Source organism: Streptomyces showdoensis (assembly GCF_039535475.1).
GTDB lineage: Bacteria > Actinomycetota > Actinomycetes > Streptomycetales > Streptomycetaceae > Streptomyces > Streptomyces showdoensis.
The window spans coordinates 54,259-96,118 of sequence record NZ_BAAAXG010000009.1; the positions used below are offsets into that span (position 1 = coordinate 54,259).

Sequence of the window (41,860 nt, forward strand, 5' to 3'; positions counted from 1 at the left end):
GCGGGCTGGTCGCGACCGGGTGCGGGAATCCCGTCGGTCGGTGCGACCAGGGAGAACGCCGAGCCCTGGCCAGAGGGTGACTCGCGACCGACCTACGGCTCACCGACGGTCGGTCCACCGACCGTCGGTCACCCGGCGGCTCATATAAGGAAGAAGACTGTTCTCTCTGAAACTAAGAGCGAAGACGGGATGCCCCTGTCGGGGCGTAGCCCCGTGGACGGGCGTAGCCCTTCGTCTACCGGTAGTAGGGCTGCTGGGGACGAAGGCGGCTCCGCCGCGTCCGGCAAGACCCAGCGCTCCCCCTCGACGAAGAAGGCGGCGGCCGGCGGGAAGCGGCACAGCCGCGCCGAGCGGGCCACGGTCGAACAGGTCCTCGCGTTCCTGCCGCCTGAGCTGCCCGTCGACCAGGTCCGCCTTCCCGTCGTCGCCGACGCGATTCTGTCGGCGATGGCCGCGGACGGGCGGAGCGTCGAGGAAATGGGGCAGCGGATCCTGTACCGCTGGCTGCACCACGGCTTCGCCGAGAAGGTCGCTGCCGGCCAGCTGCGGAACCCGGTTGGCACCGTCGTGGCCCTCGTCCGGCCGCTGCGCCGGGGAGACAAGTACGCCTGTGCCGACGCCGGGTGCGAGAACGGCCGCGTGAAGGTCACGGGCGTAGAGGAGGACTGCCGCCTGTGCGCGGTCCGAATCGCCGACTGGAAGGCCGCGCAGCAGCGGAACCGGCCCCCTAGCGGGGAGAAGCCGCCAGTGCCGCCGCAGCGGGCCCCCGTGGCGCCGTCGAAGCCGCTCTTGGAGGACTGCACCGGCCCTTACTGCACCCGGTCCGTCCGGGCGGGGCGCGCCCTGTGTGACGACTGCCAGGAGAAACAGGAAGCTGCAGCGGCAGGTGCTGACCTGGTCGGGCAGTGGGACATGGAGGACGCCCGCCGGGCCGAGCAGCAAGCTGCTGCCGTGCAGGTAGATGCTGAGGACGCCCGGCTGCGCGCGGAGTTCGCCGCCCAGAACCCGGGGCTCGCCGCCTACAGCTCGGATGCGCCGTTCTGACCTGGTGAGGTGGGCGTACGGCGTGATGCCCGTACGCCCACCTTCCTAGCCGTCCTCGCTCTGGCGACTGGTGGCCTCAGACAGCCCTTGAACGGCCGCAGTTCGCCAATCGGCCGCCGCAGGCCCTCCTGGGACGGGAAGATGGGACTATTCGCCCAAGACCGGCTTGGAGGCCAGTTCATGGACGCTCGTCAGATCACCGCGCTCGACGACGAAGCCTTCGAGGAGTTACTCCTCGCCCACGTACACCCGCCCGTCCGCGACCCCGACGTCTGGGCCGGGCTGACCCATCCCGACAACATCCGCCGCACCCAGTCCGTCGCGGCAGCCAAGCACCAGCGCACCGCCCACGCCCTGCGCAAGCGGAAGGCGGAGCGGGAGGTCTTTCAGCAGGAATGTCTCGCCCGCGGCTATGAGGGCAAGCGGGATTGGTTCGAGACGCGCGCCGAATACGAGAGCTGGCGATCCCGCGCTGGCAACTTCCACCAGACGATGCAGAAGGCCCTCTCCGAGATCGCTCGGATCATGAGGGACCAGAACCGATCCGCAGGCGACCGAAGCTTCGGTGCCCAGCGCAACACTCTCCGCCTCCTCGCCCTCGCAGTGAGCAAGCATCAGGCCGCTCACGCCCGCGCTGGCGGCGTTGCCGAGCAGCAGGACTACGAACTCTGGCGAGTCCTGGACCAGCTCACGGTGCCCACCGGGCCGGATCAGGACCAGGTGTCGCTTCGCACGATGCTCGACGTGTATTGGACGGAGGTGAATCCGGTCAGCGACGTCGAAGAGCGGCGCGCCGATGCCGAGCGGATGATGCGTGGGGCGCCCGGCGGCCAGTCATCCCGCTACGCGGGAGTCCCTCGCGCCCGGCACGTCGACAACGGCAAGGGGCTCGCCTGAACGACTGAAGCGACTGGCGGCCGGGCATCCCGACGGCGCCGGGCGGCCGCTCGGGAGTCTGCCGCCCCTCTCCTGATGTGACCGGGCTCACGCCTCCTGACCTGCATCTGCGGCCCGTAGCGGTGCGGCACGTAGGGTGTGGCGGGTGCAGGTACAGAACAACGCCCTCCTCGCCCCGCTGACGACCTTCAGGCTCGGCGGGCCCGCCACCCGGCTCGTCACCGCCACCACGGACGACGAGGTGATCGCCGCCGTCCGCGAGGCCGACGCCTCCGGCACGCCGCTGCTCGTCATCGGCGGCGGATCCAACCTGGTCATCGGCGACAAGGGCTTCGACGGCACCGCCCTGCACATCGCCACGACCGGCTTCTCCCTCGACGGCACCCGTCTGGAGCTGGCCGCCGGAGAGGTCTGGACGGACGCCGTCGCGCGGACCGTCGAGGCCGGGCTCGCCGGGATCGAGTGCCTCGCCGGCATCCCCGGCTCCGCGGGCGCCACCCCCATCCAGAACGTCGGCGCCTACGGCCAGGACGTCTCCGCCACCGTCACCGAGGTCGTCGCGTACGACCGGCGGGCCGAGGAGACGGTCACCCTCACCAACGCCGAGTGCGCCTTCTCGTACCGCCACAGCCGCTTCAAGGACCAGCCCGACCGCTACGTCGTGCTCCGGGTCCGCTTCGAGCTGGAGGACGCCGACGGGATGTCCGCGCCGATCGCCTACCCGGAGACCGCCCGCGCCCTCGGCGTCGAGGCCGGCGACCGGGTGCCCCTCACGCGGGCCCGGGAGACCGTCCTGCGGCTGCGGGCGGGCAAGGGCATGGTCCTGGACCCGGAGGACCACGACACGTGGTCGGCCGGCTCCTTCTTCACCAACCCGATCCTCACGATCGAGGCCTTCGACGCGTTCGCCGCTAAGGCCCGCGCGCGCCTCGGCGACGAGGTGGCGCCGCCGGCGTTCCCGACCACGGACGGCCAGGTGAAGACCTCCGCCGCCTGGCTGATCGACAAGGCCGGCTTCGTGAAGGGCTACGGGACCGGGCCCGTCCGGATCTCCACCAAGCACACCCTCGCCCTCACCAACCGCGGCGAGGCGACCACCGAGGACCTGCTCGCGCTCGCCCGCGAGGTCGTCGCCGGGGTACGGGACGCCTTCGGGGTCACCCTCGTCAACGAGCCCGTGACGGTGGGCGTCGCGTTGTAGGAACACCGCAGGCCCGGCCGCACTTCGGAGGCGTTGTCAGTGGGCGCCCCTACGGTGGGGGCATGATGAATACCGTCCGGCCGCGGAACCCCGATGTCCTGCTCCGCGCCGTCCGGATGATCTTCGGCGTGTCCTGCCTGCGGTGCGGTATCAGCCGGCCAGACCCGGTGATGGCGCACATCCGGAACTGGCCCGGGACTCTCAAGGTCGTGACCACCAAGATGAAGGGTTCCGTGCCGGAGACGGAAAAGTTCACCAAGGTCATCGACGAGTACACCTACTCGCTCTTCCACAACATCGGTAACGTCCTGCCGCTCTGCCCGAATTGCCACGCTCTCTTCGACGGCGCCAAGTACACCGAGTCCGACGAGCGGGAGATACGACAGCTGCGCGACGAGGCCGTACGCCAGCCGGAGGTTCTTGAGCAGGCGATCGCCTACATCCGCGCCGAGCTCGCGGGGCGCACGAACCGCTGCTCGCACAAGGACGAGGCTGGCGATCGGCTCCACACCCGCAGGACCGACACCTCGGCCCTCGGTGCGCCTTTGACCTGGGTGATGAACGGGTTCCGGCGCGGCCTGGACCTGGGCGATCCGAACATCGTCGTCAACACGGCCACGCCGGGCCAGCACTACCACGTCGCCCTGGACCGGGGGTCCGTGGACCAGTGCTTCGGCACATCAGACTCGGGCTGCTCCGACTCTGAGCTGGTCGTCTAGGCGCGATCCCGCCCGCGGTGTCGGTGGTCGCTGGGATACTCGGCGGACCGCCGTACCCCGAGAGGACCCCCGTGAGCGACGAGCAGCAAGAGCCGACACCGGCCGAGCTCCGGATGTTGGCGGCCCAGACAGAAGCACTTGAGCAGCGCATCGCCGAAATCCAGGACCGGCTCCGCGCGAGCGAGGAGACCCGGGACACCGCCTTCCGCCTGGCCGACGCCGCAGAGAACATGCGCCGTGGCCGGGATGCCCTGGAGTTGACCGTCGCCGACCTGGCTCGGATCCGTACCAGGCGGGACCCACGGCTGTGCGGTGTGCCGTGGGGCGTGTGCCCGGAGCACGGCAACACCCTGCGGGGCAGCGGCGGCCGCGCCTGGTGCACGGACCCGGGCTGCACGAGGTCGTGGGGCTACGACAAGCTCGGCACCACGTGCGGGGAGCCGGTCACGCACACGATCACCGACGCGGCCGGCACCTCGTTCCCGGCCTGCCGGGGGCACGCGATGGACGCGGAGCAGCGGTTGGAGGGCGGCACCGTCGTGGAGCTGCCCTCAGCGACCGCCTGACCCGGCATGCGGGACCGCGCGACCGAAGACCGCGGGCAGGGCGTGACCTGACCGGACCGGCCGCCCGGGGCGACGCTGCTGCGCTAGCCTCAGCGGTGTACCCGACCGGCGGAGGCCTCTGATGGCGCACCTCATCTTCAGCGAGGACGAACAGCGTGAGCTGCGGGAGGCCGCGCGCGCGGAGTTCCCCGGGAATCCGGCGCTCGCGTACGTCCTGGAGAACCTGGCGGCGGAGGGTATCGACCTGGACCGGGGCAGGGACTGGGAGGACCTCCGTGTGGAGGCTGGCCTGCCCGAGCGGAACGCCGAGGCCCCCGAAGTTGCCTAGGCACACTCGCGGGCGGCGGCCCCGGATCGTGTTCATCGAGCCGGCCGAGACCCAGGTCCGTCTCCTCACCCCCGCGCAGGCCGCCATCCTGGACGGAACCCTCAACGCCATCGCGGCGGACCCGGACGCGGTGAAGCCGCACGCCACCGCGTCCGCACTGCGCGACTACCAGCACGACGGGGTTCGGGTCGTGTTCTACGCGACCGCGCTCGGCAGCATCCTCATCGTCACCTACGTCGAGGTCGACTGACCGCGCAGCCTGGCCTTTCCCGCCCCTGGAGACCCTGTTGACCGACCGCCAGCCGCTCACCGTCACCCGGAACGCTGACGGCAGCTACAGCCCCGCCTACGACGAGACCTGGCCCCCGCTGACCGAGGTGGAGTGGAGTGCTGGCGTCGCCTCGATCGAGAGCGGTCTCACCATCCGCGTCATCGAGTCCGGCCAGGGCTACCACTTCGACATCAGCGGCGGTCGCGGCTCGTCCGGGCTGGGCCCCATGTCGCTGAGCGACGCCTACGCCTTCCTCGAAGGCGTCCGCATCGGGGCGCAGGAGACCGCCCGGCGGCTCGGCGAGAACCGCTGACGGCCGAAGCCAATCCCAGGAGGCCTTGTGACCGACCGGCGTCCTCAGCCCGCTGACCTGTGGGCCGGGCTGAACCCCCGCCAGCAGACTTACCTCACGGTGATCTACAGCGCTGACCAGAACGCCGAGGCGAGCCACAAGGGCGACGCGTTCACCTGGAGCCGGACGCCGGCCAGCGAGTGGCGCTGGCTGCCCTTCTCCATCAAGGCCCCGGCCGCGCTGGTGGGCCGGACGCCGATCCAGTCCGCGCTGGCCGCGAAGGACGAGCACGACCAGGGCGCCGGCTCCTCGCTGGCCGCGCTGCGGCGCCGGGCCCTGATCGAGGTCCAGGACGACATCGTCCAGACCGTGCTGGGCCCGGTGCCGCGGGTACGGGTGAAGATGACGACGCTCGGCCGGGCGACCGCCCGCGCCGGCCTTGGGCACACCGCGCCGAAGTCCCCTCCGCGCGGCCTGCTCTCCGAGTGGCTGTGGGAGAACCTGGTGCGCCTGTTCCGCGCAGGCCCGGACGGGATGCCCGAGTACTCGCCCCGCGGCACCCCGCCCGAGGAGCGCACGCCCTCCCACAAGGCGCTGTTCTTCCTGCAGCAGATGGATCGCCAGGGCGGCCGCCTCGTCGAGACCAAGCAGATGACGACCGGCGCGGAGCCGTTCAAGAGCTACATGGGGCACATGGTCACCCCGACCGAGAGGCGGGTGCTCCTGACGGCCGCCGGGCGGGCGCACTACGAGCAGCACGTTCGCTGCTATGCCGAGCTGTGGCCGGGCGTCGACGCACCCGTCCCCGACGAGCTGCCCGAAGGCGCACACCGCAGCCTCGACGACCACAAGATCAGCAAGCCGCGCGGTCTCCTCGCCCGGCCGCCGTTCCTGCTCCTGGCCGCCCTCGCCGAGGCCGACATCGCCAACGAGCTGTACATCCGCCAGGAGTGGTCCAGGCGGTGGACAGACTACGGGCGCACGCCGCCGGCCGAGCTGACAGCGCTCCCCTCCGGGCTGACCAACACCGCGGTGCGCCACATCACCCGCAGCGCCGCAGCACCCGCCAAGCTCCTGGAGTTCCGCGACGGGCCCCTCGCCGCGCAGAAGGACGTTCCGCCGCACCTCTTCCCCCGCCACTCCTCCCCCGACCTGCAGCTGACGGTCCTGCACCTGACCGACGCTGGCCGCACCCACTACGCGACGCACCTCGACACCTACCGAGGCCTGTACGACGACGTGGAGACCCCGGACGCCCCGGCGGAATGGAAGGCGGGGGCAGTCTCCTAGGGCGCGGCCGTGGTGTCGTTGCACGGCGGCTCGACGAAGCGCTTGTCGAGCTCGGTCTTCCAGTGCGCGGCGACGTCCGCGGAGGTCTGGCCCGTCGGAACCGCGCGGGTGAAGCGGGCCAGCCAGGTGCCGCCTTCGGGGCCGAGGACTGACACCTCGTAGCGGCCGCCGGTCTGCATCTGGGTCTCCGCGCCCTGTGGCAGGCCGATCTCCGCCTCGGCCGGCAGCGCCCCCTTGAACACGGACAGGGTGCGGACCTTGAACGTCTGCAGACCGGCGCCGTCGCCCTTGGCCACGAACGGGCCGCGCTCGACGACGTCGACCAGGGCGAGGTTCTGCGCGCGGGCCGCCTCGGCCGCGTCGGAGGCGGTCGCCGCGCACAGCGACTCCACCTGGACCGTGTCGTCCTGCTGGTAGTAGGCGAGGCCGCCGGCGCCGGCCGCGGCGAGCGTCACGGCGAGGGCGGTCCCGAGCACGAGCTTGTTCATCTCAGCCCCAGAGCTTCTTGTAGCTGGTCTTGTCGACGTCGGGGATCCACGTGATCTCGTAGCCGGGCGACGGCGCTGTCTTCCACATCAGGGAGACGACGGTGTCGCTCTTGTGGCACAGGCCCAGGGCGTGGCCGAGTTCGTGGAGCGCGACGTAGCGCAGCCGGTCCTTCGAGGCGCCGGCGAGCTTCTGCTTGTTGAAGATGATGTAGTCGGTCGCCCCGAAGGATCCGTGCCGCTCGTACCGGCCGAGGGGGTCGGTGGCCCGGGTGCCGAGGTTGGCGTCCTTGAACTCGACGTCGTTGGAGGTGAGCGCGGAGTCGGCGACGATTTTGATCTTCGATCCGGAGTACTGCCACGTCGAGATCGCGTACTTGCGGGCGTCGTCGTAGGCGGTGTTGTCCGTCCAGCGGATCTCCCCGTCGTCGACGGCGGAGTTGCCCTTGGACTCGGTCTCGCCGCCCACGCACGCGGCCGCCGCGGCGGTGCGAGCTGCCGGGGCCGGAACAGCGCCGACGAGGGCTGTGCAGGCTGCCGCGGCAAGCAGCAGACGTAACCGTCTCCTCATCACGGCGCGCAGCCTAGCGAGCGGCGTGAAGCGCGACGCGGTGTTCCGTCGAGCTGTACCCGACTGGGCGAATGCGCTGGCCAGGCCGTGACAGGCACCCCTGTCACGGCCCGGGGCGGTCTGCTCCGCTGCCACTACGGCGCCGGGGTGTAGTGGACGACCGAGTCGTCACACGGGCCGTCGGCGTACACGCTGAGGGCGTCGATCTCGCTCTGGTCCGCGGACAGGCCCCAGCGGCTCTTGCCCGCGGTCCACTCCTCGATGTACCGGCAGATCGCCTCCGGGGCCGGCGGCATCCACTGCGCCGGGTCCTGGTCTGCCTTCGACCGGTTCGACCGGGCGGTCACCGCCACCAGCGAGCTGGCCGCGCCCTGGTCGTTGGCGTAGGCCTCGCGCCGCGCGGCGGTCCAGGCGCTCGCACCGGAGTCCCAGGCCTCGGCGAGCGGGATCACGTGGTCGATGTCGAGCTTGGCCGGGTCGGTGACCTCCTGGCCGTCGTAGTAGCTCAACCAGCGGCCGCCGGTCAGCTTGCAGCCGGCCCCGACCGTCGGCGACTCGATCGCCTCCGCGAGGAGGACCTCGTTGCGGGTGTTGCAGCCGTCGGCCGGATCCAGGCCGGCGTTCCAGTGCTTGAACTTGGTCCGCTCGTAGCCGTCTCGGGACTCGGCGGCGACGGGGATCTGCTTGATCGCTTCGGCAAGTGGCAGCACCACGGCGGCCCCGGGCGCCTGGGGCGCGGCGAGCGCGGTGTGCGGGACGGCGAGCGGGGCGAGGGCGAGGGAGAGCGCGGCGAGGCCGCGGGCCATGTTCTTGATCACGAACACGTGGATAGCGCCCTGGCCTGCCGTTTGTCCGCCGATCAGCCGAAGTCTGGTCCAGGCGGGCGAAGTGGTTCACCGGAGAAACGTCCCGCTGGCTCCCCCGCAGCGCCTAGGACGCCAGCACCCCGGCAGGGTCCCGCGAGACCCCGTCCTCGTGCGGCACATCCGCCATCAGCTTCCAGGGCTTGTGCCCCTCTGCCTCGCATCCGACCCACAGTCGGAAGTCCTTCGGCAGGAACTCCGCCCTCCACTGAGCGGTGTTCCCGTCGCCCCCGTAGAGCCGGTGCGGGAAGGTGGGGGTGACCGAGAACCGCATCTCATCGCCCGGTTCCACGGAGAACGGCGTGGCCGTCCGCCCAGTGTTGTCCTCCGGCGTGCGGCTGGTGAAGCGGTAGGGCCCCCAGATCGTCGCCTTGACCTCCTCGAGGGGCAGCCCACCACCGAGGGCCGGCGCGGTGCTGCGGTCCCTGTCGTCGCGGATGGTCAACGACACGACGCTCAGCTTCCCGAGGGTGGTCGGCCCCTCGTACGCCACCACCAGCTCCAGCATGCCGCGCTCCTGCGTCAGCCTGCAGACGATGCGCGGCGTCAGTTCCTTGTGCCAGCGGTCCCGTTCGATCTGGGCCACGGCCTCTGCGGTCTGCCGCGCCAGCTCCGCAGTCTGGTTCGCCACCTTGGAGTTGTCGTCGGCGGCATCGGCGGCCTTCATGGCGCTGTACGCGGCCCAGCCGCTGAACGCGGCGGCGACGGCGGCGATTCCGCCCTCAACTATGTCCATAGGCATATTCAACGCCGCCGGACCCTCGCGCGGGGCCGGTACGCCCCAGTAGATCGTGGCCTCCATATGCTGCGCGTGGGCCCTCCCGCTTACCCCGGGAGGGCCCACTCATTTGCTTCGTCCCTTCCTACGCGCAGCCATCTCCGTAGGCGCAGTCGATGCACTGGGTTCCGTCGCACTTCCGGCAGAGGTAGTCGATCGGGATCGACTTGCCGGTGTCCTCATCGAGGACGGCGTCACGGATGTATCCGCGGTCGCACGAGCACATCTCCACACAGACCTTGGCCATCTGGGGCTCCCCTGTTCTCTTTTCTGTCGCCGTTCTGAGGCGCTTTGCCCCGTTCCGACACCCAGAGACTAACCCATAACCTATGGCCTACACAATAGATTATGGATATGATGGGGGCACCCCGGCCGCACCCGAGCAGGGGGAACAACCGCGCCCAGACGCGGCAGGCTTGACCCACCCCTTCCCGAGGAGTCGCCTTGACCACTCCCACCCCGCTCCACACCTTCACCATCACCAACGCCACCCACGGCGACTTGGCCGCCGTCATCGTCGCCCGCGCGCTCCTGCACGGAACCGGGGAGGCACGTTGACACCCCAGGGCTGGGACCAGGCCACCTACCGCTGCGGCCAGTGCGGCGCCGAACGCACCGCCGCCACCGAGGCCGAACACATCAAGGCCATCGCCGCGCACCGCGACGCGCACACGGTGTGGGAGCGCCTCGCGCCGGTGGAACGCGACGGGTTCGTCGCCGTCCTCCGCGAGATCTTCTCCATGCCCGAGCTGTGCCAGGAGCTCATCGCCCTCGCGGCCGCCGAGAGCCAGAGCGAGACCCGCCGTGGCTGACGTCTGCTTCTACGGCGATTTCCACTGCGGCGACTGCGACGTGACGTGGGCGTTCGAGCCGGTCGAGGACGGCACGCTGCTCTGGTCTCACCACGAGTGCACACCCGACAACCAGGAAGGCCAGGCCGAGTGAGCACCGAGACCCTCACCCGATTCCGCTGCGACGCCCCGCACTGCGAGGCCAACGGCATCGGCCACGACAACATCACCCCGCCCGACGGCTGGACCAAGCTCAAGTCCACCGCGCACATCCCCGCCACCACGGACGACCCGTTCCCGGGCCGCCGCCGGACGCGCACCCTGTCGTACCGCGAGCGCTGCTACGGCAGCTTCTCTCTCCACCTCTGCCCCGACCACCCCAACGCCTTCACCGCCCACCAGCCCATCACCGACGGCCGGGGCTACAAGAACGACGTCGGTGTCAGCTGTTCCTGCGGCACCCGCGTTCGCCTGGCCCCGGCCGCCCACGTCGTCGGCCGCTACCCCAGCCACGCCACCGAAGCCGCCTGGTTCCACCACCTCCCGGCCGAGCTCCGCTGGTACCTGTGGCGCGGCCAGCGACAGTGGGCCACACGGAAGCGCGGCAACGGCTTCGACCACATCGACCAGTACCCGAGCGAGGAACGGGCGCGCGACGCCGTCGCTTCGTCGTCCTCGCTGTACTACCTGCCGGAGGTGGTCTACCGCGACGCCGAGGGCGACGAGTGGACCGTCGCCCCGGCCGAGGCGGAGGTCGCTTCGTGACCACCGCCGTTCTCGCCCTCGCCGCCCTGACGGTCGGCTACGTCTTCGGCCGCACCCAGCCAGCGCCCCGGCTGCTGTCCTGGGCCGAGGACCACGCCCACGGCGGATGGCGGAACCCCGGGAACTGGGCCGCCCAGGTCATCTTCGCCATCGGCCTCGCCTACATGTGGACCTTCCGACCGCGCCGGACGCTCGCCAACGTCCGCTCCTGGCGCGAGGCCCAGCGCCTCGCCGCCATCCCGTCCCCGCCCGTCCGCGTCCACCGCATCACCCCCACCCCTGAGGAGCCGACCCCGTGACCTCCAGCGCCACCAAGATCCGCAACGCCGCCGAAAGGCTGCGCTCCCTGGCGACTGCCGCCGCGCACGAGGACCGCACCCGATGGATGGTCGGCCACACCCTCGGTAGCAAGTCTCCCGTCGTCGTCGACAACCACGAGAAGCCCACCGTCCTCATCGAGAGCTGGGCCCAACACCGCGAGCAGGTCAACGACTACCTTGCCGCCTTCGGCTCCCCCATGGTCGGCCTCGCCGTCGCCGCGCTGCTGGAGCAGCAGGCCGACCTCCTCGAGGACGAGCCGTTCCACGACCAGGTCGCCTACCCCGGCGAGCCCCGCGAGTGCTCCGAGGACTGCCACGCCTGCGCTTCCGAAGAGCACGCTCTGGGCGTCGCCCGCGCGTTCAGCGCCGCCTTCGAGAACACCAACGCCGAAGGAGACGCATGATGCGCGCCCTGACCGTCCGCCAGCCGTACGCCGACGCCATCGTCCACGGGACGAAACGCTGCGAGAACCGCTCCCGCTCGGTCTCCGCGATGCACCTCGGGACCACGATCCTCATCCACGCCGCCAAGGCCCCGCACAACTCGAAGGTGACCGCCGCCGACCTCGAGCTGGCCCACGCCCCCGACGTCCGCGGCGCCATCATCGGCACCGCCGTCCTCGACTCCTGCCACCAGGCCGACCCGGCCGGCTGCTGCGCCCCGTGGGGCATGGTCAGCTTCTGGCACTGGACCCTGCGCGACATCCGGCCCCTGCCTCGCCCGGTCCCGACCGACGGCCTGCTCGGCCTCTGGGTACCGCCTGCGGCCGTCCTCCACGACGTCCAGGCCCAGTTCTGGGAGCCGACCCCGACCGTCCCGGGAGCCGCCTCGTGAACGCCGCCCCTTCCACTTCCTTCGGCGTAGAGGGCTGCCTGTGCCTCCCTCTGACCCGAGACGAGGACGGAGACACCCGGTACCTCTGGCCCGCCGAGTCCGCTGACCGCATCATCGGTTGGGAGCGAGGTCAGAGCTGCCCCCACCACGCGCGCTCCGTCCTTGACCCCGCCCGCCTTGCTCGCTACATGCGCCCCATCACGGGAGCCTTCGGGGTCTCCTCTCATTCGTGCGCCGAGCCGTTCATGGAGCTTGCCGACGCCGAACAGGCCGATCTGCGCCAGCAGCTGGCCATCCTTCACGCCGAGGTGGAAGCGTTCCGCAACCAGCCCGCCCTGCGCACGTGCCTCTTCCCCGGCTGCATCCGCCAGTACGACGCCATCTCCTGGATGAACGGCACCCCGCCGCCGCGCCCCACTTGGTCTGGCGCCGGCTGGCACATCCTCAAGACCAGCAGCATCTTCACCGACGGCGGGCACCTGTGCCCCGACCACGTCGACATCGTCACCACCCACCTCCCCCGCCTCGTCACGACGCCCAGCGGCCGCTACACCGTCGACTGCGCCTGCGGCTGGACGCCCGCGCCGAAGCGCTGGCACCGCCTGGTCACCGCCCTGTGGCAGGAGCACCTCCTCGAAGCCCACGGCGACCTCCCGCCCGCGCCGCCGCTCACCGACCCCGAACACCGCACCCCCCTCGCCGACCACACCGCCCAGTCCCTGAACGAGCTGTACGACCGGCTCTGGGACGCCGAAGCCGACCGCGATGAGACCCGGGACGCGCTCCAGGAGTTCTACCGCTGCTGGAAGGAGCACAACGCGCTCCTCGCCGACCATGCCACCCTCGCCGCGCGCGTCCACAACGCCCTGCTGCTCGTCCGTACGCACATGGCCACCGGCTCCCGCGACTGGGCCCAGGACTCCAGCGACGCATGGCTGTACGCCGTCCTCTACGGCTGGGACTGCGAGCAGGAGCACCAGCACACCGACGACTGCCGGGCCGGGCTCGACGAGGTGGCGGCCAAGCACGGCTGGTCTGCTGGCCGCGTCGCGCGCACCCGCAAGCACCGGGCCGCGCTCGCCCTGGCCGGCCCGAACGGCGAGACCGAAGCCGCCGCCCGCCGCGACGACCCCGAGGAGGACTGACCCGTGACCACCAAGCCGCCGTTGCCCACCGACCGCCTCGCGGACTGGGCACGCATCGCCGTCGACACTGCCGACCAAGGCGACTTCGCAGCCATCAACCGCATCGCCGGCTTCGCCGCGTCGTCCTGGACCGTCAACAGCCCCGACGGTCCCCTCGCGAAGCCCATGCCCCTCATGCAGGCCGTCGACGGCGCCGTACGCGAAGCACTCCTCCACCTCCTGGAGCTCGGGCTCATCGACATCGACACCGACCGCCTGTGGGCCGCCCACAGCTGGCCCATGCACCGTCCCCGCAACCACCACGCGAAGGAGGCATGAAGTGGGAGCAGCCCTGCACCTGGCCCACGCTCACCAGCCGCTGGAGAAGAAGCGGAAGCCGAAGCGCAAAGACGGTGGCGACGGCCCGAAGTTCGCTGAGTACGCCCAGCGGATCTACCAGGACGAGCGCGCCGACGCCTCGGCCCGGTTTCTGCTGCTGACGATCGCCTACGTCCTCACCATGGTCCCCCTCGACGACGACACCACGGTCTGGAAGGCGACCGGGAAGGCGCTGGGGACCCGGCCGCATCACTGGCGCCGTACCTCCCTGCGCGAGCTGGTGCGAGATGACGTCCCCCGCTACGAGCCGCCCGGCTACCGGCACGGCACCGACCCGCTCGACCGGGTATGCCGCGGCCCCCGGATGCGGCCCCACCCCGACGGCCCCGAGGACTTCCGCAACGCCATGAAGGTCTGCGGCGCCCCCGCTCAGAACAAGGTCGTCGAGAAGGACCCGGCCACCGGCTGGCTCACGAACCACTGGTTCTGCAGCCGGCACCACGACCAACTCCTCCGTGTTCGTGAGCAGGTCCAGGCGCAGAACGACGCGGCACCCGACCCGGTCCCGAACCGTGGCGGCCTGCTCCCCTGCTACTTCGACACCGACTGGGTCAGCCTCTACCGATGGGCCTACGACTGGGACGCCTGGGAGCCGCCCTCGTACGGCTACCGCGCCGACGACTGGCCCGTCCCCGGCCAAGACCCGCCCCCGCAGCGCGCCCGCCTCCGGCTGGTCGTCAACGGCCTTGTGGCACGGGAGGACGATGGTGACAACACCTGAGACGCACGCGCGGCTGCGCGCCCTCGAGACGCAGCGCACCGCGCCGTCCCCCGCCCCGATCGTTGGGCAGACTGCCATCCCCCTCCCGACCACGCCAGGAGCCACCATGCCGTCCCGTATCCAGCGCCGCCGCACCGCCGGATGGCGAAAGCCCGAAGGGTGCGTGATCGTCGACCGCACCAGCCGCTTCGGGAACCCGTTCACCGTCGTCGCCGCGATCGAAGCCCGCAGCTACACCGAGTCGGAGGCCCGCCAGTACACGGTGTCGGCGTTCAAGCAGTGGCTGGCCGGCTCCCGCGCGGAGTGGACGAGCGAGGAGGCGGACCGAAAGCGGGAGCGGATCCTCGCAGGGCTGCCCCTGCTTGTCGGGCATGACCTGGCATGCGCCTGCGCCCCGCGCGCGCTCTGCCACGCCGACGTCCTGCTGGAGTGGGCCACAGCGCCGGACCTGGACGAGCGGATCGCGAAGGCGCGCAAACACGTCGACCGGCAGCGCGCGGCGGACGGCCTGGACCCGATGCACAGCTCCGGCGAAGCGGCGTGAGCGCGGTCAGCGACTTCAACCCGGCCGCCCGCGGCGACACCCGCCGGGACCCGCGGTACCCGGCGGCGCTGGAGCAGGTGGTCAAGATGGCCTGGCCGTCTGGGCAGCCGATGGTGCCCGGCGGGTGGGCGGAGACGCTCGCCACGGACGTGCTGGCCGCGATCCGCCGCTGCGAGGGCCAGCACCGGCTCATCACCCACCACACCTACGAGGGCCCCGGCCCGTGCGCCGCCCAGTTCTTCGGCGCCGGCGCGTGCGGCTACCCGCGCGACGAGCACCAGCTGCACGACGACGAGACGGCCCAGGCCGACGAGGAAGGACCCACCCCATGACCGGCTCTGACTGGCTCGGCGGGACGGTGCGCCACTACTGCCCGCTGTGCGCGTGGCACCTGGACGTCCCGGTCCACCACGACATGGCGGTCACCGGGCAGATGGTGCGCGACCACTTCGCCGTCGAGCACGGACTGGCCGACGCTGGCACCATCACCTCCCGCGCCTCGGGCGGGCCGCCTCAGCACGCGGCCCAGGAGCCGGGCGCGCTCGACTCCCGGCTGACGCACTTCCAGATCGAGCTGCCCGCCTCCGCAGGCGCGCCGCGGCCCGAGACGCCCATCGGGGGCCCGGCGGCCGCCGAGGCGCGTGAGGAGCGGGTGCGGTACGACTGCCCGATGTGCGACTGGCACACCAACCCGGCCGAGGGCGGCACCCGGCAGAGCGCGCACCAGCAGCTCGGAGGGCACATCCTCGGGGTCCACGCGCTCGACCCGGCCGGGCTCGTGCACCGTCTCCTCCAGCTCCTGCCGGACAACGCCGGCTCCCCGCGGCCGGTCCCGAACCGGGTGACCGCCCGCCTCGCCGACCACCTGTCGCGGGCGTACGACTTCCTGCCTCTGGAGCAGCTCCAGGAGGAGGACACCGCGCGGGCTGGGGAGCACTGGGCGGCCGCTCACGAGCTGCGGCCGTGGCTGAAGCAGCTGCCGAAGGACGAGGAGGAAGAGGCGTTCAAGCGGGGGTGGGACCGCGCCATGGCGCGCGCGAAGCGCAGGATCGCCGAGCTCGAAGCCGTCATCGACAGCCGGCAGGACGAGGCGCCGCTCACCGGGGACCTCGCGGTCGACTGGGCGGGAGCTCGGCAGGACCCCCGCTACGACGTCGTCCGCCGGGTCCTCGTCGGGCTGGAGACCGTCGACGGGGCCGCAGCCCTTCCGGCCGCGCTGCAGGAGCTGGCGGCGCTGAAGGTGCTGGGTGCCATCCGCGAGGCCGAGGCGACGAGGTAGGTGGCCCCGGGCGAAAGGTGGGTTCCGAAGGTGCCCGGGGCCAACAGCCGACCAGGCGGCGCAAGGGGGAGCGCGCCGCCGGCCGATCACACGGCCGGTACCGAGGACGCGGCATCGTGGCGATGTCGGTACCGGGCCGTAGTCTCAGGGGCCCTCTCGAAACCCGGCAGGCGCTACCGGACGGTGCCGAGCTGCGAAATCCGTACCTCGGTACGGATTACGGCACTGTCCGGGAGCACCCGCCGGAGCTTCGGCGAGGGCAAACAGGGCTGCCCCAACGACTCCGATCTGACGGATTTCGTCAGAGGACTCGCAACAGGCCCTGCGGTACTGCAATGTGGCCGCTCAGCCCAGCTTCCCGGCAGGTCAGCGCGCCCACGACCAACAGCTTGTACGTTCAAGCACTGGTTTTCTACACGCAGCTTTTATTACGAAACACGGCGCCACTAATTACACTCCAGGCGGCGCATGCAAGGTACACGGGGAGAAAGTGACAGCGATGATAAATAAGCGGGCGCTTAAGGCGCTTCTTGAGGAACGCCGGGCCCTGATCAAACCCGAGGACCACGACCTGACCCGGCCAACCGGCCAGGGCCGGCGTGCCCGAGGCCTGTCCCAGCAGCAGGTCGACGAACTCACCGCCCGCGCGCCGCACACCTACAACCGCCTGGAGACCGGCCGCTACACCAACCCGCCCGTCGACTACCTCCGCCAGGTCGCCCGCCTCTTCGGCCTCAACGAGCAGGAGTGGGTCTCCCTCTGCCGCTACGCCGGCATCGGCGACCCGCCCGGCCCCCTCACCGCCGCCTCCGGCCTCGAGGTCCCCGGCGTCTGGCAGGAGGCCGTCGACGGCATCACGCACATGGCGTACGTCACCGACGCCTCCTGGAACCTCCTGGCCCACAACCAGTGCTGGGCGTCGCTCTTCCCCGGCGGCCGGATCCCCCGCAACACCATGCGCTGGATGCTCCTCGACCCCGACGGCCGCAACACCCTCCTGGACTGGCACACCGTCTGGGCCCCGCTCGTCCTTCCGCAGCTCCGCGCCGCGCTCGCCGTACGCCCCGACGACGAAACACTCCTGCAGATCGCGAAGGAAGTCGCCGCCGACCCCGACCTCGCCCCGCTCTGGGAAGCCGGCGGCGCTCACATCCACCCCGACGGCGACGAGCGCCCGATACTCCACGCCGAACACGGACCCGGCCACGTCACCATGTGCGCCGCCCAGCCCATGACCGCCCCCGGAGCCCGCCTGATCATCCTCATCTACCACCCCGGCGCCAGGAAAGCGCACACCCGCGTCCCCGTCCTCCGCGCCCGCGAGACCCCCTGACAACTCATCACGAGGGCCGTCTACCGCCTGATCAGGGGGAATACCCCGCACACCGTGACGTACGGTGTGCCCACCCCCCACGCCAACCCCCTGTTGTGCCGGAGGCCCAAGTGCCCGTCTACATCTCCCGACCCCACACCGTCCTCCCCGCTCACAAGGTGACCACCGACGAGATCGTCGAGGACATCCTCACTCGCCACCCCGACTACCCTCGCCGCGCCGCGCTCCCGCGCTACATGGCCAGCCTGAAAGTCAACACCCGCTACTTCACCCGCCCGCTCCACTCCCCCACGGTGGCCGGCGACGCCGACGTCGAGCAGCGCGCCACCACAGCGTTCGCCGACGCCCTCGACATGGCCGCCGACGCAGCAGCGCGGGCCCTGGACGCGGCGCACCTCAGCCGCGGGCCGGACGGCTATGCCGGCATCGACGCCGTCATCACCACGCACTCCACCGGCTGGTCCGTCCCCAACCTCGACATCCACCTCATAGGCCGGCTGAACCTGCGGCCCACCGTCAGACGCATCGCCTTGACGACCATGGCCTGCGCCGGCGGCACCCAGGCCCTGATCCGCGCCGTCGACCACATCGCCGCCCACCCCGGCGCGCGGGTCCTGGTCGTCGCCGCCGAGGTCATCTCCAGCGTCTACAACCACAACGACACCTCCGTCGAGGCGATGATCTACAAGGCGCTGTTCGGCGACTCCGCCTCCGCCTGCATCGTCACCGACACCCCCCTCGGCCCCGGCCTCACCGTCGACAGCCCCGAGGACACCCTGGAGTTCGTCCTCCCGGACAGCGTCGACCGCTACTCCGGCCGCATCGGCGCCGACGGCCTCCACTTCGACTCCACGAAGGCCGCGCTCACCGCCGCCGACGACGTCCTACCGACGGTCCTAGACTGGCTCGGGCCCGACCGGATCATCGACTGGGCCGCGATCCACCCTGGCAGCCCCCGCATCATCTGCGACACCGCAGAAGCCCTCGGCCTCGACGAACACGACTCCCGGCACTCCACCGCCACCCTCGCCGACGAGGGCAACCTGGGCGGCGTCTCCGTTCTGCGCGTCCTCGAACGCACCCACGCCGAACCGCCCGCCGACGGCGCCGCCGGCCTCCTTGTCGCCTACGGCCCCGGCTTCACCACCGCCGCCCTTCGCGGCACCTGGCGCGCCTGACGCCGCCACTCCCCCCCGCCCCCTTGCCGCAGGGACCGGCCAGGGGGCGTTGTCACGCCTCCGCAGGCGCACTCTCGGCTCCAGGGACCCCATCCCAAGAGAAAATCCCGCCCAACAGTTCGACAGGGCAAGGCCGTTGACAACCTTGCCGTACGTACGGCAAGGTTATGGGTGTCGAGAACGCCAGGCGCATCACACCTCCCAAGGAGAACCACGATGAGCACCACCACCAGCTACGGCACCTGGACCAACCGCGTCAACAACTACTCCACCAGCCCCGACGCCGACGTCCTCGACTACATCAACGGCGGCGACAGCGACTGGCAGGAGCTCCTGGAGGCCTCCGGCGCCCTCTCCCGTATCCAGTCCGAGTACCGCGACGCGATCGAAGCCGTCCTCCCGCCCGGCATCAGCCTGTGCGGCGACGAGTTCATCGGCCCGTGGCAGCCCGCCGAGGACGAGTTCGACGGCTACCCGGTCGACGAACTCGACAACCTGGACTTCGCCGCGATGGTCCAGGAGATCGACCTGGCCTCCATCGTCGACCGCAACGAACCGCTCACCCTGGAGGACATCGGCCGCGACGAGCTGAAGTCCACGGCCAAGGAGCCCGCCAAGGCCGCCTCCAAGGCGATGTCCCGCCTCCAGGTGAAGCCCGCCTACGGATACCACCCTCACCCCGGCTCCGGCCGTCCCCAGGCCCTCTACCGCGCCGAGGACGTCCGCACGGCCCTCGCCACCCGCCCCGGGCAGGGAGCCCGCACTGACAAGGCCGGCGAGTGAACGTCCGCCCCTCCCACCTCCCGAAACTGCGCCGCCAGACCGTCCGATACCTCACCGACCCGGCTTCGGCTCTGCGTAGGGGCGTCAAGGACGACGGCAACGTCGAGGGACTCAAAGCCCTCGCTTCCTGCCTTGAGGTTGCCGACCTGTTCTGGGTTCAGCAGGACATGGCGGCCCTCGCCATGCACTCCGGGGAGCAGCTCGCCGCGGCGCGATGGGCCACCGGCGACCGACCCGCCCCCGCCGGACTGCTGTTCTGGCAGGACGGCATCGGTGCCATCGACTCCCACGGCGTGACAATCCCGGTCGAGGCGTGCGCCTGGGGCCCCCACGACGGCGGCATGCTGCTGTGGCTCCTCATGTCGAGAAACCGGCTCGTGGCTGAAACCGCTGACCGCCCGTTCACCCTCGTCACCGAGGAGATTCCGCCCCTCATCCCCATCCTCGGCAGCGTCCTCCCCATCACGGCCGAGCCCCTTTCGATGGCCGAGGTCGACCCCAAGCTGCCCCAGCCCATCGTTGCCGCACTCGCCGCCGCCTGGCTGCTCATGCAGCAGCCCATGTTGATCGACCGCACCCGGGAACACGCTGACAAGCCCACCTCCCGTGCCTACAGCCGTGACGGACTGCCTTCACCGGACGTGACCGTCGTCGACCTGCGCCGGCAGTACACCGCGCAGGACCAAGACCCCACCTCGGACAGCCTCGGCCGCCGCTACAAGCACCGCTGGATCGTCTCCGGGCACTGGCGCAACCAGGCCTACGGACCCGAGCGCGCCCTGCGAAGGCAGACCTGGGTACCCGCCCACGTGAAAGGGCCAGACGGCGCCCCGCTCCTGGCGACCGAGAAGGTCAACGTCTGGCGACGCTGACCGCCGCCATGGCCGCGCCCGCAGACCGGTGTCAGCGCCGGATGACATTCTGTCGGGGCCCGGCGGCGCCCATCAGGAGCCGATGCTGCCGCCGGGCACACACCGAGCGGAGGCGCAGGGATGCAGAAGGTCTTCAGGATCACGTGGGCGCAGCAGGGCCAGGACGAGCGGAAGGTGTCGGTCGTCAGCTACAGCGAGAAGGCCGCTGAGACGTACAAGGCGCGGAAGGCCGCCGAGGACGGTGTCTCGGACGTCGAGGTCGTCGAGGTCAAGCCCGGCGAGTAGCCGCCGGCCGGCGGCGATGTCAGACCCGGCTCGTAGCGTCGAGGGGAACGGGGCCGGGATGGGCCCGGCCCGCCGACGGACGGAGCGGTCATGGGCCAGATCAGCGTGACGCCGGAGCACCTCGACCACCTCCTCGCGGACCCCGCGAGCACGCACGTCCACCCCTACCAGCGGGCCTACGCAGAGCTCGCCGCCACATACCGCGGCCGGCCTGCCGCTGAGATCGTGCCGCTGCTGCGCGCGGCCGCCGACCGGGCCCTCCTCGGCTTCACCCCGGCAGACCTGGCCGAGCAGGCGCAGGCGATCAGCACGGGCGTCCCCTACGAGCTGCGAGTCCGCGTCACCGGCCGGTAGCCCGGGTGCGCCCGGGCTGGGTGGCGCCCAGCCCTGTTCGCCACCGAATCCGGGCTGGCTCGTTGTAGGGCGCGGGGCCCGTCGACCGGGACGGGCCAGTGCAGGGAGGGGCTTTCAGGTGAGCGAGATCGACCCGTACGTGGAACTGCGGCGGCAGAAGGAGGCGGCCAGGGAGCGGTTCGCCTCCGACTCCGTGGGCGCGACGATGACCCTTGTGAAGGACGAGGGGGTCTACCGGCACTTGGCCTTCCGGTTCCCGAAGTCGTCCTGGGAGTGGTGCGAGATCCTCACCTGGCCCGGCGCGCTGATCCTGCGGGGCGGGCTCGGCTGCTGGTCCTTCACCCGCACCGAGGACATGTTCGATCTCTTCCGACCTTCCTCGCCCGACGAAGGCGTCGACCCCGTGTACTGGGCGGAGAAGCTGGTGCCCGGCTCCGGCGCCGAGGTCATGAAGTACGACGCCGAGCGGGCCGAGGCGTACGTGCGGGAGGCCGTGGAGGCTGCGGTCAAGGCGTACGACCACGTCTCGGCCGAGGAAGCCGAGGAGTGGCTGTCCTCGGACTGGTCCGGCGCGGACTTCAGCACCGAGGCGGACCTGATGCGCTCGCTCGGCCGGTTCGAGGCGCTCGTCGACGCCCACAGGCCGACGTCCACCTTCGGAAGGGGCGACTACCAGGAGTTCTCCTTCCCGGTGCACGAGTGGGACCTGCGCCGGTACAACGACTGGTTCCTCCTGGCCTGCGAGATGCTGCCCTGGGCTGTCGGGCAGTACGACGCGGCCGTCCTGGTCCCGGTCGGCTGACGGCGGGTGCGATCACGGCGCCGGTCTGCATAGCCTGGGCCTAGAGCCCAGGGGGGGGCGTCCTGGAGGAGCGCTACGGTGCCTGCCCGCCCGATCTGGAAGGGTGCGATCTCGTTCGGCCTGGTCACGGTGCCCGTGGCCCTGGAGCCGGCTACCGAGTCGCACAGCGTCGCCTTTCGCCAGATTCACCTCCCCGACGGTGGCCGCGTCCGCTACCGGAAGGTCTGCGAGGTCGACGGCGAGGAGCTGCGCGAGGACCAGATCGGCAAGGGCTACGAGATCTCCAAGGACCAGATCGTCCCGATCACCGACGCCGACCTGGACGGGATGCCGCTGCCGACCGCGAAAGCGATCGAGATCGTTGCCTTCGTCGACTCCGACACCGTGGACGCCACCCAGTACGGCGCGGGCGCCTATTACCTGGCCGCCGACGGCCCCGTCGCCGCGAAACCGTACGTGTTGCTGCGCAAGGCCCTGGAGCGTACGGAGAAGGCGGCCGTGGCGAAGTTCGCGCTCCGCGGCCGCGAGCGCCTCGGCATCCTGCGCCCCATGGGCGACGCGCTGCTCCTGCAGGGTCTGCACTGGGGCGACGAGATCCGCTCGCCCGCCGAGCTCGTCCCGCCCGACACCGACCTGACCGAGGACGAGGTCGAGCGGGCGCTCGCGCTGATGGACACGATGAGCACCGAGCACCTCGACGACCTCGGTGAGCAGCTCACCGACCGGTACACCGATGCCCTGATCGAGGTGATCAACGCGAAGGCCGAGCACCGGGCACCCGTGGCCGTGGAGGGCGAGGAGGCGCCGGCGGCGCCCGTGGTGGACCTGATGGCCGCGCTGGAGGAGTCCGTCGCGAAGGCGCGGGAGTCGCGCGGCGATGACGCAGGGCCGGGCACGGTGCACGAGATGCCGAAGCCGAAGAAGAAGGCCGCGGCCAAGAAGGCCCCCGCGAAGAAGACGGCGGCGAAGAAGACGGCGGCCCCGGCAGGCCGCCGGAAGACCGCGTAGGCCGGGGGCGCCGGCTCACCCGGCCTACGGAAACTCGACCCCTTCAGCCCCGGCGGCCTGCCCGGCCTGGGTGGGCGGCTTGTCGACGCCGAGGCTCCCCCATGGCGCGCAGATGCTGCAGAGGACCGCGGCCGGGAACTGCTGGGCGAAGACCATGACCTCGTCGCGGTCGAGCAGCCCGCCGCCGCGCTCGTACTGGCCGCAGTTCCCCCGGTGGAGGGTGGGCTGGCCGTGCTCCGCCCGGGACGGCTCGACCTTCCACCGCAGCTCGCGGCGCGCGACCTCCTGCCGCCGCTTCTCCTCCGCCTGCTCCCGCTCCAGGCGCCGGATCGTCTCCCGGGTCGTCTGGACCTGGTACTCCAGCCACGACAGCACGGCCCGGTTCTTCTCCAGCCGCTCGGCTATGTCCATCCCAGCTCCCCTACGCCGCGGCGGTCTCGGCAGTGTCGCCGGCGGGCAGGTCAAGGACGTCCGGGTCGTGCTTGAGCTTGCTGCGGGCCGCGACCAGGCTCCCGTCCTTCGGCAGCTTCTCCCAGTACGGGTGACAGGAGACCTTGATCGCCAGCTCCTGGACGAGCGCGAGGAGACGGCTGTGCTCCTCCCGCTGCTCCTGGGTCCACCCGGGGCTCTCCGGTCGTCCGCCGGTGACCTGGTCGGTGTGCGGGTGCTTGGTGCCGGGCCAGCCCGGGTCGGGTTCTACGGACCAGGGCAGGGCCGCGCACAGGGCGGCGAAGTCGTGGCGGGCCTGGTGGAGGCGCCGCTGGAGGTCGAGCAGGTCCGCCGGGAAGGGGGAAGGGGTCGGTGTTTCAGCCACGACCGAAATACTACGCCTGTTCGATTACCGGAGTATGGATCACCGCGCGACCAGCAGCTACTGTCACCCCAACGGCGCACACCAGCGCGCCCCAACCCGCACCACCTGGAGGGGACCATGCGACGAGACATCGGATGGGGAGTACAGGGCGACCCCGGCTGGGGCCTGCACGACAGCGGCTGGGGCATCGCCCCCTCGCTCCGCGACCCCGAGTGGGACGTCACCGGCGACCCCGGCTGGGACTAGCTCCTCCCGGCCTCAGGTGCCGAGGGCGTCCCCCAGGACCGCACGCGGCCGGCCGTCGAGGCGGTGGTGGAGGAGCTCCACGCGGGACCGTACGAGGCCGTGCCGGTAGCTCTCCGGGAGCCGGTCCAGGACGGCGGCAGCCATGTCGGCGGCCGCGCCCGGGTCGCCGTCCGCGCGCAGGCACGCCGCGGTGTCCATCGCGATCAGGGCGCGGGTCATCACCGAGGGCGAGTCGGTGAGGTCCAGGGCGTCGTCCTGCGCCTGGAACGCGGCCGGTGTGTCACCGAGGAGGGTGTACGCCTGCGACAGGTGGACGTGGTGCTTCTGCAGGGGGTAGCCGAACCAGGTGTCGGCCGCCTCCTTCCCCGTCAGGCGCTCGGCGAGCCCGCGGACGTCGCTCACGGCCTGCCGGGCGCCCGCCTGGTCGCCGACCGCGGCCAGGGCGCGGGCGGTGACGGCCGCCGCCAGCGCCCCCGCACCGGTCGGAGCCTTCCCCGCGACGCGGCGGGCCTGCGCTGCGAGCCGGGCGGCCTGTTCGGGGGCGCCGTAGTTCAGCGGCACCATGGCGTGCCGCGCGAGGACCCAGGCCGTCATGCGCCGGTCGCCGCACTCGCGGGCAGCGCGTTCGGCGGTGTGGAACCAGCGGTGCGCGTCGGCCTCGTCCCCACGGTCGTGCTGGATGATCGCGACCAGGCCGGCGAGCCCTGCCGCGATGTGCACGAGCTCCGAGCGGCTTCGTGTGGGGTGGGGCTGCTGCATGACGGCCTTCAGCAACGTGATGTCGCCGTGCATCTCCTGCAGGAACTCGTGTGGTGAGCGGCCCCGGTAGCCGCCGCGGTGCCGCTCGAACGCGCTCGCCAGGTAGTCGATGTCACCGCCGCCGGCGCCCGTCAGCGCCCCGTCGATGCCTTCCCTGGCCTGTGCGATGCCGGGCAGCGCGGCAACGCCCGCTGCCGCTGCCGCAGCCCCTATGAATCGGCGCCGGTCCACGCTGGTCTCCTTGCCCTGCCCTCGGCGGTGCTGCCGCGATGCGGCGATGGCGGTCTTGATGTCCTCCAGGTCCAGGCCGTACACGGCGGCGATGGCGTCGTGCCACACCGCGGTGGGTAACCGGCGCTCGGTCTCCCACCGCTTCAGGTTCTCCGGGTCGCACGGCTCACCAGCGGCCGTCATGAGCTCAGCCTGCTCCTCGCGGGTCCGGCCCGCCGCCTCGCGCACGCTCCGCAGCAGCTCCCCGATCCCGCCCGCACGCGTCATCACGACCCCCGCCATGTAGGTGCTGGGACTCTGATTCTGGCCCTGGGAGCGGCACCCCGGCGGCGAAACGCACCCCCTGGTGGCCCTCCTGGTTCTCATGCCCACCCGGTGCAATGAGGGAACGCCGTACGGAGGTTGAAGGACCCTCCAGACGGCGCCCCGAGGCAGCGGGCCGGGCCGTGTACCCGTTCACACCCGCCCGGCCCGCTGCCGTCCCGCTCTCACCGGATGGAGAACGCCGTGCACGCTGCCCTCGTCCGCCCCGCCCCCGAAACAGCCGCCGCCCACGCCCGCACGATCCACGCCGCGTGGCTGGCCGACCCCGAGATGCGCACCGTCCTCGACGGCTGCGCGAAGTACAGCAGCGACTGGGACGACTTCTACGGCGGCCCGCTGGTCTCCGAGTACAGCGTCGCCCGCGACGCCAAACACCTCCTGGACGGCGCGCTGAAGGTCATGGCCCTCAAGTCGGCCGTGTACGAGCTGACCGGTGACGAGCTCGCCGCCGAGCTGCCCGTCCCGGTCCCCCTCGACGTCACCACCCATGCGCTCTGCGCCCAGTTCACCGCGCTGTCGCGCGTCCAGGCCCGCACAGGGCACCTGTTCGTCCACTCGACGGTGAACGAGCACACCGTCGAGACACCGTGGCGGGCCGGGGACTACACCCATCAGGCGTACCGGCAGGCGTTCGGTCCCGTTGACGAGCGGTACTGGATCGACGCCCCCGAGGCCGAGCGCCGACGCAACATCCTGGACGCCAAGTACGCGTCCATCGGCATCACCGACCGAGGAATGACCAGCGCCGTCGCTTACCCGCCGGCGTAGCCTCCGGCTCCAGGTTCACGGGCTCCGGCGGCGGCGCGGTCCGGTCCGGCTCGACACCGAGCTTGTCCGGGTGCACACACGCCGGAGTCCCGTCAGCCGTGTACCGGTAGCCGTCCGCGGGGTTGAACGGCGCCTCGCGCGTCGGCCGGTCATAGACCACGAAACGGTCGCGCGGCAGGCGCTTCGAGGGGCAGATCCCACACGCCGGATGATCGTCGCCCTGGGCGAACGGCTCACTCATGACCGCACGATAGCGACACGGGCCGCTCCCCTCGCCCATACCGCGCGACCCTGTCACCGGTCACCGCCCCCGCGGCGGCTTCCGCCGCCACCGCTGTCTCGCCACCACCGCAGCCCGGCCGGCTCGCCCCGCTCCGGTTCACCGTCGACCGCGGCCAGGTAGGCGCTGTACGCCGCGACCCGGTCCGCCGCGTACTCCCGCTGCTCGGTCGTCATCCGCGACGTCACCCACTCCCACCGGGCCTCCAGCCACACGGTGAACCAGGCGCCGTTCTCCACCGTGTCCCCGGCATGGGCCCGCGCCGTACGGGCCTCCGCGCGGCCTTCGAGCGCCGTCACCTCCCGCCGCAGCGCCTCCTCGTACGCCGGCAGGTACGACAGGCAGGACCCGCACGACGCCGCCGCGCCGCCGAAGAGGGGCACGCTGTCGACGGACCGCCCACACAGGCCCTGGCCGACAACCCAGTCCTCGAGGCGGTCCTGCCACGAGTACAGCGCCAGGTGGACGGCCTCGGGCTCGGCAGGCAACTGGAGGTGGCCGGCCGCGACGAGATACCGACGGCGTACGTCCAGGTCCTCGCCCCCGCGGGCAAGCACTGACTGATGTCGGGTCCTACTCATGTCCCTCCCAGGACGCGATGTGACGAGTAGTTACCGGAGCCAGGCTGGTTGGGGTATCCGCCCGGGGATCCGGATACTTCGATCAAGAAACGGTCACTGCGTGTTACTTATGGGCGTCCCGTAGACCGCCGTGCAGCTCCGCCCTGGCGCCTGGCCGGGTCGGGCCGTGCGGCGGCGAGTACCGCCCGCAGGGCGTCCTCCCCTCCTCCCCCGATCAGCGGGCCGGCCACCTTGGCGAGCAACTCGACTTCCTGCCGCGCTGACTGCAGGGAGGCCAGCAGCCCGGACACCTGCCGCCGGTTCGCCTCCAGGGACCGCAGCTGGTCCCGCAGCACACCGGCCTCCTCCGCACGCAGCGGCCGGTGCTCCGCCTCGTCGACGAGGGTGAGGAGCGCGTTCAGGTACTGGCTCATGCGGCACTCTCCTGCCGGTGTTGGTGAACGTCGGATTCGGTGAGCAGGCCTGCACTGAAGGCCAGCGCCACGGCATGCGAGTGGTTGGCGGCGCCGAGCCTGGGCCGGATCCCCCACCGCCACTGATCGCGGACGGTGTGGATGCTGAGCCCGAGACGGCGGGCGGTCGCCTGGTCGGTGTATCCGTTGGCCGTCAGCCGCAGGATGTCGAGCTGCCGCGGCGACAGGTGCGGGGCACCCACAGTGGGAGGAATGGCAGCGGGTCCGCCACCAGCCGGTGACGGACCCGCCGTGCGACTCGTACGCGTCATGCCGAGCGCGCCTCCCCCAAGGCCATGAGGTGTTCGTGGATCCTCCGGTTGTGCTCGGCGTCGGCGAGCGCGTGGTGCGCACCGGCCGGCTGCTCGGGCAGCCGCGGATTCCCAGCGTCGACGATGAGCGCCTGGAGCTCGGTGAACCACTGCGGGATGAACTCCGGCATCAGGGCCCAATTGTTGTCCCAGAGCATGTGCAGCCGGCCGATGTCCTGCCCGCCGTAGTACGCGTACAGCCGGGTCTCCGACGCGTCGGTGTCCGCGAAGTACTGGGCCACCTCCTTGCGGATCGTCTCGAGGGACTTCATGTCGTTGTGCTCCCAGTCCAAGTCCTGGGCCGAGCCTTCGCCGTCGGCTCCCCGGTTCAGCGGCAGGAAGCGCACGACGTTGTTCACCATCCACGGGACGGCGAGCACTGCGGCGACGTCCATGTCGCGGTTGACCGCGTAGTACGAGCGGCCCTGGTCGTCGGTGAGGCCAATGGAGACGAGCCCGCGGTTGGTGGGGTCGGCGGGGAGGAATTCGGTGTCGAGGTAGACGCTGCGAACGGTCATGCTCAGATCTCCTTCATGGTGGTGGACGGCACGCGGGTGCGGCCGCGGTTGTAGTGCGGGACCGGGTCCACACCGGGGACGAAGCCGTAGTCGTCACCGGTCATCTCCTGGCCGTCGCGGACACGGTGGTAGCGGGTCTCGTCGGTCGGGCCGTAGGGGCCGTCGTTCTCGACGCTGACGCCGGCGGCACGCAGCTGGGAGTCGGTCATGTCCTTGAGCTGGATGTGCTTCCCAGCGGTGACGTCGTACGCCTGCGCCTGCGGTACGCCCCGGAAGGTGTCGTCGAGCTCATTGAGCAGTCCAGTGAACTGCTCCTGCCACTGGATCGGCATCGACTGCAGGAGGGCGCGGGGGACGACGAGGTAGTTGGCGTACGAGAGACCGAAGTAGGTGTGGATGTCGATGCGGTCGCGCGCCGTGGTGTCGGTGTCATGGTTGGTGGCCGGGACCAGCCCGGCAACGGGGGTGCTGGCGAGCTTGGCCTCGGCAGTGATCGCCCGGTTGTGCATCTGGTTGTAGACCGACCACAGCACGGGGCGCTCGGTGCCTTCGGCGTACCCCTGGACTTCCAGCATCAGCTCGTTGTTGACCTGATCGGCCCGGCGCAGGCTGGCCTCGTGCTTCTCGCGGAGCTGCACGATCTCGGCCTCCAGCTCGGCCACGCGCTGCTCGTCGGGGGCCGGCTGTCCGGCGGCGGTCAGCGGGCCGAAGAAGCGCTGTACGTCCCGGCGCAGCATGGGTGCCATGTCGCCAGCCGAAGGCAGCATCACCCGGTCACCGTCGTGCGTCTCGTCGGTTAGGTGCCACACCTCGGCGTCACGGTCGGTGTACTCCGGCCAGGGCAGCGGGAGGCCACTGTTCGTGGATTCGCTGATCTCGGCGACGATCTCGTCGGGGATGGTGGCTGCGCCGAGGCGGAGCGCGCGGGCCATGGGGTGCTCGGCGGCCGGCTGTCCGGCGGCCTGGCGGGCGGCGTCCCGGACCGTGGCCGCGAGCTCCTGCGCCGCGTCCTGGTCACCGCCTGCAGCGCGGGCAGCGAGGGGCAGGTCGTTCCAGACGTCGCCCAGCCACTCCATGGCCCACTCGTCGCCGCTCTTGCTGGCCCGGTCCATGTCGTCGCGGATGCGGCGGAGGGCGTCGACGAGGGGCTGCTGGAGGGCGCGGTACTCCTGGATGGAGGCCATGAGGGCGGAGATGGTCTCGGCGCGGGTGGCGGTCTGGTCGGTCATGGTCATGCTCCTGGTGGTGTGGAAGGCTGGTGGGGGGCCGCCCCGCCTAGCCCGCGGGGCGGCCGGCTTGCGTGCGGGGTCAGGCGGCGGGGTGGTCGGGGCAGTAGTCGCGGCCCTCCACATCCGTCCAGCCGTCGGCAGCGAGCGTCCGGCGGTGGTTCGCGTCCCGCTCCTCGCGGGTCGCGGACATGCCGGCGGTGATCGCGTAGCCGGTGCAGTCCTCGTGGTCGCAGGTGGTCTGGATGGTGGCGGTGCGGTTGCTGCGCATGGCTGCTCCTGTGTGTGCGGGTAGTGGAACCGGGCGGTCAGACGGCGGGGCGGAGTACGAGCCCCAGGACGATGGCCGAGGCGCCTGGGTGGGCGGAGCCCAGGTGTGCCAGCGGGCCGACGCCTTCCACTGCTGGAAGTGCGCGCGCTGGTCGGTGCCGCACCAGCGGCAGCCGTACGGGGTCGGCGGCTGACCGTCGGGGTAGACGACCGCGCCTCGGCGGAGGCCTGTGGCGGGGTCCCGGGTGACGAGGGACATGTGGTTCTCCAAGGGGCGGTTCAGGTGGTGGGGATGTCGGCGATGAGGACGGTGGCGTTGTCGGCGTACGGGTTGTCCGGGCGGGCGGCGAGCGACGTCTTGACGGCGCCGTCGGCGAACTTGCGGGCGAGGCTGCGCAGGCTGGGGCCTGTGAGCAGCGGGGCGAGGTCCTGCTCGGCGTCCTCGTACGGTTCGTAGGCGCCGTCGGAGGCGAGGAGCAGCCGGACGGGGCCGGGCGGCAGGGTGTGGGTCTCGATGGGCGGGTGTCCGAAGTGCTCAGTGCACTCGCCTTCGGTGAGGGTGCTGCCGAGGTACGAGGTGATGACGTTGCGGTTCCCGCCGCGGTGGCCGTTCTGGGGCGGCCAGACGCGGCGGAGGTTGTGGTCGCGGGTGAGGCGGATGGCGGGGCCGTCGGGGGTGAGGGTGTAGGCGCGGGAGTCGCCGCACCAGGCGAGGGAGAGGCGCGCGCCGGGCGCGGTGACGGCGACGACGGCGGCGGCCGCGGGCATCCCGTCGCGGGTGAAAGGGTCGTTCCTGTCCGGCTCGGCGGCGTAGCGCAGGTACTCGGTCCGCAGGCCGTGCTCGGCGTCGCCGGTGCGGGCGGCGGCGCGGGCGAGGCTCCGGGCGGCCGTGCGGGTCCAGTCCCGGATGGTGGGCGTGGAGCCGATGCCGTCGAGGAGTGCGTATGCGGTGGTGCCGTCGGGGGCGGTGAACACGGCGGTGGCGTCGCACTGGTGGGAGCGCAGCCCGATGTTCTGGGCGGTCGCGTACGTGGCCATGCTGTTTCTCCGCTCAGTCGAGGTCGGCGGGGGTGGGCCGCGCGCCCCGGAAGGGGGAGTACGGGGCGCGCGGCCGGGGTTGGGCGGCACTCGTCGGAAGCGGGGTCGGTGCGCGGAAGGGGGAGTCGCGCGGGCCCGCGATATCCGGGTGCCTGCCCGGGGTCCGCCCTCCCCGGGTGGGGGGAGTGGGGAGGGCGGTCGGCTCCCCGTTGCGGGCGGGGAGCCGGTCTGGGGCGGCTAGCGGACGCGGACGGTGTAGTCGCGGGCGTTGTAGCCGAAGTCGGCCCACTGGGAGGCGTGCTCGGGGGCGACGGTCTCGATCAGGTGGGTGGTGATGGTGTCGACCTGGTCGGTGGGGACGTCGCGGTGGGTGGTGACGGTGTAGCCGTTGGGCTCGATGAGGGTGACGGTGGCCATGTGGGTTCCCCTTCCATCCCTGGGCTGTTGCCCGTTGGGTCGTTGTCGGCTCCGCCAGCCTAATCCATAACCTATTGCTCGCACAATAGGTTATGAAGTTCGAGGGGAAAAGAAGGGCCCGGCCCCACCCGGGACCGGGCCACACACCAACACCCCGTCAGAACGGCGGCTCGTCCACTCCCCCGCCACCCCACGACCCGCCACCACCGGACCCAGCACCGGCGCCCCACGAACCGCCCCCCGCCCCACCGCCCGTACCCGGCGTACCCGACGTCCACGGATCCTGCACCGACTCCGCCCCCTGCTCCCGCCGCGCCGACTCGTACGCCCCACGCCCCGCGCCGGCCTTCGTCACCCTCGCCGTCGCCGACCGCAGCGACGGCCCCACCTCCTCCACCTCCAGCTCGAACACCGTCCGCTTCACACCCTCCCGGTCCTCGTACGACCGCTGCCGAAGCCGACCCACCACGAGCACCCGCATCCCCTTCTGCAAGGACTCCGCCACGTGCTCCGCCGCCTGCCGCCACACCGTGCACGGCAGGAACAGCGACTCGCCGTCCCGCCACTCGTTCGTCTGCCGGTCGAACGTCCTCGGCGTCGACGCAATCCGGAACTTCGCCACCGCCGCCCCCGCCGGCGTGAACCGCAGCTCGGGATCATCCACCAGGTTCCCGACCACCGTCATCACGGTCTCTCCAGCCATGCGTCCTGCTCCTCTCTCCTCGCCGCTCAGGCGACGTTCCCGATCTGTCCCACCGGCTGCCTCGGAACAGGCCGGCCTTCCGCGAGTGCACGCTCCTTCGCGCGCGTCCACGCCTTCTGGACGGCCGCGACAGTCATCCCGAGGCGCTCCGCGACGTCCTCGTACGGCATGCCGCGCCGGATCCCGACGTCCACGGCGAACGCGCGCTCCGGCGAAGACAGCCACACCGAGTCCCCCGGGGTCAGAGCCCGGTCCACCGCCACCACGTCAATGCCATGGCCGCGCGGCGCGGCGTTCGGCACGGCATCCCGCACCCTGCGCGCCGACCGCGACGTCGATACCGGCACGTGGTCGCCGTACTCGTCGAAGTCCACCCACCTCAGCGCGTCCAGCACAGGCCTCTCCGGGTCAGCCAGTGCGGCAACCACGACGGCCAGGGCCTCTAGCTCGTGCCGGGTGAGCCCCTGGAGCCGGGACCGGATGTCCTGCGCCGACCCCTCGTGCACGTCGACGATCAGGCCGGCGGCCTCCGGCAGCATCGCCTGCGCCATGTCGCCGCGTGCCTCCGCGCTGAGCTCGCCCATCACGCCGCCACCTCCAGCGCCGCCACCATCGACTTGTTCACGAAGGTGATGGCCTTCTCGGCGCAGGAGACGCTGACACCCAGGTACGCCGACACGTCGAACCGGTTCCCGCCCGCCTTCAGCACCCGCGCGATCTCCGGCCCGTGTGCATCCGCGACCCGCTGCCACTTCGGGGTGAGCTCACCGTCCGCCCGCAGCTGCGCCCGAGTGCCGTCCAGGTCCAGCCACCACAGCGCCAGACGCGTCGTCACCAGGTGCTGGGGAGTCGTGCCGCCGATCGCCCTGGTGATCTCGTCCAGGGTGAGGCGCTGCTCGTGAAGATGGCGCAGCTTCCTCATCCAGTCCCAGCCGATCAGCTGCCCGGCCTTCGTGACGTCGGGCCGGGCGCCGTGCAGACGCTCCTCCCACACCAGGGCGAGGCGCTGCGGGGCGGTCAGTCCGGCGGCCATGCCCCACCGGTCCTGGCTCCAGGCCTCCTCGGCCGCGGTGCCGCTCAGGCACTGCATCAGCACGGGGCAGCGAACGCACACCTGCCGGGCGGTCTTCTGCCCGTCCACGGAGCCGTCGTAGAACGCGTCCCGCCCGACGCTGGCGCAGGCAGCGCTGCCCCGCCAGGTGTCGCCAGTCCGGGCAGAAACGGCCGGTGTTATGGGACGGCGGGTGAGCGTGATCATGAGGGGTCTCCGAGGGTGTAGAGGCGGATGACGGCGCCGGGCGCGGGGAGGGCTTCGGGGTGTTCGCCGGGGTAGACCTTGCGTACGGTGAGGTCGACGATCTGGGAGTCGTCCTTGATGACGCCGGACTCGGACAGGGAGTCGAGGACGGCGCGGGCGTGGTGGTCGACGTCGGTGCTGTACCGGGTGATGGGCCAGGACCGGCGCCGCTTGGGGGCGTTGGCCGGCTTGGGCACGGTGATGGTGATCTGCGCGCCGGTGGGGATGTTGGCGTAGAGGCCGTGGGCGTCCTTGGCGGTGCGGCAGATCACGCAGGTGCCGGTGCGGCGGGGGTCGAGGTACCCGTGGACGCCGGTCTTCTTGCGGACGGCTGTGATGATGGCGGCCCGCCAGGGCTTGAGGGTCTTCTCGTTGGTGTGGCGGGCTCCGCGGCCCTTGCCGAGGAAGGAGATCTGTCCTTGTCCGGCGGGCGTGCCCTGGACGGTGATGACGACGGCCTGGTGCCAGGTGTCGGTGGGGGTGGTCACGTGGCGTCCGCCTTCCTGGCGGCAGCGCGCTCGTCGTAGTCGGCGATCCACTGGTCGGGGTCGTGGCCGAGGGCCTGGGCGGTGCGGTAGGCGGGGCCGCCGATGTCGCCGACGGTGAAGATGCTGTCGAGGTGGTCGGCGAGGCTGTTGGCGATGTCGGGGGCGTGTCGGCGGAGCATCTCCATGGCCATGGCGGCGATAAGGCCGTTGATGGCGCTGTGGCTGTGGGCGCCGTGGGGCCAGGTGATGAGGAGGCGGTAGCGGTCGGGGGTGCTGACGCTGGTGTTGTGGTTGCCTCGGTTGTTCGGACGGGGTCCTCGGCGTCGGGCCATCACGCACCGACCGGGTAGTCGTCGTGGATGCGGCCGTCGAGGTCGCGGCCGGCGGCCTTCTTGCCGGCGCGCTTCATCTCGACGCGGTGTCCGAGGTCGTCGACGGGGTCGCCGAAGGCGATGTTGCCCTTCTCGCGGGGGCCGCCGATGACGAGGTAGCCGGTGGGCGCGTAGTCGCCCCACTGCTTGAACAGGAACGGGACGTGGGCGGCGGCGCACTGGTCGCGGAGGGTGCGGAACCAGTCGGGGTGCGCGGGGCGGGCGCCGTGCCCGGACTCGCCCCCGGCGACGACCCAGTCGACGCCGGGGCGGGAGGCGGGGTGGCAGGAGCAGGAGCAGCGGCCCCAGACGTGCCTGTCGTGGTAGTCGACGGGGCCGAGCGGGGCGCAGCGGACGCAGGCGGGGAGCTGGGGGCGCTTGAGCCACGGGTGGAGGTCGACGGGGCCGAGGAGGGGTTCGGCGGAGATCCAGCGGACGGCGGCGGGGGTGCCGAGGAGGACGGGGACGCGGATGTCCGCCCACTGCTGGTTCTCGACAGACACGCCGAGCCACAGGTTGGGCAGGGGCCAGGCCCAGTCGGCGTCGGGGAGACCCTTGCCGCGGGCGAGCGTACACACCTGGGCGGTGAAGTTCGGGTCGGTGAACAGGGACCGCATGCGGGCGTGCCGCTTGGTGAGGAGCTGGAAGGTGTGGCGGCGGGCGGCGGCCATGACGGCAACGATGTTCGCGATCCAGGCCTCGTCGACGTCCTGGTGGAACAGGTCCGACATGGAGTTGACGAAGACCTTCGCCGGGCGCCGCCAGGAGAGCGGGGCGTTGACCTTCTCGTCGCGGATGCGGACGTCGAATCCGTGGGGGAAAGCGGCGGTGCCGCGGAAGCGCTCGGCGATGGTCTTGGCGTAGCAGTGGTCGCAGCCGGCCGAGATCTGGGTGCAGCCCGTCGTCGGGTTCCAGGTGCGGTCGGTCCACTCGATGGTGGTGGTGTCAGCCATGGGAGTGCTCCTGGGCGTGGTCGGCGCGGAGGGTGGTGACGTCGAGGGGCTGGGTGTCCGCGCCGGGGCCGTGGGGGAAGGCGTCGGCGAGGGGCCGGACGGCGGGCGTCGGCTCGGGCCGTGTGGGCGGCCGGTGGGCCGAGGTGCAGGCGGCGGCGTCGGCCTGGGCGTTGCGGAGGTCGGCGAGGGTGGCGACGGGGTGCGGGTGCCGTACGCCGGCCGCGCAGGGGGTGAGTGCGGTGAGGGGGGTGCCGGGGCTGTAGGCGAGGGCGGCGCCGGTGGGGAGGATCTGGAGGAGGGAGCCGTCGGCCTGCTGCTCCCAGCCGGTGATGGTGAGGCGGGTGACTCCGGCGCGGAGGGCGGCGGTGTACGCGGCCGTCTGCGCCTCGGTGATGAACGGCCGGTGGTCGGCGGCGGGGTGGGGGCGGACGGGTATCGGCGCGGGGGCGGCGTGGGTGCTGGTGGTCACGGCTGGTCTCCGTCCGGAGGGTCCTGGGGCGGGAGAGTGCGGGTGCCGAGGCCGTGCTGGGAGAGCGCGACCAGGGCGGCGGCGATGAGGCCGAGGACGATGGCGATGGCGGCGGGCCCGGTCACGAGCGCTCCGCGTGGCGGGTACGCCGGATCCGGATGTCGTCCTGCTCTCCGCCGAGGAGCCAGTGGGCGACCTTGACGCGGTCCTCGCGGTCGAAGAGCAGCGCCACGGGCTGTGCGTTGTCAGCGATGGCGCCGATGGTGAGGACCGGGTCCTCCTCGGGCGCGGGCTCCATGGCGATGTCGAAGCGGGACACGATGAGCGGTTCGGGACCGGTCGCGTGGGGTTCGATCGGGCCGGCGTCGATGTCGATGCCCCGCTCGCGGAACCAGCGGCAGAGGGTGTCGACGGCGTCGACGGCATTCCATGTCCCGTCCTCCTCCTCGTCGGCCTGGATGAGGTTGAACAGGGTGACGATCGCTTCGCCTTCGGGCGTGGTCGGGTCGATGCGCAGGTTGTGCGCCATGGCTGTGTCCTCGGGGCGTGGGCTACTGGGGGCGGGGGCGCTCGGTGTGGGCGTTCTCGGTCTCGACGGCGACGTGACCCTGCTCCTCGCGGCGGATCTCCAAGACGCGGTCGGCGTAGCCGAGGGCGTAGCCGGTGGAGGGGTGGAGGTCGGCGATGACGGCGGCGCGGTGGGCGAGTTCGGTGAGGGTGGCGCCCTGGGCGTGCTCGTCGTAGGCGTCGGCGCGGCCGGCGTAGAGGTCGGGGTCGTGGCCGCCGGTGATGCTCGTGGTGAGGGTCATGAGGCTCATGGCGGAACTCCGTTCTGGGCGGGCGCCGGGGGCGGGGGCGGGCGGGCCCCCGGCGTGCGGTGGACGGGTGGTCAGGCGGCGGGGCGCAGGTCGGGGATGTCGGTGCACGCGTCAGCGGTCTGCGCGGCCCGGCCCAGGACGCCGATGGCGTCGGAGGTGTTGGGGCAGCGGTCAAGGAAGAAGTCGGGTTCGAGGACCCAGAAGGCGAGGTGCTCGATGTGGTCGTCGATGCCAGTGCCCTGGTCGTGCGAGGGGTAGGTCGGCAGGACGGCGGAGACCCAGCGGATGGCGTCCGTGACCAACTCGTTCGCGTCGATGAGCTGCCGGGCGATCTTGGGGGCGTTGATGAAGCAGTCCGGGGTGGTGCCGGTGGCGGCGCGGTAGATGGCGGCGACGATGTCGAGGCGTCCATCGGGGTCGGCGAAGTTGCCGAGGTCGGAGTCGAGGAGGCCGTGCTCGTGCAGGACCTGCTGGGCGGCGCGGAGGAGGCGGGCGGTCTCGGACATGGGTGTCTCCCGGTGCGTTCGGGGTGGGTCTGTGGTTGGTCCGGTCCGGCCGCCAGGGAGCGGGTTCCTCGACCTGGCGGCCGGACCGGTGCTGGGGGTCAGTCCTCGTCGGGGACGGGGTGCTCGTCGGCGCAGCGGGCGCACTGGAGGAGCGGCAGGTTGTAGCCGTTGGAGTCCTCCACCGTGCGGAGGCCGGGGGCGGCGGTGTCGAAGAGGGCGCCGCAGTGGCAGTCGGGGCAGGCGCACTTGGCGATGTCGTGGCCGCGCGGGATGTCGAGCTTGGCGAGGCTGGCGGCCGTCTCCATGAGGATGCGGAACTCGGCGTTGTCGACGGTGTTGTCGGCCTGCTCCAGGGCGTGGTCGAGGAGGGCCTTGGTGTGGGGGCCGAGCTCGCCGTAGTCGGCGGTCTGGCTGGTCGGGCGGGCGGGGCTTATGACGCTCATCGCTGCGCTCCTGAACTGGGAACTCCCACCTGCCCGTTGCTGGGCTGGTGCGTTGTCGGCTCCACCACCATAAGCCATAACCTATGGCACGAGCAATAGGTTATGGCTGTGTGGGGGCAGCAAAAAGCCCCGCCCCCGGGAAGCGGGGCGGGGCGAGCAGGCGGTGGAGGGTCAGGGGATGGTCGCGGCGGCGGCCACCCAGTCCCCGTGGGCGACGAGAAGGTCAGAGAACGAGACGTAGACGCCGCCGGCCATCCTCACGGTGACGCGGCCGCCCTCCTTCATCCATCGGCGCATCGTGCTCTCCGAGACGGCATGACCAGTCTCGGCGAACAGCGCCTTGGCCTCCTTGTACGTCACCAGGTCGAGCTTGGGCAGGGTGGGCTGGGCGATGGTGCTGGCCACTGGGGCTCCCGAGTATCGGCGGCCATCGTTCGCAGCTCCGGCGGCCGGTATGCGGGTTAAACGGTTGAGCGCGGCCGGCTTAGGCGGCCACGGTGATGAGGACGGACAGAGGATGCAGGTTAGACCCGCGAGAGGGCCATCAGGTTGCACGGCGGGCGGAGACCGCCTGCCGGGCGATGTACTCCTTGGCGATCTGGGCGAGCGTCCAGTACGTCGACACGCCGTCGTCGTCGGCGCAGTAACGATTCACGCAGACAGCGGCGCGGCGCTCGGGCCGCCAGAACAGGCTCCAGGTGGCACAGCCGGGGCAGGCGTGCCGACGGATGACGGACTCCTCGCCCATGAGGATCGCGTGCTCCAGGCCCTGCCGGTAGATCAGGGCGTCGCGGGCCTGCTGCCGCTCGGCGTCCAGGTGCGCAGTTTCCGCGACCATCCAGCCGTACAGTTCGTCAAGTCCACGGGGCCTGGGGGCCGCGTCGGGGGCCGCGGCGCGGGTGTGCTCGGCGGCCTCCTCGACGCTGGCGCGGATGTGCTCGTAGACGCTGAGCCGGATCGGCGCCGCCGGCGTCGTGCTGGTGGTGACGCGCTCGGCACGCTCGCCCGGGCCGGGCTGGAGGAACTCGGCCTGCAGGAGCCGGAGTCGTGCTGCTGGCGTCGTGGTGTCGTCCCCTGCGGTCATCGTCTCCCCGTCCGCTGTGCGGCCCCGTCAGGGCGCGGTGCGTGACGGTGAGTGCCAGGGACGCGCGCCCGGGGCCGGAGTCTGTCACTCCGGGTGTTCCGGACGCCCCATCGTGGCACAGATGGGGCCCGTGGTGAACTGACCGTACAGAAAGATCAACAGGCAGCAACGGGCCGCCGGGTGCGGCACGACCCTAGCCGCACCGGCTCAGACGAGCGTCGGGGCCTGCCTCATCTCCTCGAACATCGCGCGCAGGGCGTGCCAGCCGCTGTCGTCCATGAGCGCCTGGGCGCGCGCGCCGTCGACCATGAGGAGGACGGCACCCATCGTGGCGTCGAAGGTCTCAGCGGTCGCGGGGTCGGTGAGACTCTGGCCCCGGGCAAGGAGCATGGCCTGAACGGTGTAGGCGAGCTCGGACTTCGGGTCGGCGCGGGCGGCACGCTCCGCTGCGCGCTGCGGGCACCGGCGGTCGGCAAGCGGGATCACGTTTCCTGTGCCGGGCCGGGCAAGGACGGCCGGCTGGGGCACGGGGGCGTGCTCTGCTGAGGGCATTGGGGCGTCTCCGCTCCGGGGGCAGTCCGGGAAGGGTTCCGACGACCCTGGCACTCCCCTTGGCCAGATCCGTCGGGCCGGGGCGGCTGCCGCCCGCCCCAGGTACGCCACTGTCGCACCAAAACGCCCGTCGTGGGGAGGCGCGGTCTGTTTTTGACGTCACCCTCCACAAACAAACCACACATTTTGCGCCAGACCGCTCTGCGCTGGGCCGAAAATGGTCGGTTTCTGTGGCCGCCGTGTTCCGGCCATGAAGAAGCCCCTGCAGGAAGGGACGGAGTTTTGCCGACAACGACCCAGCCCACAGGGGCTCAGAGACCTCACGGGGCACGCCCGTCAGATGACGGCGATTGTAGCCAGACGCCTCGCCAGGGCGGTACCCCGGTTCTGCCAGAACCGGCATCCAGTGCTGGGCTGCGGGGCGATGTGTTGCGACGGACCAACAGCGCGTCGTCTGGTCGGTTCTGCCAGAACCGACCAGACGACGTTGGCAGTGCTCGAGGCCAGCGGCTCACACGCTTCCGGAGAACCGGCCGGCTGCATGCGACGGACCGGTTCTGCCAGAACCGGCTACGCCCTCTTCTCGGGGAAGCCCAGCTGGTCCGCGATGAGGCCGATGGTCTTCATCGACTCGGATTTCGGCGCCCAGATCGGCAGCGGCTCTTGAGCGTCGTACGCCTCGGCGACGATGACCGCGTTCTTCAGCTCGGGAAGGAGTCGATCGCCGTAGATCTCACGGGCCTCGTCCTGAATGTTGCTGAAGAAGTGGCCCTGGCTGGCGACCTTGGCGTCGTTGATGCAGTACCAGGTCGGCGAGACCCGTACGTCGTGCCTGTCGTAGTCGTCGTTGAGCGAGACGATCTCCTTGGCAAGCGCCGCGGCGCCACGGAGCTCCTTCCGCATCGGCTTCATCATCGTGATGACGTCCGTGGCGGCCACGAGCAGCGACTCGGACAGGCGCCCGTAGGACGCCGGCGCGTCGATGACGATGAAGTCGTACTTGCCCTGGGGGACCTGCTTGCGGATGACGTTCTGCAGCCAGAACACCGCGAGAGCGTCCTTGGCGCTGACGAGCTCGCCGTCTGCCTGCTTCATCTTGATGTCGCCGCGGACGAGGTCGAGGCCGGGGATCTCCTGGAAGGCGTCGTCGCCTTGTCCGGCCGCGATCCGAGTGCGCGCGGGCACCGTCACGGCTTCGAGAGTGGCGCTGCCGAGCATCAGGTCGTGGATCGTCGGAGTGTCCTCCGGCACCATGTCGCCGTCGTAGCCGAACCAGAAGGACATGTCGCTCTGCAGGTCGGCGTCGATGATGAGGCCTGTCCAGCCTCGGAGGGCAGCGAGCGTGAAGACGCTGTTGGCGACACTCGTCTTGCCGACGGAGCCGGCCCGGTTCATCACGAGGAAGACCGGGATCTGTAGATGAGGGGCGTACTTCGGGGGCAGGTAAGTGGGGTTCATGGAGGCTCCAGGGCGGGGGCGCGTCATCGGCTGAGGTGCTGCTTCTCCCAGGACGTCGGCTCGTAGCCGACGTCGACCAGGTGCTGCAGGTAGGCGACGTCCCTGGAGTCCCAGATGCGTCGGCGGCGGTCGGAAGCTCGGTTCTCTGCCTCGCCCAGGGCAACGGCGTAGGCGAACCGGGAAAGGGCAGGCTCGCCCAGCATGAGGACCATGTCGCGGTAGCTGGTCTCGCCAACGCCGGCGGCGTCCGCGTCGTGCTCCTTGAGCCACTTGTGGGCGCGGGCGATGGCAGCGGGTGAGGCTTGCCGGACAGCCATCTCGGCCACCCGGCTGCTGTGGGAGTCGACGACCGGGTTGGTGTAGGCGGCCACGTGCTCCTTGCAGTACTCGTTGCGCCTCGCGGCCGCGAGCGCATGCTGCCGGACCTCGTTGACTTCTTCGGCGGGCGATCCGTCGTGCTCAGGCTGCCCAGCGGGCGGGGCCTCGGCGGCGGGCACGAGCTCGCGGGCCTCGCTGTCCTCGGAGCCGCTTTCCGGTTCTGGCAGAACCGGTTCGGTGCGCGCGTGAGGGACGGAGGCATCGTCCTGAGATACGCCCGTGGGGCCCTGAACCGGTTCTGCCAGAACCGCCACCGCAGCGGGTGCCGTCTGCTGCCTGGTGTTCGACGGGGTGGCGGAGGACGGTTCTGCTTCGGTTCTGGCAGAACCGGCCAGGACCCTGTTGACGGCGTCCATGGCGGTCTGGGTGCGGTCGCTGCGGAGGATCTCGTTGGCGGTGAGCAGCAGGTGCAGGCTCCCGCCCTCTTCCCTGCCGAGGGCGGTGTAGAGGTTGTAGGCGTTGTCGATGGTGAGCGTCTTGTCGAGGAGCGCCCGCTTGGCTTCGTCAGGAAGCCGAAGCATTGCGAGGCGCTTGGTGATGGTCGACTTGGACTTGCCCACCTTCGCGGCGATCGTCGCGTGACTGTCGCCCTTGGCCTCGATGCGACGGTAGCCCTCGGCCTCCTGGAGGACCGTCAGCTCCTTGCGCTTCAGGTTCTCCTCCAGCATGAGGAGGTCCATGTTGGGGATCTGGTCGTCGTTGACCTCGATGCGCACCGTGTCGAGGGGAGCTTCGAGGCAGGCAGCGTGTCGGCGGTGGCCGGCCAGGATGACGAAGTCGGCGGCCGCGACCAGTTCTTCATCCGCGGGATGAGCTTTGAGGTATCCCTCGCGGGTGCAGACGACCAGCGGCTGGATGAGGCCCACGGTGCGGATCGAGTGCACCATGTCCTGCATCTGCTTCTCGTTCTCCCACAGGTCGCCGTCGCGCAGGTTCCTGGGGTTGGCGATGATGCTGTTCGTCGCCGCCTTCCGGGGGAGCGCGGTGGGCCGGAGAGGCACGTCGGACATGCCTGCCCCGGTCGTGTTCTGTGATCCGCCCGATCCCTTGCGCGGCATGAGTCCTCCTGTGGTGCCGAGATTCGAAGGGGACCTTACCGGTTCCGCCAGAACCGATTCGGCGCCAGGTCCGGGTAGTGCGTTCCTATTGCCATTGAATGCCCGGTTCTGAAGGTACGTCGCACAACGGAGTACCCCGGTTCTGGCAGAACCGATGGTGCAGGAGATGGGTGCCTGGATCCTCCAGCGGGTGTCGTGAGCTTCCAGGCTGGCGGAGGATCAGCCGATCGTTCCCCCGGGTCAGGCAGCGCCGAAGACCTGTCGGGGCTCGCGGCTGCCGGTGGGCTGGCCGGTGCGGGCCCGGCGTAGCGCGGCCTGGATGGTGGTCTCGTAGTCGTCGCTGGGCAGG

65 protein-coding genes (1 of these 65 cut by a window edge) are annotated in these 41,860 nt (G+C 71.1%); 31 read left to right on the top strand and 34 right to left on the bottom strand.

The features are described 5' to 3' along the window. The 9 genes from ABD981_RS05085 to ABD981_RS05125 all read left to right on the top strand — a co-directional run. Window positions 1–1,044: the 3' portion of a hypothetical protein gene (locus ABD981_RS05085; RefSeq protein ID WP_046909203.1), read on the top strand. Its footprint begins 432 nt before the window's first position; 1,044 of the gene's 1,476 nt are visible here — the last part of the coding sequence; the start codon falls outside the window, past its left edge; its stop codon occupies window positions 1,042–1,044. 180 nt (window positions 1,045–1,224) lie between these two features. Then, window positions 1,225–1,941: a hypothetical protein gene (locus ABD981_RS05090; RefSeq protein WP_131723894.1), complete on the top strand. Its 717-nt coding sequence runs from the start codon at window positions 1,225–1,227 to the stop codon at window positions 1,939–1,941. A gap of 136 nt (window positions 1,942–2,077) precedes the next feature. Then, a complete protein-coding gene (locus ABD981_RS05095) occupies window positions 2,078–3,142 on the top strand; it encodes a UDP-N-acetylmuramate dehydrogenase (protein ID WP_345528080.1) in 1,065 nt (354 codons plus the stop codon). A 62-nt stretch (window positions 3,143–3,204) separates the two neighbouring features. Further along, window positions 3,205–3,861, top strand: coding sequence for an HNH endonuclease family protein (locus ABD981_RS05100; RefSeq protein ID WP_046909300.1), 657 nt, complete (start codon window positions 3,205–3,207; stop codon window positions 3,859–3,861). Between the two features lie 71 nt (window positions 3,862–3,932). Then, window positions 3,933–4,427, top strand: a complete 495-nt coding sequence (locus ABD981_RS05105) for a hypothetical protein (RefSeq protein ID WP_046909299.1) — start codon at window positions 3,933–3,935, stop codon at window positions 4,425–4,427. Window positions 4,428–4,548: 121 nt separating this feature from the next. Next, window positions 4,549–4,755: a hypothetical protein gene (locus ABD981_RS05110; protein WP_123954713.1), complete on the top strand. Its 207-nt coding sequence runs from the start codon at window positions 4,549–4,551 to the stop codon at window positions 4,753–4,755. A 28-nt stretch (window positions 4,756–4,783) separates the two neighbouring features. Then, window positions 4,784–5,005: a hypothetical protein gene (locus ABD981_RS05115; RefSeq protein WP_123954712.1), complete on the top strand. Its 222-nt coding sequence runs from the start codon at window positions 4,784–4,786 to the stop codon at window positions 5,003–5,005. A 37-nt stretch (window positions 5,006–5,042) separates the two neighbouring features. After that, window positions 5,043–5,339 (top strand): hypothetical protein, encoded by a 297-nt coding sequence (locus tag ABD981_RS05120; RefSeq protein WP_046909296.1) that lies wholly within the window; start codon window positions 5,043–5,045, stop codon window positions 5,337–5,339. 99 nt (window positions 5,340–5,438) lie between these two features. Further along, window positions 5,439–6,608: a hypothetical protein gene (locus ABD981_RS05125; RefSeq protein ID WP_131723900.1), complete on the top strand. Its 1,170-nt coding sequence runs from the start codon at window positions 5,439–5,441 to the stop codon at window positions 6,606–6,608. Here the strand turns inward: ABD981_RS05125 and ABD981_RS05130 are convergent. The 5 genes from ABD981_RS05130 to ABD981_RS05150 form a co-directional block, all read right to left on the bottom strand. Then, window positions 6,605–7,096, bottom strand: coding sequence for a hypothetical protein (locus ABD981_RS05130; RefSeq protein ID WP_046909294.1), 492 nt, complete (start codon window positions 7,094–7,096; stop codon window positions 6,605–6,607). The two genes, ABD981_RS05125 and ABD981_RS05130, sit on opposite strands and share 4 nt — an antisense overlap. A 1-nt stretch (window position 7,097) precedes the next feature. Then, window positions 7,098–7,562: a matrixin family metalloprotease gene (locus ABD981_RS05135; RefSeq protein WP_046909293.1), complete on the bottom strand. Its 465-nt coding sequence runs from the start codon at window positions 7,560–7,562 to the stop codon at window positions 7,098–7,100. A gap of 236 nt (window positions 7,563–7,798) precedes the next feature. Next, the gene (locus ABD981_RS05140) at window positions 7,799–8,482 is read right to left on the bottom strand and encodes an HNH endonuclease family protein (RefSeq protein ID WP_046909322.1); all 684 of its coding nucleotides are present in this window, start codon (window positions 8,480–8,482) and stop codon (window positions 7,799–7,801) included. 112 nt (window positions 8,483–8,594) lie between these two features. Then, window positions 8,595–9,263 (bottom strand): hypothetical protein, encoded by a 669-nt coding sequence (locus ABD981_RS05145; protein WP_131723898.1) that lies wholly within the window; start codon window positions 9,261–9,263, stop codon window positions 8,595–8,597. Window positions 9,264–9,390: 127 nt separating this feature from the next. Then, window positions 9,391–9,552, bottom strand: coding sequence for a hypothetical protein (locus ABD981_RS05150; protein WP_165590972.1), 162 nt, complete (start codon window positions 9,550–9,552; stop codon window positions 9,391–9,393). Window positions 9,553–9,859: 307 nt separating this feature from the next. On the opposite strand from ABD981_RS05150, the gene ABD981_RS05155 reads away from it, so the two are divergent. The 20 genes from ABD981_RS05155 to ku all read left to right on the top strand — a co-directional run bounded on the left by ABD981_RS05155 (window position 9,860) and on the right by ku (window position 22,698). Then, window positions 9,860–10,117: a hypothetical protein gene (locus tag ABD981_RS05155; protein WP_046909291.1), complete on the top strand. Its 258-nt coding sequence runs from the start codon at window positions 9,860–9,862 to the stop codon at window positions 10,115–10,117. Further along, a complete protein-coding gene (locus ABD981_RS05160) occupies window positions 10,110–10,250 on the top strand; it encodes a hypothetical protein (protein WP_165590971.1) in 141 nt (46 codons plus the stop codon). Before ABD981_RS05155 ends, ABD981_RS05160 begins: the two co-directional genes overlap by 8 nt. Next, on the top strand, window positions 10,247–10,861 hold the full coding sequence (locus ABD981_RS05165) for a hypothetical protein (protein WP_046909290.1): 615 nt from the start codon (window positions 10,247–10,249) through the stop codon (window positions 10,859–10,861). Before ABD981_RS05160 ends, ABD981_RS05165 begins: the two co-directional genes overlap by 4 nt. After that, entirely contained in the window at window positions 10,858–11,160 is a 303-nt protein-coding gene (locus tag ABD981_RS05170; RefSeq protein WP_046909289.1) for a hypothetical protein, read from the top strand. Before ABD981_RS05165 ends, ABD981_RS05170 begins: the two co-directional genes overlap by 4 nt. Further along, a complete protein-coding gene (locus ABD981_RS05175; protein ID WP_046909288.1) occupies window positions 11,157–11,585 on the top strand; it encodes a hypothetical protein in 429 nt (142 codons plus the stop codon). The genes ABD981_RS05170 and ABD981_RS05175 overlap by 4 nt, the downstream gene beginning before the upstream one ends. Continuing rightward, window positions 11,582–12,016 (top strand): ASCH domain-containing protein, encoded by a 435-nt coding sequence (locus tag ABD981_RS05180; protein WP_345528089.1) that lies wholly within the window; start codon window positions 11,582–11,584, stop codon window positions 12,014–12,016. The genes ABD981_RS05175 and ABD981_RS05180 overlap by 4 nt, the downstream gene beginning before the upstream one ends. A 245-nt stretch (window positions 12,017–12,261) precedes the next feature. Continuing rightward, complete coding sequence (locus ABD981_RS05185; RefSeq protein WP_046909286.1) at window positions 12,262–13,161, top strand: thioredoxin domain-containing protein; 900 nt, start codon at window positions 12,262–12,264, stop codon at window positions 13,159–13,161. Window positions 13,162–13,164: 3 nt separating this feature from the next. Then, window positions 13,165–13,479, top strand: coding sequence for a hypothetical protein (locus tag ABD981_RS05190; RefSeq protein WP_046909285.1), 315 nt, complete (start codon window positions 13,165–13,167; stop codon window positions 13,477–13,479). A gap of 1 nt (window position 13,480) precedes the next feature. After that, the gene (locus ABD981_RS05195; protein WP_046909284.1) at window positions 13,481–14,260 is read left to right on the top strand and encodes a hypothetical protein; all 780 of its coding nucleotides are present in this window, start codon (window positions 13,481–13,483) and stop codon (window positions 14,258–14,260) included. Between the two features lie 106 nt (window positions 14,261–14,366). Beyond that, on the top strand, window positions 14,367–14,804 hold the full coding sequence (locus tag ABD981_RS05200) for a DUF4326 domain-containing protein (protein ID WP_123954709.1): 438 nt from the start codon (window positions 14,367–14,369) through the stop codon (window positions 14,802–14,804). Beyond that, on the top strand, window positions 14,801–15,136 hold the full coding sequence (locus tag ABD981_RS05205) for a hypothetical protein (protein ID WP_046909283.1): 336 nt from the start codon (window positions 14,801–14,803) through the stop codon (window positions 15,134–15,136). The genes ABD981_RS05200 and ABD981_RS05205 overlap by 4 nt, the downstream gene beginning before the upstream one ends. Continuing rightward, complete coding sequence (locus ABD981_RS05210) at window positions 15,133–16,083, top strand: hypothetical protein (protein WP_046909282.1); 951 nt, start codon at window positions 15,133–15,135, stop codon at window positions 16,081–16,083. Before ABD981_RS05205 ends, ABD981_RS05210 begins: the two co-directional genes overlap by 4 nt. A 499-nt stretch (window positions 16,084–16,582) precedes the next feature. Then, on the top strand, window positions 16,583–17,416 hold the full coding sequence (locus tag ABD981_RS05215) for a helix-turn-helix transcriptional regulator (protein WP_046909281.1): 834 nt from the start codon (window positions 16,583–16,585) through the stop codon (window positions 17,414–17,416). A gap of 110 nt (window positions 17,417–17,526) precedes the next feature. Further along, the gene (locus ABD981_RS05220; protein WP_046909280.1) at window positions 17,527–18,594 is read left to right on the top strand and encodes a beta-ketoacyl-[acyl-carrier-protein] synthase family protein; all 1,068 of its coding nucleotides are present in this window, start codon (window positions 17,527–17,529) and stop codon (window positions 18,592–18,594) included. 216 nt (window positions 18,595–18,810) lie between these two features. Then, window positions 18,811–19,377: a hypothetical protein gene (locus tag ABD981_RS05225; RefSeq protein ID WP_046909279.1), complete on the top strand. Its 567-nt coding sequence runs from the start codon at window positions 18,811–18,813 to the stop codon at window positions 19,375–19,377. After that, window positions 19,374–20,249 (top strand): hypothetical protein, encoded by an 876-nt coding sequence (locus tag ABD981_RS05230; protein WP_046909278.1) that lies wholly within the window; start codon window positions 19,374–19,376, stop codon window positions 20,247–20,249. The genes ABD981_RS05225 and ABD981_RS05230 overlap by 4 nt, the downstream gene beginning before the upstream one ends. A gap of 120 nt (window positions 20,250–20,369) precedes the next feature. After that, complete coding sequence (locus ABD981_RS05235; RefSeq protein ID WP_165590969.1) at window positions 20,370–20,534, top strand: hypothetical protein; 165 nt, start codon at window positions 20,370–20,372, stop codon at window positions 20,532–20,534. Between the two features lie 90 nt (window positions 20,535–20,624). Next, a complete protein-coding gene (locus tag ABD981_RS05240; protein ID WP_046909277.1) occupies window positions 20,625–20,888 on the top strand; it encodes a hypothetical protein in 264 nt (87 codons plus the stop codon). 118 nt (window positions 20,889–21,006) lie between these two features. Further along, window positions 21,007–21,690, top strand: a complete 684-nt coding sequence (locus ABD981_RS05245; RefSeq protein WP_123954708.1) for a hypothetical protein — start codon at window positions 21,007–21,009, stop codon at window positions 21,688–21,690. Window positions 21,691–21,768: 78 nt separating this feature from the next. Further along, entirely contained in the window at window positions 21,769–22,698 is a 930-nt protein-coding gene (ku, locus tag ABD981_RS05250) for a non-homologous end joining protein Ku (RefSeq protein WP_046909276.1), read from the top strand. 24 nt (window positions 22,699–22,722) lie between these two features. Here ku and ABD981_RS05255 read toward each other — a convergent pair whose 3' ends face one another. Both ABD981_RS05255 and ABD981_RS05260 read right to left on the bottom strand, forming a co-directional pair. Continuing rightward, a complete protein-coding gene (locus ABD981_RS05255) occupies window positions 22,723–23,109 on the bottom strand; it encodes a DUF6233 domain-containing protein (RefSeq protein WP_046909275.1) in 387 nt (128 codons plus the stop codon). 10 nt (window positions 23,110–23,119) lie between these two features. Beyond that, a complete protein-coding gene (locus tag ABD981_RS05260; protein ID WP_046909274.1) occupies window positions 23,120–23,512 on the bottom strand; it encodes a hypothetical protein in 393 nt (130 codons plus the stop codon). Between the two features lie 117 nt (window positions 23,513–23,629). Between ABD981_RS05260 and ABD981_RS05265 the strand changes: the two genes are divergently transcribed. Beyond that, window positions 23,630–23,758 carry a hypothetical protein gene (locus ABD981_RS05265; RefSeq protein ID WP_276205594.1) on the top strand — a complete coding sequence of 43 codons (129 nt, stop codon included), beginning with the start codon at window positions 23,630–23,632 and terminating at the stop codon, window positions 23,756–23,758. Between the two features lie 12 nt (window positions 23,759–23,770). On the opposite strand, the gene ABD981_RS05270 is transcribed toward ABD981_RS05265, so the two are convergent. Next, window positions 23,771–25,015, bottom strand: a complete 1,245-nt coding sequence (locus ABD981_RS05270; RefSeq protein WP_123954714.1) for a helix-turn-helix transcriptional regulator — start codon at window positions 25,013–25,015, stop codon at window positions 23,771–23,773. A gap of 240 nt (window positions 25,016–25,255) precedes the next feature. Between ABD981_RS05270 and ABD981_RS05275 the strand changes: the two genes are divergently transcribed. Then, window positions 25,256–25,840, top strand: a complete 585-nt coding sequence (locus ABD981_RS05275; RefSeq protein ID WP_240495312.1) for a hypothetical protein — start codon at window positions 25,256–25,258, stop codon at window positions 25,838–25,840. Here the strand turns inward: ABD981_RS05275 and ABD981_RS05280 are convergent. The 26 genes from ABD981_RS05280 to ABD981_RS05405 form a co-directional block, all read right to left on the bottom strand. Next, window positions 25,794–26,081, bottom strand: coding sequence for a hypothetical protein (locus ABD981_RS05280; RefSeq protein WP_131723897.1), 288 nt, complete (start codon window positions 26,079–26,081; stop codon window positions 25,794–25,796). The two genes, ABD981_RS05275 and ABD981_RS05280, sit on opposite strands and share 47 nt — an antisense overlap. Before the next feature lie 53 nt (window positions 26,082–26,134). Beyond that, entirely contained in the window at window positions 26,135–26,677 is a 543-nt protein-coding gene (locus tag ABD981_RS05285; protein ID WP_046909272.1) for a hypothetical protein, read from the bottom strand. Between the two features lie 131 nt (window positions 26,678–26,808). Further along, entirely contained in the window at window positions 26,809–27,114 is a 306-nt protein-coding gene (locus ABD981_RS05290) for a hypothetical protein (RefSeq protein ID WP_046909271.1), read from the bottom strand. After that, window positions 27,111–27,356: a response regulator transcription factor gene (locus ABD981_RS05295; RefSeq protein WP_046909270.1), complete on the bottom strand. Its 246-nt coding sequence runs from the start codon at window positions 27,354–27,356 to the stop codon at window positions 27,111–27,113. The genes ABD981_RS05290 and ABD981_RS05295 overlap by 4 nt, the downstream gene beginning before the upstream one ends. A gap of 65 nt (window positions 27,357–27,421) precedes the next feature. Further along, a complete protein-coding gene (locus tag ABD981_RS05300; protein ID WP_046909269.1) occupies window positions 27,422–27,982 on the bottom strand; it encodes a 3'-5' exoribonuclease in 561 nt (186 codons plus the stop codon). A gap of 2 nt (window positions 27,983–27,984) precedes the next feature. Beyond that, a complete protein-coding gene (locus ABD981_RS05305) occupies window positions 27,985–29,211 on the bottom strand; it encodes a hypothetical protein (RefSeq protein ID WP_123954706.1) in 1,227 nt (408 codons plus the stop codon). Between the two features lie 79 nt (window positions 29,212–29,290). Next, window positions 29,291–29,479, bottom strand: a complete 189-nt coding sequence (locus ABD981_RS05310) for a hypothetical protein (RefSeq protein WP_046909268.1) — start codon at window positions 29,477–29,479, stop codon at window positions 29,291–29,293. Window positions 29,480–29,757: 278 nt separating this feature from the next. Beyond that, window positions 29,758–30,516, bottom strand: a complete 759-nt coding sequence (locus tag ABD981_RS05315; protein WP_046909267.1) for a PP2C family protein-serine/threonine phosphatase — start codon at window positions 30,514–30,516, stop codon at window positions 29,758–29,760. Window positions 30,517–30,753: 237 nt separating this feature from the next. Continuing rightward, complete coding sequence (locus ABD981_RS05320) at window positions 30,754–30,933, bottom strand: hypothetical protein (RefSeq protein WP_046909266.1); 180 nt, start codon at window positions 30,931–30,933, stop codon at window positions 30,754–30,756. A 157-nt stretch (window positions 30,934–31,090) separates the two neighbouring features. Further along, window positions 31,091–31,636, bottom strand: a complete 546-nt coding sequence (locus ABD981_RS05325; protein ID WP_046909265.1) for a single-stranded DNA-binding protein — start codon at window positions 31,634–31,636, stop codon at window positions 31,091–31,093. 26 nt (window positions 31,637–31,662) lie between these two features. After that, window positions 31,663–32,220 (bottom strand): RNA polymerase sigma factor sigma-70 region 4 domain-containing protein, encoded by a 558-nt coding sequence (locus ABD981_RS05330; RefSeq protein WP_131723896.1) that lies wholly within the window; start codon window positions 32,218–32,220, stop codon window positions 31,663–31,665. Continuing rightward, window positions 32,220–32,894: a WhiB family transcriptional regulator gene (locus tag ABD981_RS05335; protein ID WP_123954705.1), complete on the bottom strand. Its 675-nt coding sequence runs from the start codon at window positions 32,892–32,894 to the stop codon at window positions 32,220–32,222. Before ABD981_RS05335 ends, ABD981_RS05330 begins: the two co-directional genes overlap by 1 nt. Beyond that, window positions 32,891–33,421 (bottom strand): RusA family crossover junction endodeoxyribonuclease, encoded by a 531-nt coding sequence (locus tag ABD981_RS05340; RefSeq protein ID WP_165590968.1) that lies wholly within the window; start codon window positions 33,419–33,421, stop codon window positions 32,891–32,893. The genes ABD981_RS05335 and ABD981_RS05340 overlap by 4 nt, the downstream gene beginning before the upstream one ends. Further along, window positions 33,418–33,753, bottom strand: a complete 336-nt coding sequence (locus ABD981_RS05345) for a hypothetical protein (protein WP_046909262.1) — start codon at window positions 33,751–33,753, stop codon at window positions 33,418–33,420. Before ABD981_RS05345 ends, ABD981_RS05340 begins: the two co-directional genes overlap by 4 nt. Further along, window positions 33,753–34,745 (bottom strand): DUF5131 family protein, encoded by a 993-nt coding sequence (locus tag ABD981_RS05350; protein WP_046909316.1) that lies wholly within the window; start codon window positions 34,743–34,745, stop codon window positions 33,753–33,755. Before ABD981_RS05350 ends, ABD981_RS05345 begins: the two co-directional genes overlap by 1 nt. Continuing rightward, window positions 34,738–35,214, bottom strand: a complete 477-nt coding sequence (locus ABD981_RS05355; protein WP_046909261.1) for a hypothetical protein — start codon at window positions 35,212–35,214, stop codon at window positions 34,738–34,740. Before ABD981_RS05355 ends, ABD981_RS05350 begins: the two co-directional genes overlap by 8 nt. Further along, window positions 35,211–35,339 carry a hypothetical protein gene (locus tag ABD981_RS05360; RefSeq protein ID WP_276205593.1) on the bottom strand — a complete coding sequence of 43 codons (129 nt, stop codon included), beginning with the start codon at window positions 35,337–35,339 and terminating at the stop codon, window positions 35,211–35,213. Before ABD981_RS05360 ends, ABD981_RS05355 begins: the two co-directional genes overlap by 4 nt. Continuing rightward, the gene (locus ABD981_RS05365; RefSeq protein ID WP_046909260.1) at window positions 35,336–35,743 is read right to left on the bottom strand and encodes a hypothetical protein; all 408 of its coding nucleotides are present in this window, start codon (window positions 35,741–35,743) and stop codon (window positions 35,336–35,338) included. Before ABD981_RS05365 ends, ABD981_RS05360 begins: the two co-directional genes overlap by 4 nt. A gap of 22 nt (window positions 35,744–35,765) precedes the next feature. Next, window positions 35,766–36,032 (bottom strand): hypothetical protein, encoded by a 267-nt coding sequence (locus ABD981_RS05370; RefSeq protein WP_046909259.1) that lies wholly within the window; start codon window positions 36,030–36,032, stop codon window positions 35,766–35,768. 71 nt (window positions 36,033–36,103) lie between these two features. Next, window positions 36,104–36,538: a DUF6197 family protein gene (locus tag ABD981_RS05375; RefSeq protein WP_046909258.1), complete on the bottom strand. Its 435-nt coding sequence runs from the start codon at window positions 36,536–36,538 to the stop codon at window positions 36,104–36,106. Between the two features lie 98 nt (window positions 36,539–36,636). Next, window positions 36,637–36,981 (bottom strand): hypothetical protein, encoded by a 345-nt coding sequence (locus ABD981_RS05380; RefSeq protein WP_046909257.1) that lies wholly within the window; start codon window positions 36,979–36,981, stop codon window positions 36,637–36,639. Window positions 36,982–37,152: 171 nt separating this feature from the next. Further along, window positions 37,153–37,386 carry a hypothetical protein gene (locus tag ABD981_RS05385; RefSeq protein ID WP_046909256.1) on the bottom strand — a complete coding sequence of 78 codons (234 nt, stop codon included), beginning with the start codon at window positions 37,384–37,386 and terminating at the stop codon, window positions 37,153–37,155. Window positions 37,387–37,525: 139 nt separating this feature from the next. Beyond that, the gene (locus ABD981_RS05390) at window positions 37,526–38,065 is read right to left on the bottom strand and encodes a hypothetical protein (RefSeq protein WP_046909255.1); all 540 of its coding nucleotides are present in this window, start codon (window positions 38,063–38,065) and stop codon (window positions 37,526–37,528) included. Between the two features lie 207 nt (window positions 38,066–38,272). Then, window positions 38,273–38,551 carry a hypothetical protein gene (locus ABD981_RS05395; protein ID WP_046909254.1) on the bottom strand — a complete coding sequence of 93 codons (279 nt, stop codon included), beginning with the start codon at window positions 38,549–38,551 and terminating at the stop codon, window positions 38,273–38,275. A 636-nt stretch (window positions 38,552–39,187) separates the two neighbouring features. After that, window positions 39,188–40,075: a ParA family protein gene (locus ABD981_RS05400; RefSeq protein WP_046909253.1), complete on the bottom strand. Its 888-nt coding sequence runs from the start codon at window positions 40,073–40,075 to the stop codon at window positions 39,188–39,190. Window positions 40,076–40,098: 23 nt separating this feature from the next. Then, window positions 40,099–41,511 carry a ParB/RepB/Spo0J family partition protein gene (locus ABD981_RS05405; RefSeq protein WP_123954702.1) on the bottom strand — a complete coding sequence of 471 codons (1,413 nt, stop codon included), beginning with the start codon at window positions 41,509–41,511 and terminating at the stop codon, window positions 40,099–40,101. Window positions 41,512–41,860 lie beyond the last annotated feature (349 nt).

Coding starts and splice junctions, on each gene's coding strand:
- ABD981_RS05240 (WP_046909277.1), top strand. CDS start 20,625: ATGGGCCAGATCAGCGTGACGCCGGAGCACCTCGACCACCTCCTCGCG.
- ABD981_RS05300 (WP_046909269.1), bottom strand. CDS start 27,982: ATGACCGTTCGCAGCGTCTACCTCGACACCGAATTCCTCCCCGCCGAC.
- ABD981_RS05400 (WP_046909253.1), bottom strand. CDS start 40,075: ATGAACCCCACTTACCTGCCCCCGAAGTACGCCCCTCATCTACAGATC.
- ABD981_RS05255 (WP_046909275.1), bottom strand. CDS start 23,109: ATGGACATAGCCGAGCGGCTGGAGAAGAACCGGGCCGTGCTGTCGTGG.
- ABD981_RS05225 (WP_046909279.1), top strand. CDS start 18,811: ATGAGCACCACCACCAGCTACGGCACCTGGACCAACCGCGTCAACAAC.
- ABD981_RS05270 (WP_123954714.1), bottom strand. CDS start 25,015: ATGACGCGTGCGGGCGGGATCGGGGAGCTGCTGCGGAGCGTGCGCGAG.
- ABD981_RS05325 (WP_046909265.1), bottom strand. CDS start 31,636: ATGGCTGGAGAGACCGTGATGACGGTGGTCGGGAACCTGGTGGATGAT.
- ABD981_RS05315 (WP_046909267.1), bottom strand. CDS start 30,516: ATGGCCACGTACGCGACCGCCCAGAACATCGGGCTGCGCTCCCACCAG.
- ABD981_RS05150 (WP_165590972.1), bottom strand. CDS start 9,552: ATGGCCAAGGTCTGTGTGGAGATGTGCTCGTGCGACCGCGGATACATC.
- ABD981_RS05215 (WP_046909281.1), top strand. CDS start 16,583: ATGATAAATAAGCGGGCGCTTAAGGCGCTTCTTGAGGAACGCCGGGCC.
- ABD981_RS05370 (WP_046909259.1), bottom strand. CDS start 36,032: ATGAGCCTCATGACCCTCACCACGAGCATCACCGGCGGCCACGACCCC.
- ABD981_RS05145 (WP_131723898.1), bottom strand. CDS start 9,263: ATGGACATAGTTGAGGGCGGAATCGCCGCCGTCGCCGCCGCGTTCAGC.
- ABD981_RS05130 (WP_046909294.1), bottom strand. CDS start 7,096: ATGAACAAGCTCGTGCTCGGGACCGCCCTCGCCGTGACGCTCGCCGCG.
- ABD981_RS05345 (WP_046909262.1), bottom strand. CDS start 33,753: ATGGCCCGACGCCGAGGACCCCGTCCGAACAACCGAGGCAACCACAAC.
- ABD981_RS05380 (WP_046909257.1), bottom strand. CDS start 36,981: ATGAGCGTCATAAGCCCCGCCCGCCCGACCAGCCAGACCGCCGACTAC.
- ABD981_RS05305 (WP_123954706.1), bottom strand. CDS start 29,211: ATGACCGACCAGACCGCCACCCGCGCCGAGACCATCTCCGCCCTCATG.
- ABD981_RS05310 (WP_046909268.1), bottom strand. CDS start 29,479: ATGCGCAGCAACCGCACCGCCACCATCCAGACCACCTGCGACCACGAG.
- ABD981_RS05235 (WP_165590969.1), top strand. CDS start 20,370: ATGCAGAAGGTCTTCAGGATCACGTGGGCGCAGCAGGGCCAGGACGAG.
- ABD981_RS05405 (WP_123954702.1), bottom strand. CDS start 41,511: ATGCCGCGCAAGGGATCGGGCGGATCACAGAACACGACCGGGGCAGGC.
- ABD981_RS05290 (WP_046909271.1), bottom strand. CDS start 27,114: ATGAGCCAGTACCTGAACGCGCTCCTCACCCTCGTCGACGAGGCGGAG.
- ABD981_RS05335 (WP_123954705.1), bottom strand. CDS start 32,894: ATGATCACGCTCACCCGCCGTCCCATAACACCGGCCGTTTCTGCCCGG.
- ABD981_RS05210 (WP_046909282.1), top strand. CDS start 15,133: ATGACCGGCTCTGACTGGCTCGGCGGGACGGTGCGCCACTACTGCCCG.
- ABD981_RS05350 (WP_046909316.1), bottom strand. CDS start 34,745: ATGGCTGACACCACCACCATCGAGTGGACCGACCGCACCTGGAACCCG.
- ABD981_RS05100 (WP_046909300.1), top strand. CDS start 3,205: ATGATGAATACCGTCCGGCCGCGGAACCCCGATGTCCTGCTCCGCGCC.
- ABD981_RS05365 (WP_046909260.1), bottom strand. CDS start 35,743: ATGGCGCACAACCTGCGCATCGACCCGACCACGCCCGAAGGCGAAGCG.
- ABD981_RS05320 (WP_046909266.1), bottom strand. CDS start 30,933: ATGGCCACCGTCACCCTCATCGAGCCCAACGGCTACACCGTCACCACC.
- ABD981_RS05330 (WP_131723896.1), bottom strand. CDS start 32,220: ATGGGCGAGCTCAGCGCGGAGGCACGCGGCGACATGGCGCAGGCGATG.
- ABD981_RS05390 (WP_046909255.1), bottom strand. CDS start 38,065: ATGACCGCAGGGGACGACACCACGACGCCAGCAGCACGACTCCGGCTC.
- ABD981_RS05200 (WP_123954709.1), top strand. CDS start 14,367: ATGCCGTCCCGTATCCAGCGCCGCCGCACCGCCGGATGGCGAAAGCCC.
- ABD981_RS05090 (WP_131723894.1), top strand. CDS start 1,225: ATGGACGCTCGTCAGATCACCGCGCTCGACGACGAAGCCTTCGAGGAG.
- ABD981_RS05180 (WP_345528089.1), top strand. CDS start 11,582: ATGATGCGCGCCCTGACCGTCCGCCAGCCGTACGCCGACGCCATCGTC.
- ABD981_RS05110 (WP_123954713.1), top strand. CDS start 4,549: ATGGCGCACCTCATCTTCAGCGAGGACGAACAGCGTGAGCTGCGGGAG.
- ABD981_RS05185 (WP_046909286.1), top strand. CDS start 12,262: ATGGAGCTTGCCGACGCCGAACAGGCCGATCTGCGCCAGCAGCTGGCC.
- ABD981_RS05265 (WP_276205594.1), top strand. CDS start 23,630: ATGCGACGAGACATCGGATGGGGAGTACAGGGCGACCCCGGCTGGGGC.
- ABD981_RS05375 (WP_046909258.1), bottom strand. CDS start 36,538: ATGTCCGAGACCGCCCGCCTCCTCCGCGCCGCCCAGCAGGTCCTGCAC.
- ABD981_RS05280 (WP_131723897.1), bottom strand. CDS start 26,081: ATGAGTGAGCCGTTCGCCCAGGGCGACGATCATCCGGCGTGTGGGATC.